34 protein-coding genes and 1 tRNA gene are annotated in these 48,505 nt (G+C 50.3%); 23 read left to right on the top strand and 12 right to left on the bottom strand.

Annotated features, from left to right (window positions below):
- The first annotated feature begins 226 nt into the window (after positions 1-226).
- From ACFQ2O_RS01505 to ACFQ2O_RS01465, 9 genes are all read left to right on the top strand, one after another.
- Positions 227-1,483: an exo-beta-N-acetylmuramidase NamZ family protein gene (locus ACFQ2O_RS01505; protein ID WP_377522350.1), complete on the top strand. Its 1,257-nt coding sequence runs from the start codon at positions 227-229 to the stop codon at positions 1,481-1,483.
- A gap of 177 nt (positions 1,484-1,660) precedes the next feature.
- Positions 1,661-4,924 carry a SusC/RagA family TonB-linked outer membrane protein gene (locus tag ACFQ2O_RS01500; protein ID WP_377522349.1) on the top strand — a complete coding sequence of 1,088 codons (3,264 nt, stop codon included), beginning with the start codon at positions 1,661-1,663 and terminating at the stop codon, positions 4,922-4,924.
- 19 nt (positions 4,925-4,943) lie between these two features.
- Positions 4,944-6,641 carry a RagB/SusD family nutrient uptake outer membrane protein gene (locus ACFQ2O_RS01495; protein WP_377522348.1) on the top strand — a complete coding sequence of 566 codons (1,698 nt, stop codon included), beginning with the start codon at positions 4,944-4,946 and terminating at the stop codon, positions 6,639-6,641.
- Positions 6,642-6,724: 83 nt separating this feature from the next.
- Positions 6,725-8,269, top strand: a complete 1,545-nt coding sequence (locus ACFQ2O_RS01490) for a glycoside hydrolase family 10 protein (RefSeq protein ID WP_377522347.1) — start codon at positions 6,725-6,727, stop codon at positions 8,267-8,269.
- An 82-nt stretch (positions 8,270-8,351) separates the two neighbouring features.
- Positions 8,352-8,963 (top strand): peptidoglycan recognition protein family protein, encoded by a 612-nt coding sequence (locus ACFQ2O_RS01485; RefSeq protein ID WP_377522346.1) that lies wholly within the window; start codon positions 8,352-8,354, stop codon positions 8,961-8,963.
- Positions 8,964-9,291: 328 nt separating this feature from the next.
- The gene (locus ACFQ2O_RS01480) at positions 9,292-11,151 is read left to right on the top strand and encodes an outer membrane protein assembly factor BamB family protein (protein WP_377522345.1); all 1,860 of its coding nucleotides are present in this window, start codon (positions 9,292-9,294) and stop codon (positions 11,149-11,151) included.
- 36 nt (positions 11,152-11,187) lie between these two features.
- Positions 11,188-12,006 carry an N-acetylmuramic acid 6-phosphate etherase gene (gene murQ / locus ACFQ2O_RS01475; RefSeq protein ID WP_377522344.1) on the top strand — a complete coding sequence of 273 codons (819 nt, stop codon included), beginning with the start codon at positions 11,188-11,190 and terminating at the stop codon, positions 12,004-12,006.
- A gap of 125 nt (positions 12,007-12,131) precedes the next feature.
- The gene (locus tag ACFQ2O_RS01470; protein ID WP_377522343.1) at positions 12,132-13,661 is read left to right on the top strand and encodes a sodium:solute symporter; all 1,530 of its coding nucleotides are present in this window, start codon (positions 12,132-12,134) and stop codon (positions 13,659-13,661) included.
- A 12-nt stretch (positions 13,662-13,673) separates the two neighbouring features.
- Positions 13,674-16,562, top strand: coding sequence for an FAD-binding and (Fe-S)-binding domain-containing protein (locus ACFQ2O_RS01465; protein ID WP_377522342.1), 2,889 nt, complete (start codon positions 13,674-13,676; stop codon positions 16,560-16,562).
- A gap of 147 nt (positions 16,563-16,709) precedes the next feature.
- Here the strand turns inward: ACFQ2O_RS01465 and ACFQ2O_RS01460 are convergent, their stop codons facing one another.
- The 3 genes from ACFQ2O_RS01460 to ACFQ2O_RS01450 all read right to left on the bottom strand — a co-directional run bounded on the left by ACFQ2O_RS01460 (position 16,710) and on the right by ACFQ2O_RS01450 (position 22,227).
- A complete protein-coding gene (locus ACFQ2O_RS01460; protein WP_377522341.1) occupies positions 16,710-17,453 on the bottom strand; it encodes a DeoR/GlpR family DNA-binding transcription regulator in 744 nt (247 codons plus the stop codon).
- A 205-nt stretch (positions 17,454-17,658) separates the two neighbouring features.
- Entirely contained in the window at positions 17,659-18,831 is a 1,173-nt protein-coding gene (locus ACFQ2O_RS01455) for an acyltransferase family protein (RefSeq protein WP_377522339.1), read from the bottom strand.
- 366 nt (positions 18,832-19,197) lie between these two features.
- Positions 19,198-22,227 carry a glycoside hydrolase family 3 N-terminal domain-containing protein gene (locus tag ACFQ2O_RS01450; RefSeq protein WP_377522353.1) on the bottom strand — a complete coding sequence of 1,010 codons (3,030 nt, stop codon included), beginning with the start codon at positions 22,225-22,227 and terminating at the stop codon, positions 19,198-19,200.
- A gap of 471 nt (positions 22,228-22,698) precedes the next feature.
- Between ACFQ2O_RS01450 and nagB the strand changes: the two genes are divergently transcribed.
- From nagB to ACFQ2O_RS01425, 5 genes are all read left to right on the top strand, one after another.
- Positions 22,699-24,621 carry a glucosamine-6-phosphate deaminase gene (gene nagB / locus ACFQ2O_RS01445; protein ID WP_377522337.1) on the top strand — a complete coding sequence of 641 codons (1,923 nt, stop codon included), beginning with the start codon at positions 22,699-22,701 and terminating at the stop codon, positions 24,619-24,621.
- A 105-nt stretch (positions 24,622-24,726) separates the two neighbouring features.
- Positions 24,727-27,057 carry a glycoside hydrolase family 20 protein gene (locus tag ACFQ2O_RS01440; protein WP_377522351.1) on the top strand — a complete coding sequence of 777 codons (2,331 nt, stop codon included), beginning with the start codon at positions 24,727-24,729 and terminating at the stop codon, positions 27,055-27,057.
- 122 nt (positions 27,058-27,179) lie between these two features.
- On the top strand, positions 27,180-28,472 hold the full coding sequence (locus tag ACFQ2O_RS01435; RefSeq protein WP_377522336.1) for a sugar MFS transporter: 1,293 nt from the start codon (positions 27,180-27,182) through the stop codon (positions 28,470-28,472).
- A 712-nt stretch (positions 28,473-29,184) separates the two neighbouring features.
- On the top strand, positions 29,185-29,877 hold the full coding sequence (locus ACFQ2O_RS01430; protein WP_377522335.1) for an alpha/beta fold hydrolase: 693 nt from the start codon (positions 29,185-29,187) through the stop codon (positions 29,875-29,877).
- 10 nt (positions 29,878-29,887) lie between these two features.
- Positions 29,888-30,529, top strand: coding sequence for a PAS domain-containing protein (locus ACFQ2O_RS01425; RefSeq protein WP_377522333.1), 642 nt, complete (start codon positions 29,888-29,890; stop codon positions 30,527-30,529).
- Between the two features lie 169 nt (positions 30,530-30,698).
- Here ACFQ2O_RS01425 and ACFQ2O_RS01420 read toward each other — a convergent pair whose 3' ends face one another.
- The 5 genes from ACFQ2O_RS01420 to pheS form a co-directional block, all read right to left on the bottom strand.
- The gene (locus tag ACFQ2O_RS01420; RefSeq protein ID WP_377522332.1) at positions 30,699-30,923 is read right to left on the bottom strand and encodes a JAB domain-containing protein; all 225 of its coding nucleotides are present in this window, start codon (positions 30,921-30,923) and stop codon (positions 30,699-30,701) included.
- A gap of 174 nt (positions 30,924-31,097) precedes the next feature.
- Positions 31,098-31,171: transfer RNA gene (locus tag ACFQ2O_RS01415), tRNA-Asn, on the bottom strand.
- A gap of 132 nt (positions 31,172-31,303) precedes the next feature.
- The gene (locus tag ACFQ2O_RS01410) at positions 31,304-31,726 is read right to left on the bottom strand and encodes a Rieske (2Fe-2S) protein (protein WP_377522329.1); all 423 of its coding nucleotides are present in this window, start codon (positions 31,724-31,726) and stop codon (positions 31,304-31,306) included.
- Entirely contained in the window at positions 31,716-32,576 is an 861-nt protein-coding gene (locus ACFQ2O_RS01405) for a 3-hydroxyacyl-CoA dehydrogenase NAD-binding domain-containing protein (RefSeq protein WP_377522328.1), read from the bottom strand. Before ACFQ2O_RS01405 ends, ACFQ2O_RS01410 begins: the two co-directional genes overlap by 11 nt.
- A gap of 116 nt (positions 32,577-32,692) precedes the next feature.
- Positions 32,693-33,718: a phenylalanine--tRNA ligase subunit alpha gene (gene pheS, locus ACFQ2O_RS01400; protein WP_377522327.1), complete on the bottom strand. Its 1,026-nt coding sequence runs from the start codon at positions 33,716-33,718 to the stop codon at positions 32,693-32,695.
- Between the two features lie 622 nt (positions 33,719-34,340).
- Here pheS and ACFQ2O_RS01395 point away from each other — a divergent pair.
- The 8 genes from ACFQ2O_RS01395 to ACFQ2O_RS01360 all read left to right on the top strand — a co-directional run bounded on the left by ACFQ2O_RS01395 (position 34,341) and on the right by ACFQ2O_RS01360 (position 44,135).
- Complete coding sequence (locus ACFQ2O_RS01395; RefSeq protein ID WP_377522325.1) at positions 34,341-35,168, top strand: LiaF transmembrane domain-containing protein; 828 nt, start codon at positions 34,341-34,343, stop codon at positions 35,166-35,168.
- A 12-nt stretch (positions 35,169-35,180) separates the two neighbouring features.
- The gene (locus tag ACFQ2O_RS01390; protein WP_377522324.1) at positions 35,181-36,209 is read left to right on the top strand and encodes a sensor histidine kinase; all 1,029 of its coding nucleotides are present in this window, start codon (positions 35,181-35,183) and stop codon (positions 36,207-36,209) included.
- Positions 36,202-36,945, top strand: coding sequence for a LytR/AlgR family response regulator transcription factor (locus ACFQ2O_RS01385; RefSeq protein ID WP_377522322.1), 744 nt, complete (start codon positions 36,202-36,204; stop codon positions 36,943-36,945). Before ACFQ2O_RS01390 ends, ACFQ2O_RS01385 begins: the two co-directional genes overlap by 8 nt.
- 227 nt (positions 36,946-37,172) lie before the next feature.
- Positions 37,173-37,859, top strand: coding sequence for a TetR/AcrR family transcriptional regulator (locus ACFQ2O_RS01380; protein ID WP_377522321.1), 687 nt, complete (start codon positions 37,173-37,175; stop codon positions 37,857-37,859).
- A gap of 28 nt (positions 37,860-37,887) precedes the next feature.
- Positions 37,888-39,258 (top strand): TolC family protein, encoded by a 1,371-nt coding sequence (locus ACFQ2O_RS01375; protein ID WP_377522319.1) that lies wholly within the window; start codon positions 37,888-37,890, stop codon positions 39,256-39,258.
- Between the two features lie 36 nt (positions 39,259-39,294).
- The gene (locus ACFQ2O_RS01370; protein WP_377522317.1) at positions 39,295-40,446 is read left to right on the top strand and encodes an efflux RND transporter periplasmic adaptor subunit; all 1,152 of its coding nucleotides are present in this window, start codon (positions 39,295-39,297) and stop codon (positions 40,444-40,446) included.
- Between the two features lie 19 nt (positions 40,447-40,465).
- Positions 40,466-43,876 (top strand): efflux RND transporter permease subunit, encoded by a 3,411-nt coding sequence (locus ACFQ2O_RS01365; protein ID WP_377522316.1) that lies wholly within the window; start codon positions 40,466-40,468, stop codon positions 43,874-43,876.
- A 4-nt stretch (positions 43,877-43,880) separates the two neighbouring features.
- Positions 43,881-44,135, top strand: coding sequence for an acyl carrier protein (locus ACFQ2O_RS01360; protein WP_377522315.1), 255 nt, complete (start codon positions 43,881-43,883; stop codon positions 44,133-44,135).
- A gap of 317 nt (positions 44,136-44,452) precedes the next feature.
- Here the strand turns inward: ACFQ2O_RS01360 and ACFQ2O_RS01355 are convergent, their stop codons facing one another.
- From ACFQ2O_RS01355 to ACFQ2O_RS01340, 4 genes are all read right to left on the bottom strand, one after another.
- The gene (locus tag ACFQ2O_RS01355; RefSeq protein WP_377522314.1) at positions 44,453-45,193 is read right to left on the bottom strand and encodes a M48 family metallopeptidase; all 741 of its coding nucleotides are present in this window, start codon (positions 45,191-45,193) and stop codon (positions 44,453-44,455) included.
- A 252-nt stretch (positions 45,194-45,445) separates the two neighbouring features.
- Positions 45,446-45,649 carry a hypothetical protein gene (locus ACFQ2O_RS01350; protein ID WP_377522313.1) on the bottom strand — a complete coding sequence of 68 codons (204 nt, stop codon included), beginning with the start codon at positions 45,647-45,649 and terminating at the stop codon, positions 45,446-45,448.
- Between the two features lie 14 nt (positions 45,650-45,663).
- Positions 45,664-46,203 (bottom strand): YkvA family protein, encoded by a 540-nt coding sequence (locus ACFQ2O_RS01345; protein ID WP_377522312.1) that lies wholly within the window; start codon positions 46,201-46,203, stop codon positions 45,664-45,666.
- Positions 46,204-46,396: 193 nt separating this feature from the next.
- Positions 46,397-47,023, bottom strand: coding sequence for a C40 family peptidase (locus ACFQ2O_RS01340; protein ID WP_377522310.1), 627 nt, complete (start codon positions 47,021-47,023; stop codon positions 46,397-46,399).
- Between the two features lie 287 nt (positions 47,024-47,310).
- Between ACFQ2O_RS01340 and ACFQ2O_RS01335 the strand changes: the two genes are divergently transcribed.
- A complete protein-coding gene (locus ACFQ2O_RS01335; protein ID WP_377522308.1) occupies positions 47,311-47,688 on the top strand; it encodes a hypothetical protein in 378 nt (125 codons plus the stop codon).
- Positions 47,689-48,505: the final 817 nt, after the last annotated feature.

The raw sequence follows: 48,505 nt of genomic DNA, 5'->3' as shown, positions 1-48,505 counted from the left end.
CTGTTGCAGCTTTATGCTCTTTTAAAAATAAGGTTGCTGCATTTAAGCAGTTCCGGCCATGAAAGCTAAGTTGAAGAGAAAGCTGCTTAGTATATCTCGGAAAGTATGGTAAGAGCAGTTTAATAAAGCTGTGTGGGGAAGCTTGTTACAGGATCAGATTGAAAGCGCAGCAGCCGAGGATGCAAAAGAACATTAACCCATAAAAATTTGATAAAGAGTTTTAAGTATGTATAACTTTTCTCGCGCCCGATTGCTGCTGTTGGCGACACTGGTTCTTTTTGGCTCTTGCAAGGGGCCGTTACGTCAGGCAGATGCTGCTGCTGTTCAAAAGCCGGATGCTACAGCCCGTGCTGTGGAGGAAATCAGAACAGGTGCAGACCAGACCGAGGCTTACCTGCCTTACCTAAGGGGAAAACGCGTGGGCATGGTGGTGAACCCAACCTCTATCATTGGGGAGGTTCCATGCGTCGACAGCCTGCAGGCCTTGGGTGTTAACATCGTAAAAGTTTTCGGGCCGGAACATGGTTTCCGTGGTGATGCGAGTGCCGGTGTGCATGTAGAAGACAGTGTGGACCCTAAGACGGGAATTCAGGTTGTCTCCCTCTATGGAAAAAACAGCAAGCCATCCAAAGAGAGCCTTGCCGATATCGATGTGATGGTTTTTGATATTCAGGATGTAGGGGCGCGATTTTATACTTATATCGCTACGATGCACCGCGTTATGGAGGCCTGCGCAGAAAACGGCAAAGAGCTGCTTATTCTGGACAGACCTAACCCAAACGGTTACCTGGTGGATGGCCCGATACTGGACATGGAACTGAAATCCGGAATAGGAATGCATCCTGTGCCTATTGCCCACGGCATGACGGTCGGTGAATATGCCCAGATGATCAACGGGGAAGGTTGGTTGGCCAACAAGGCAAAATGTAACATTCGCATTGTGAAGGTAAAGAACTACACCCACGATAGCGCTTATACTTTACCCGTAAGCCCTTCTCCTAATTTAAATACTCAGCAGTCTATCCTGCTTTACCCTAGCCTGTGCCTGTTCGAAGGCACCATTATCAGCCAGGGGCGCGGTACATACTTCCCTTTCACTGTATTAGGCAACCCGGAACTGGAGGGCAAGTACGCGTTTTCATTCACGCCCAAGGGCATAAAAGGAATGAGTGAGACGCCGCTGCATCAGGACCAGGCATGCTTTGGGCTTGATTTAAGGAGCTATGACACCGACGCGCTTCGGAAAAGCAAACAGGTAAACCTGAAGTGGCTGATGGAAATGTACCAAGCTTATCCGCACAAAGAGAAGTTCTTCGACTTCAGGCAAAGCAAACAGATGGGCAACTTCGATAAGCTGGCAGGAACTACCCAGCTGAAAGAGCAGATTGTTGCGGGCGTGCCTGAGGAGGAGATCCGTGCAAGTTGGGAGCCAGGGCTAAGTCAGTTCAAAGAAATGCGCCAGAACTACCTGCTTTACCCATGAGGGATGTCAGAACAGGAGCACAGCCCTCCGTGGCTATAAAGATGAATTTACTGCCCTATAGATACGCGTGCTTTATTGCTGCTTAAATCGGCTGTAGTTGGATGATTCCAGCTGATTTTACCATGAGTGGAATTTTTTTATCAACTAAAATTAATCAAACCCATTTTCTAGCTTGTTATGAAAGTATTAATACGGTGTATGATGTTCGCCTTAAGCTTGCTCATAGCTCAGGCAGGTTTTGCCCAAAGCAAGACTATTACCGGAAGAGTTACTTCCTTCGATGACGGTTCGGCGTTGCCTGGGGTTACGGTGGTAGTGAAGGGTACCTCTACCGGCACAACCGCTGATGTTAATGGAAATTACTCTATTCAGGCGGCTCCGGGCGATGTGCTGGTATTCAGCTTTATTGGGATGCTGGCTCAGGAACGTTCAGTAGGCGACGCCACAACCATTGATGTGGCTTTAGGAGCTGATTCCAAAGCACTTAAAGAAATAGTGGTGGTGGGCTACGGGACTCAGCAAAAATCCGATATTACCGGTGCCGTTTCTACGGTTGATGCGGAAGTGCTGGCGTCGCGCCCTATCCCAGATGTGGCGCGTGGCCTGCAGGGTACAACGCCAGGCCTGACCGTTACCTCGTCAACTGGAACCATAGGGCAGGAGCCTACCATCAGGCTCCGTGGTATGACGGGCTCTTTAACCGGTGGCGGGGCAAACCCCCTGATTCTAGTGGATAACGTGGAGATACCAAGTCTGCAGATGGTAAACCCGGAAGATATTGAAAGTATGTCGGTGCTGAAAGATGCTGCTTCTACCTCTATCTATGGCGCCAGAGGTGCATGGGGGGTGGTGTTGATCACCACTAAAAAGGGTAAAAGAGGAGCTGATACCAAAGTAAATTACTCTAACAACTTCTCCTGGTCTACTCCAACTACCACACCGGAGTTTGCCTCTGCCGCAGATGCCTCTGAGTTAGCGCTGATGTCTTACAGAAGAATAAACGGCAGCAAGGAAATGCCTCATATAGTAGGCGTTAACGTTGATGATGAAGCCGTTAGAAGAATGCGTGAGTGGGAACAACTGTACGGTGGTCAGGATCTGGGAAATGAGATGGTACTGGGCCGTGACTTTGAGCTGAGAGACGGAAAGCTATACTTCTACCGCTCCTGGGACCCAGGTGAAATGTACCTGAAAGAGTGGACGCCTCAGCAAAAGCATGATATCTCCGTTTCCGGTGGAAGTGAAAAGACAAACTATTACCTGGGTGTAGGTTACCTGGGGCAGGAAGGGGTGCTGAAAGTCAACCCGGATCAATTTGACAGGTATAACCTGAATCTTGGCGTAAATACAAGCGTTACTGACTGGCTTGATGTCCGTGCCAAGGTGCTGTACTCGAACTCCATCAACTCAACGCCTTTCGTCTTTAACAGTGCCACCTACGACCCATGGTACTACCTGTACAGGTGGCCAGCCATGTTCCCCTACGGTACGTACGAGGGGCTGCCATTCAGAAACGCCATCACCGAGGTTGAGCAGGCCAAAATGAACAGGCAAACGGATAACATGACACGGATAAACCTTGGAGGTACTTTGAAGCCTCTCAAAGGGTTAACGCTTGATGGTGACTATACCTATACAAGGTTCAATGGGACCAACCACCAAACGGGAGGTTCTGTATCGGCATATAACTACTGGGTAGGCGGAGGTCAGATGCCTTACGGACCTTATACTTCTGCTTCATATGATAAGGTGCGGTACGAGTCAAGCTGGAGTGACATGCACACCGGTAAGGCTTTTGCCACTTACGTAAAAGATATAAACGAGCACTCGTTTAAACTTCTGGCGGGTGGAGATGCAGAGGTTTATGAATACTGGTGGCAGGCGTCTGAGAAAAGAGGATTGCTGAACCCTGACCAGGGCGAGCTGCCTTTGGCAACTGGAGACCAGCTTGTGTTTGGTGACAGGAACCATTGGACTACGCTTGGCTTCTTTGGCCGCTTAAACTATTCCTACAAAAGCAAATACCTGTTGGAGCTTAACGGCAGGTACGACGGCTCATCCCGTTTGTCCAAAAGCGAAAAATGGGGCTTTTTCCCATCAATGTCTGCGGGCTACGTGATCAGTGAGGAACCTTTCATGGCGTTTACACAGCCCGTAATGACCTTCCTGAAGCTTAGAGGCTCCTGGGGCTCTATCGGAAACCAGAACGCTAGCATCAGCAGTATTTACTCCACAATGGCCCCATCGAACTCCAACTGGATAATGGGAGGCGTAAATACCCTAATGGTCGGAACACCATCCTATATTTCCGAAGCTTTAACCTGGGAGACAGTTTCTACGCTCGACTTCGGTTTAGACGCCAGGTTCTTCAACGATAAGTTCGGTGTTACCGCCGATTGGTACAGAAGATCTGTTACAGACATGCACAGCTCAGGTGTTACGCCGCCGGCAACGTTAGGCACTACAGCTCCAAAAAGGAACTACGGTGAAATGCAGACTACCGGCTGGGAACTGGCCCTGGATTGGAACCACTCGTTTGACAATGGTATTAACTTTAATGTAACAGGTACCCTGTCTGACTTCCAGGAGAAGATTACAAAGTATGAAAACTCTACCAAGACCATCCCTGATCCGATAGCTGCCCGCAATGCCATACTTGGGCGTTACTACGAAGGAATGAACCTTGGCGAGATATGGGGATTCGAGACAGACGGCTTCTTCTCTGAAGATGACTTTGTATTGGATGCCAGTGGCAATTATGTGCTGAAAGAGGGCGTGGCAGACCAGTCATACTTCGAGGGCGGTGGATTCGTTTACGGCCCTGGCGACGTGAAGTATAAAGACCTGAACGGCGATGGGAAAATTGACCGTGGTGCCAATACTTTGGACGATCATGGCGACATGAAAAAAATTGGAAACTCCACGCCGCGCTACCAGTATGGTTTACGCCTGGGAGCAGACTGGAAAGGCTTTGACCTGAGCATGTTCCTGCAGGGAGTGGGCAAGCGCGATTTCTGGGCATCCGGGCCTATTTTCATCCCAGGTTTCAGAGCACAGGAAGCTACCTTCTACCAGCACCAGCTGGACTACTGGACACCAGAAAACCAGGATGCCTTCTACCCACGCCCTACGGACGCGGGCCAGTCGAACAACGCCAGGAATTTCCTGCCGCAAACCAAGTACCTGCTGGACATGTCTTACCTGAGAATGAAGAACATCACCTTCGGTTACACATTGCCAAGCAGCCTGACGGGCAAGGCCAAAATTGAGCGTCTGCGCGTGTATGTAAGTGGGGAGAACCTGTTTGAGTTTGACAACTTAGACCTGCCAATAGATCCCGAGGTAGATTATACCAGCGCAGGCATAAGTGACCCCGCTTCTTTTGGCCGGGTTTATCCTTACCGAAGAACGCTCTCTTTCGGACTTCAAATTACCCTCTAATACATAAAACAGAATACTAATGAAAACTAAAATAGCTATAGCTATATTCTTCTCCCTAACGTTTTTTAGTTGCGAGAAGGATTTTCTGGAGACACCTCCTCAGGATCTGTTAACTGACGAGACCTATTGGACAAAAGAAGAAAACGTGCGAACCTTCTCTTACGGGTTCTATACCGCCTACTTCACCGGATACGGCTCCGGAAACACCTGGGGCAATTACTTTACAGGGCAGAGCCTGAACGATGACTTTGCGCCTTTTATACCTACGGAATACACCAAAAACGTACCTACCACCGGCGGTGGATGGACATTTACCTGGGTTAGAAAAGCAAACCTGTTTATCGATCGCGTTCAAACGGTTCCGATGCCGGAAGAGGCCATTGCACACTGGACTGGGGTTGGCCGCTTTTTCCGGGGCATGGAGTATTTTGACCTGGTAAAGCGCTTTGGAGATGTGCCTTGGTACAGCCGAGAGCTGATAGAAACGGACCTGGAGGAACTGTACAAAGGGCGTGATTCCCGAGCAATGGTGATGGACAGCGTGCTTGCCGACTTCAGGTATGCAGCCGAGCATGTGCGGTTGGAGGATGGGAAAGAAGGCTTAACAGTAAACAAGGATGTGGTGCTGGCCTTTATGTCGCGTGTGTTCTTGTTTGAGGGCACCTGGCAGAAGTACCACAACAACAATGCCGCCAAAGCAGCAGAGTACCTGGAGGCATCTAAGTGGGCAGCGGGGCAAATCATCAACTCTGGCAGGTACGCCTTGGGTGATTACAGAGATGTGTTCAGTTCACTGAGCCTGGCATCCAACCCGGAGGTTATCATGTACAGGGAGTATGAACCTGGGGTGCTGACGCATGCGCTAATGCACTACAACAACAACGAACCGCAAACTGGCCCTTCTAAAGATGTGATCGAGACGTACCTGGCAGAGGACGGGTTGCCAATTGAGATTTCCCCACTGTACCAGGGAGATCACGGCATCGAGCAGGTAATGGCTAACAGGGACCCTCGCATGTATGAAACCTTTGTTTCTGATGAACTGCGCCTTAACGGTATCGCCGGAAATTACTCTACCACTGGTTACGCCACCCACAAGTTCCTGAACGAATCGATCAAAGATGCACCTGAAGGTAGCCTTAGCTACAACCCTACGGATGCCCCTGTTATACGCTATGGCGAAGTCCTGATCAACTATGCAGAGGCGGCGGCTGAGCTTGCCACAGTAGGAGGGCCTGCACTCACGGATAGAGATTTAAACATGTCAGTGAATGTGCTGCGAGACAGAGTAGGAGTTGGTCTCCCGCACCTGCAGCTTGAAGGGGACCAACCTTCTGTAAACGGCGTTACCTATACCGACCCGGATAAAGATCCTACCGTGCCTTCTGTTATTTGGGAGATTCGTCGTGAGCGAAGAGTGGAACTGATTTTCGAAGGCTTCCGACTGGATGACCTTAGAAGATGGAAGAAACTGGAGTATACTGACACACAGGCGAACCAGGATATCAACAGAGGTGCCTGGGTGAACCTGGCAGACTATCCTGAGAAGAACAAACCGGATGTGAAGCTGACAGAAGGAACACAAGGGTACATCATCCCCTCTCCTTCGGCCCGTGTTTTTGTAGATCCTAAAGTTTACCTGAGCCCAATTCCACTGGATCAGCTAACGCTTTACAGAAACAACGGAGCTGAACTGAACCAGAATCCAGGCTGGTAATGTAATACGTCATAATTCAAGAAAGCCCTCCATGTGGTGAAAAGCGTGGAGGGCTTTTTCTATAAACAGCAACACAGTTAGCGATGGCAAAGAATTCCATACTACTTTCCCTTCTTTTAATTTTCACAACAGTGCTCCACGCGCAGGAGCGAAACACGATAAACCCTAAAAGAGAGTTCAGAGGCGTTTGGATTGCCACGGTCGAGAACATCGACTGGCCCTCCAGGCCGGTGGGCCGGGTAAACTCCGATGAACAGAAGCAGGAGTTTATTCAGATACTGGACGAGCACCAAAGAACCGGTATAAACGCGGTGATGCTGCAGGTAAGGCCATCAACAGATGCTTTCTACGCAAAAAGCAGCGAGCTTTGGAGTAGGTTCCTTACAGGCAAGCAAGGCCTTGCACCCGATCCGTTCTACGACCCACTGGAGTTCGCCATCGAAGAGGCACACAAGAGAGGCATGGAACTACACGCCTGGTTTAACCCATACCGCGCCTCCAACAACCTTATCGATTCGCTTATCAGCCAGGACCATATTACCCGCACCAGGCCTGAGTGGTTTTTTACCTATGGGGGCAAGCAGTACTTTAACCCTGGCCTGCCTGAGGTAAGGGAGTATATAACGGGTGTGATTATGGGCGTAGTAAGAAACTACGACATTGACGGTGTGCACTTTGATGATTACTTCTACCCCTACCCGGGGAAGGAAAGCCTGCCAGATTCCATCACCTATGCCAAGTATGGGAGTGCGTTCGACAGCATAGATGACTGGCGAAGAAACAATGTCGATGTGTTGATTCAGACACTTTCAGACAGCATTCATGCGGAGAAGCGCTATGTGAAGTTCGGTATCAGCCCGTTTGGGATCTGGCGTAATAAAGTGCAGGACCCCGCCGGCTCAGAAAGCAACGGGCTGTCAGGGTACAGTGCCCTGTACGCCGATGCACGGAAGTGGGTGCAGGAAGGGTGGATCGACTATGTGAATCCGCAGGTATACTTCCCGTTCAACTATAAGCCTGCGCCCTACGAGAAACTGGTGGACTGGTGGAGCGCCAACGCTTTTGGCCGGCACGTGTACGTGGGGCAGGGGGTATACAGGGCCATGGAGGACAGAGAGGGTTGGCGGGAGCGGCAACAGCTCCCAAACCAGATGCGCTACCTGCGTGAAAATCCGAAGGTGCAGGGCAGTGTGTTCTTCAGCTCAAAATCCCTTACTAACAATTTGGCAGGATTCAGGGATTCTCTGCAGCATGCCTTCTACCGCTACCCAACGCTGCAGCCGCAGATGCGGTGGCTGGATAATGTGCCGCCTACGTCGCCAGTAGCGCTGCGCAAACAAAAAATCCTGCTGTTCTTTAAGTCGAGGAAAGCAAAAATACAGTGGGAAAACGCGGAGGAAGAAGGAGAGCTCGTTTACGGGTACGTCCTATACCGGTTTGATGAAAACGACAGAATTGATCTGGAGAACCCGGAGAAAATTCTGAAGATAAGCTTTGACAATACCTTTACCTCTTATCATGATGAGCGTGCTGCCAAGGGCAAGTCTTACCAGTACGTGGTAACGGCTATCGACCGGATGAAAAACGAAAGTGCCCCCTCTAAGGTCCTTCGGGTAAGGGTGCGCTAAAAGCTCAGAATCATACTAAGGCCATACTTGTTGTGCCGGAAGCGGGCAGTAAGTATGGTGATACCCTTTAACTGATTAACAGATGAAGTATACTTGCCTTCTGCAGCTGCTTGCCTGCTCGTTTTTGGGTTGCCAGCAAGTGGCCAATAAGCGGCTGGTACCGGAAAATGTCGCTTATCTCCCACGCGAAGAGTGGGGTGCAAAGGCGCCCGTGCTGCCCATGCGCGAGCACCAGCTGACAAGGATCACCATTCACCATACAGGCACCAACCAAAATCCCGGGCGTTCGCTAACTGAGAAGATGCGGACACTGCAGAATTTTTCACAGAAGGACAGCCCTTTGGCGAGCGGTAAAATGAAAAAAGCCTGGGCTGATATTCCCTACCACCTGTACATTGGGGTGAACGGAGAGGTGGCGCAGGGGAGGGAGTTGAAATATGTAGGGGACTCTAATACGCCGTACGATCCCGCCGGGCACCTGCTTGTGGTGGTAGAGGGAAACTTCGAGACAGAAGAAACAACCCCGCAACAGCTGGAGAGCCTGAGAATAGTGGTGCCTGCACTCGCAGAGCGTTTCCAGATTGCGGCAGATAGTATAGGCGGGCACAAGGACTTTGCCCTTACCAGTTGCCCGGGCAGAGGACTGTACGCAGAACTGCCGCACCTGCGGGAGTTGGTGTCGGCGCAGCGGTAGGCCAGCACTGTATGCACGCTGCTAAAAGGCAAAGCGACGTGGCGTATGAGCTGCTGTTGGCGGGTGCGGAATAAAGCCATACTTGTACCGGATGCCTAAGCTCTTATAGCAATACAACCTGCTATGGGAGCTTATTAGTATCCTGGTGTTTGCGTTTTTGTGCAGCTTTTATTTTAAATAATGGCACTAGTAAATAGATATTGCTGATATTTTAATAAATTAGAGCTTAGAATAGGTTTTGTTATGCGTTTTTATGCATGTTGCCTGATGTCCATACTTGCGGAGAAACAATCAAACATTTGATTTTACATTAAACCCCCCATAGCAGATGAATACACTGAAATATGCAGGACTTCTGGTATTACTAATGGTTACTTCCCTGTGCGAGGGGCAATCCTTTAAGTTCGCATTTGTGTCGGATACGCATATAGGAGGAAAGACGGCTGATGAGGACCTGCAGCGAACGGTAAATGACATCAACGCAGACTCTTCGCTAAGCTTTGTGCTCCTGACGGGAGACATCACAGAGTTTGGTTCCGACGAAGAACTGAAGCTGGCAAGGAGCATTATAGACAACCTGAACAAGCCTTGGTACATTGTGGCGGGCAACCATGATTCAAACTGGTCGGAGAGCGGCAGCAACAGCTTTAGGATCGTGTTTGGGGCAGAAACTTTCGCCTTTACCCACGGCGGCTACCTTTTTGCAGGCACCTCTTCGGGGCCTAACATGCGCATGGGGCCGGGGCAGGTGCCCCGGGAAAACATTGTGTGGCTCGATTCTGTGCTCACCAACATGCAGGATCCCACCATGCCTGTTATTTACATCAACCATTACCCGCAAGATTCTTCCCTAAACAACTGGTACGATGCCATAGACCTGCTGAAGAAGCAGAACGTGCAGCTGATTCTGCATGGCCACGGCCACAACAACCGCCGCTTTACTTACGATGGAATACCTAGCGTAATGGGGCGCTCCAACTTACGTGCAAAAGACCCTGCTGGCGGATACAATATCGTTACCATCGAAGGTGGCGTTGCCCGCTTTGAGGAGAGAAAGCCCATGGAGCAAACGCAGCAGCAGTGGCTGGAGGTGCCGCTCCAAAACCATCACTTCGATAAAGAAACCATTCAGTACCACAGGCCGTCTTACGCGGTAAATAAAGTGTACCCGAACGTAAAAGTGGTGTGGGAGTACCAGGATGACAGCGATATAGGGGCGGGAACTGCTACAGGCAAAAACGTGGTGGTAGTTACGAACACCAGCGGGGAGGTATATGCCCTCGATAAGAAAAGCGGTAAGCGTAAGTGGACCTATAAAACCAACGGTAAGATTTACGCGACACCGGCCATCCAAGGCAAGTATGTGGTGGTAGCCTCGTCTGATAACAACATTTACTGCCTGGCCATCTCAAGCGGAAAGCTGCTCTGGAAGGTGGCGGCCGAAAGACCTGTTTTAGGTTCGCCGCTTATCCAGGATAATAAAGTATATATCGGCGCTTCCGACGGGCACTTCAGGGCCATCAGCCTGAAGGATGGTAAATTACTTTGGGATTTTGACCAGGTAAACAACTTTGTAGTTACAAAGCCGCTGCTGTACAAAGGGAAAGTATACTTCGGCAGTTGGGGCAATGAGTTTTATGCCCTGGATGCCAACACAGGGGAGCTCTCCTGGAAGTGGAGCAACGGGTCCGCGAACCGAATGTTCTCGCCTGCCGCCTGCTACCCTGTGGCTACGGATGGCAAAGTATTCATCGTGGCTCCGGACCGTTACATGACTTCCCTGGATGCGGCCACCGGTAACGTAGTATGGCGGAAGCAGATGAAGGATATCAGGGTGCGCGAGTCGATGGGCTTATCGGCCGACAGCGCGCTGGTTTACGTGAAAACGATGGATGGGGAAGTATACGGTGTGTCTACAGCGGCAGACTCCATGCAACTGGCCTGGGAATCTGACTTGAAGCTGCCTTACGAGTTGGCCCCCTCTGCCATCGTGGAGCACAAGGGAATAGTGTACGTGCCCAGCAACTCAGGCATGGCAAGCGCTATCGACAGGCAAAGCGGAAAGGTGCTGTGGAAGCATAAAATTTCAAATGGGCTGATGAACCCGATCATGCCCCTGGGCAAGAAGAGAGTGGTGTTGAGTACTATGGATGGTAAAGTCACGTGCCTGGAATACTCGCCTGAATAAGCTAAACTTAGAAGAAGTTATTTTAATTATACATAAATGGAGATTACAACCGAGAAAGACTCAAACTACAATAATCTTGAGAAGATGTCTGTGAAGGAGATTCTGGAGAATATTAACAATGAAGACAAAACTGTACCCCATGCTGTGGAGAAAGCACTTCCGCAGCTAGAGAAACTAGCCCTGGTGGTGGCGGAGAAAATGAAAGCCGGCGGCAGGCTGCTGTATATCGGGGCAGGCACCAGCGGCAGGCTCGGCGTGCTGGATGCCTCCGAATGCCCCCCTACCTTTGGGGTGCCCTTTGATTGGGTGGTAGGCCTGATAGCCGGCGGCGACGGCGCTATCCGCAAGGCGGTAGAGTTTGCAGAAGACGATATGGAGCAGGCCTGGAAAGACCTGCAGGCATACGACATAAATGAAAACGACGTAGTTGTAGGCCTGGCAGCGTCAGGCACTACGCCATACGTGATCGGCGGCCTCAGAAAAGCAAATGAAAACGGGGTAGCCACAGGTTGCATCGTTTGTAACTCAGGAAGCCCGGTGGCGGCAGAGGCAAAGTACCCTGTGGAAGTGGTGGTAGGCCCCGAGTTCCTCTCCGGCTCTACGCGCATGAAGTCGGGCACAGCGCAGAAACTGGTACTCAACATGCTCAGCACTGCTGTTATGATACAGCTCGGCCGGGTGAAGGGCAACAAAATGGTGGACATGCAGCTGTCGAACCACAAGCTCTATAACCGTGGTGTGCGCATTATTATGGGCGAAACAGGTATAGCGGAGGAAACTGCAGCCTCGCTTCTGGAAAAGCACGGAAGTGTGCGCAAAGCCATAGACAGCACATTGCAGGTCTCTCCTGAGTAACCTGATACTGCGCCACCTTTTACTTTCAAAGGTGGCGCATCTTGCTTACACTTGCAGGTGCCTTTCTATAAATAAAGTGCAGGCGGTTTGCGTTGTATGATTTTAGCACTAGATACTTTTAGCCTATGTCTCCAATAATTCTCTTGTCCTTTCTGATAGGATATTTCGCCGTACTGATTGGCATCTCTTACTTCACCTCGAAAGGCGCTTCGGATAACTCCAGTTTCTTTATCGCCAACAGGAACTCCAAGTGGTACTTTGTGGCCTTTGGGATGGTGGGTACTGCGCTGTCTGGTGTTACCTTTATCTCGGTGCCCGGGGCCGTTGCCAACAGCAGCTTCAGCTATTTCCAGTTCGTGCTGGGCAACACCGTAGGGTTTGTGCTGATAGCCACTGTGTTGCTTCCCCTGTACTACCGCATGAACCTCATCTCGATCTATACTTACCTGGAGAGGCGCCTGGGCTACTGGAGCTATAAGTCCGGGGCATTGATTTTCCTGGTTTCCCGCGTTATCGGGTCAGCGTTCCGGCTGTACCTGGTGGCCATCGTGCTGCAGAAGTTTATCTTTGATGCCTGGAACGTGCCCTTTGGAGCCACCGTGGCCATCTGCCTCGTGCTCATCTGGGTGTACACCCACAAAGGCGGCCTGAAAACCATTGTGATAACAGACACACTCCAAACGGTTTTTCTCTTGTCGTCGGTGCTGCTCTCGATTTGGTTTATTTCCAGAAGCCTGAACCTGGACCTGTTGCAAACCTTTGAGGCTGTAAAGGAAAGCTCTTACTCCAAGATGTTTTTCTGGGAGGATTTCCTGGGCAACAAGGCCCATTTTCTGAAGCACTTTATCGGCGGTATCTTTGTAACCATAGCCATGACAGGCCTTGACCAGGACCTGATGCAGAAGAACCTGAGTTGCAAAAACATTGGGGAGGCGCAGAAGAACATGCTTTCCTTTACGCTGGTGTTCGTGTTCATCAACATCTTCTTCCTGAGCGTGGGTGCGCTGCTGTACCAGTATGCAGGCGCTAACGGCATTGATGTGGCGGCCTTGAAAACACCCGATCACTTGTTCCCCGAAATCGCGCTCAACCACCTGAATATCCTGCCCGCCATTGTGTTTATGCTCGGTTTAACGGCCGCCACCTTCGCCACCACAGATTCTGCGCTTACGGCGCTGACAACCTCCTTCTGCGTCGACTTCCTGGATTTCGACAAGAAGGCAGATCAGAACGACCCGCGCCTGGTGCGTACGCGCCACATGGTGCACATTGCTTTTTCAGTGGTGATGCTGCTGGTTATACTTGTCTTCAGGATGATAAACGACGACTCGGTGGTGAATGCCATCTTTAAGGCGGCCGGTTACACGTATGGTCCACTGCTGGGGCTGTTTGCCTTCGGTATGGCCAACAAACGCGCCGTAGCCGACAAACTGGTGCCGTACATCTGCCTGTTGTCCCCTTTAATCACCTACATACTCGACAGCAACTCCGTAGCCTGGACGGGCTATGCGATGGGTTTCGAGCTGATTGTGGTGAATGCAGCCATCACCATGCTAATGCTGGCCATGACCAGCAGACCGGGCACGGGTGAGGCGACGAGCGAAGGGGCGGCCTCTTCACTGCCTGGCGCCAAACAAAAGCAAACGGCGTATTAAGCCTCGCATTTTATGGAAATAGAAAAGCTTTTGGAAACCGTTCTGCCAAAGGCGCGCATACGCGCACGGCTGATCGATGTAGTATCGTGGGCATCGGATGCCGGTTTTTATTACCTGAGGCCGAAAGCCGTGGTGCAGCCGGTGTCTGAGGAAGAGGTAAAGGGCCTCTTCGCGTTTTCGCACCAGCACAAGGTCCCGCTTACCTTCCGCACGGCAGGCACCAGTCTTTCGGGGCAGTCTATAACAGATGGTATACTGGTGGACCTGAGCCAGTTCTGGAACAAGGTTACGGTGGAGAATGAGGGGGAACTGGTGCGGGTGCAGCCCGGGGTGATCGGAGCCATCGTGAATGCCTTTCTGCGGAAGTATAAGCGCAAAATCGGGCCCGACCCGGCAAGTATAAACTCAGCCATGATGGGTGGTATACTTTCCAACAACGCCAGTGGCATGTGCTGCGGCGTGAGCAAAAACTCCTACCACACCACCAGGTACATCCGGTTTGTGCTGCCGAACGGCAAAAGCTATACCACCGAAGCCGAGGCAGACTACGCCCGTTTCAGGGAGGAATGCCCTGCGATATACCTGAAGCTGGAGGAGATGAGGGCGCAGGTGCAGCAGCAGCCCGCGCTACACGACATTATCCGGCACAAGTATAAAACCAAAAATACGGTTGGCTATTCCGTAAACGCCTTTATTGATTACGAGCACCCACTCGACATTCTGGCACACCTGCTGATCGGTGCCGAGGGAACGCTTGGGTTTATAGCCGAAGCCGTGCTGCAAACGGTGCTCGATTACCCCGCCAAGTCCACGGCGCTGCTGTACTTCCCTGATATGTATGCGGCCTGCCAGGCCATTGTGCCTTTAACAGAGGCAGGCGCGGAAGCGGTAGAGTTGATGGACCGGGCATCGCTGCGTTCGATTGAGCATATGGAGGGCGTGCCTGCTCTCATTAAAACGCTGCCGGGTGCGGCGGCGGCTTTGCTGGTGGAGTTCCAGGGAAACAACCAGGAGGAGCTGCAGGAGAAGGTAAATGGCTTCCTGTCGCTGTCGCCTCAGCTTGCCCTGCTAAGCCCTCCTGCGTTCACGGCAGACCCAGCCGAGCAGGCGTTCCTGTGGAAAGTGCGCAAGGGCATGTTTCCGGCCGTGGGCGCCGTAAGAGCCAGTGGTACCACAGTTATACTTGAGGATGTCGCGTTTCCAGTCGAGCGGTTAGGCGATGCCATACTTGATTTGCAAGCCCTCTTTCAGCGGCACAAGTATGACAACGCCATCATCTTCGGCCACGCCAAGGACGGCAACATCCACTTTGTGGTGACGCAGGCGTTCGACACTCCTTCAGAGATAGAACGGTACAACCGTTTCCTGCAGGAGGTAGTGGCGCTGGTGGTGAAGAAGTATAACGGGGCGCTGAAAGCCGAGCATGGCACAGGCCGTAACATGGCGCCTTTTGTGGAGACGGAGTGGGGGAGCGAGATTTACGCAATCATGAAGTCCCTCAAGGAAACCATCGATCCAGAGAACCTGCTCAATCCGGGCGTCATCATCAACCACGATAAAAACGCGCACATCCAGTACCTGAAAGACCTGCCAAAGGTAGAGGAGGAGGTGGACAAGTGCATGGAGTGCGGCTTCTGCGAACACAAATGCCCCAGCCGGAACATTACGCTTACTCCGCGCAGGCGCATAGTGGTGCGCAGGGAACTGCTGAAGCTGAAAAGGCAGGGAAACAAAAAGCAGCACAAGAAGCTGTTGCAGCAGTACCAGTACGATGGCCTTGACACCTGCGCCGTGGATGGCCTGTGCGCCACCGCTTGCCCCGTAGACATCAACACGGGAGACCTGGTGAAACGACTGCGGCGCGAGAGCCACAGCGACTTGGCTAACGAGGTGGCGCTGTTGGTGGCAAGTAACTTTAAGCTGGCAACCTCTGTCGCGAAGGCGGGTCTGAAAGCTGGTGTTGGCGTAAACAGTTTGCTGGGAGCGAACACGCTGGTGAACCTGACAAAAGGCGCGAAAGCCATCGTGCCTGCTTTGCCTTTGTGGTCGAACCAGCTGGCTGCCGCGCCTGGTTTTGCCGCGCAGGCGGAAAAAGCGAGCAGCACGAAAGAAAAAGCAGCGGTGGTATACTTTCCCACCTGCATTTCCCGCACCATGGGCGACGCAGCAGGAGGCAAGAAAAGCACCATTGAGACCTTTATTAGTTTATCCGGCAAAGCAGGCATCGACTTCCTGATACCGCAGGATGCCCAGGGGAGCTGCTGCGGTCAGATATTCTCGTCTAAGGGGTACAGCAAGGCTTTTGCCCATACCGCAAACGAGACCATCCAGAAAGTATGGCAATGGACCGATGAAGGTCGCCTGCCGCTGGTGCTGGATGTTACATCCTGCACCTATACCCTACAGGGCTGCCGCCCGGTGCTGACACCGGAGAACAAGACGAAATTAGATAAGCTAAAGATCATCGACAGCATTGATTACATTATGGATTTTGTGTTGCCGCATGCCCAGGTGGTTCGCAGGAAAGAGCGGGTGGTGCTGCATCCGGTTTGCTCACTGCAGAAGATGGGGCTGGAGGCCAAGTTTGTAAGTATAGCCAAGCAGCTGGCGCAGGAGGTAACGGTGCCGTTGCACAGCGGCTGCTGCGGCATGGCAGGCGACAGGGGCTTTTTGGTGCCTGAGCTTACCAAATCAGCCACCATGCCAGAGGCAAACGAAGTGAAGCAGCAGGAATATGACGGCTACTACTCCAGCGCCAAAACCTGCGAAATGGCCATGTCCGAAGCAGTAGGCAGAAACTACGAATCGATTATGTACCTGCTCGACGAATGCATCGGGCAGCGCAGTAACACAGCTACGCAGAACGCTGCTGTGGCAGGCGGCGCTCCTGCTGCGCTCTAGCCTGTATAGTATAAAGGCAGGGTCCGTTTTCTGATAGAAATGAACCCTGCCTTTATTGATTATCCTGTAAAATCTGAATACAGAAACAAGATGCTACGGCTGTTTTAACTGTGCCTGACCAGCGGTTCCTATCCCGCGTCTGGTGAATTACAACACCGTTAGTGCCTTCGCGTAATGTTTCAGTTCTGCTGATTTGGGCTTTAGGTCTGTCACCAGGTAGTGAACGGAGTTAAGTTTGCAGACCTGCATGTTCTGGTTAGAGTCCAGTTTTTCGGCTATGCTCATGATCGCGGTCTTGTTGGCGGACTTTATCATTGCTTTCTTCACCTGCACTACCTCCCAGTCAGAGTCCGTTATGCCGTCTTCCAGCGAAACACTGTTGGCTCCTAACACGCACAGATCAACTTTAATCTCGGAAAGCTGGCTTATCACCTGGGCGCCGATGTTGATGTGCGAGTTTCTGGAGAGCTGGCCGCCTACCAGGAAAACCTTGATGTTGCTGCGTTCCGCAAGTTCCAGGGCGATGAGGGGGCTAACGGTGAAGAAGGTGCACTTCAGGCTGTCGGGAATCATGCGGGCCACTTCCGTCATGGTGGTGCCGCCGCCCACCAGTACAATCATCTCATCCTGTATCAGTTGGATTACTTTTCGGGCAATCTCCTTCTTTGACTCCTTAGCGTATATTTCCGTCTGCTGGAAAGGGTAATGAAAGGACTTTGAAAGCGCTCCCCCATGAACCTTCATGATTTTGCCGGCTTCAGCCAGTTCGTTCAGGTCTCTTCTTACGGTGTCTTCTGATACATTCAGTTTGGCACTCAAGTCTGAGGAAAGCACCTTGTTGTGTAAATTTATCTGCTTTATAATAAAAGCCTGCCGTTCTTCCTTTAGCATTCTGTTCTTTCTTGAAAAATAACTTCCAAATATAAGTTATTTTCTATCAATAAGCCTACCCCTAAATTGGAAGAATCCATTTCTGAATAGCTTGTTTCTGCTACATACTCGGCCTATACTTACGGAAGCTTTTGCATTGTGGGGCAGTAGGCGGCGTGGTTTCGACGGTGCCTACTGCCCCGCAACGTATGGCAGGGCAACTGTTTTATACTTTCACGTAAATCTTCTTCCTGTCCATCCAGAAGCCGATTACCCACATCAGCAGCATGTATGAAAGGGCAAACAGCAGGGAGGCCGTTTTCCCTTCGGACCAGGTCAGGAACAGGTGTTCGTAAAGCCATTTCTGCAGGCTGATATCACCAATGCGAATAAAGTTGAGTGCTTTGATCAGCAGCGTGGCCAGTGCAAAGATGAAAAGCGGATTCTTGCCGAAAGCCTCGAAAAAGTGCCCTAGCCTTACAAGCCCCGCAATCTCTAAAATGTAAATCAGCGCTGCCAGGATGAGCAGGCTCAGGCCAACAGAGTGCAACACATAAGAGCTGGTCCACAGGGGCTTGTTGATGGGGAAGTAGAAATCCCACAGCAGGGCGATGGCTACCAACACAGCACCTGCTATACTTAGCTTGAACACAGTAGTGCCGTTGTTGCCGTGCTTCTGAATAAATATACCTGCAATGTAGCCCGCCAGTACGTTTACAGTGGCTGGCAAGGAGCTTAGCAGCCCCTCCGGGTCAAACGGTATCCCGAAGCCCTTGTACATGTTTTCCTCCGGCAGAAGCAAGCGATCGAACTTGAGCGCGGCATTGCCCTCGAGGCTGTACGGATCCGAGCCGCCAAAGAAGTATGATATTGCCCAGTAAGCGAGCAGGGTAATAAAGCCAAATGCCAGCGTGCCTTTATACCTGAGGTAGTGCACCACCAACGAAGCGATGCAGTAGCAGAGGGCAATGCGCTGGAGCACCCCCATAATGCGCACAGCCGTAAAGTCCTTCAGCACGATCTGGCCTTCCGGGTCACGGGTGATAAAAGGGAAGAGGTTCAGGAAAAGGCCTATCAGGAAAATAAGCGCTGTTCTCTTAAACACTTTTTTCAGGAAGGCACTTTCCGGATAGCTCTCAAACTTCCGCATGCTAAAACTCATGGCGTTCCCCACTGCAAAAAGGAAAGACGGGAATACCAGGTCAGTTATGGTGAAACCGTGCCAGGCTGCATGTTTGAACGGTGCATAAATGCTTCCCCAGCTACCGGGGTTGTTCACCACGATCATCAAAGCGACAGTCAGTCCCCGGAGTACATCCAGCGCCAGGTATCGGCCTGAGGAGCTGGCTTGTAGCAGCCCTGTAGCGGCGTTGGTTTTGGCAGTTACAACGTTGTTCATAAAGTTCAGAGGTTGATTGGAAGAGCAGTTTATTAACAGGAGGTTTGAATAAGGTGAAATTGGCTTGTACTTAAAAATATGCGGAAGCTTTATGGAAATGTAGCAATGCCAGGCGCTTTAAACAATAGCGCCTGGTTGGCAATAGTAAATAAGTATACACATGTTGTCATAGAGCTAATTTCTGGGGCAACAACAGCGCCAGGACACCAGAAACGGCTTAATAAATTGCTGGTTGACCACCTTGCAGCTTAAAGTATAAATCCTAAAGTATAGATAAAGTATAAGGCGCTTGTTTGATGTATCCTTCTATAAAGAGGCGCCGTTTGCGGCGCCTCTTCTGTTGTGTGGGTTGAATACTGTTCCGAATTACGGCTGCACTTTCCTGCTTTTCTCCAGGGCCTCGTACACCACCTGCAGCACGTTGGTGCGGGTGTTCAGCCGGCTTAGCTTCGGGTTCTCACGCGTGGGGTGCACCCTGTTCGACAGGAACACATACACCAGGCCGTTCACCGGGTCCACCCAGGTGTAGGTGCCCGTGAAGCCGGAGTGGCCGAAGCTCTCGGCCGGCGCGCCTGGCGCGGCGTTGCCGTCCGGCGCACCCGGCTTGGACGGGCGGTCAAAGCCGAGGGCGCGGTAGTTGCCCTGCCCGCAGAACTGGCACTTGCTGAACTTACTCACGGTGTTGCCGCCGATGTAGGTCTCGCCCGCATACCTGCCGTCGTTCAGGTACAGCTGCATGAGCTTTGCCACGTCGTTGGCGTTGCCGAACAGCCCTGCGTGGCCGCTCACGCCGCCCAGCATGGCCGCCCCCTCGTCGTGCACCGTGCCGTGCAGCAGCTGCCTCCTGAAAAGCGAGTCCACCTCCGTCGGCACAATGCGGTCTACAGGATACTGCTTGTAAGGATTGAAGGTAAGGGTGCTGGCGCCGATGGGCTTGTAGATGTGCTGCTTCAGGTAGGTCTCGAAATCCTGCCCGGTGATGCGCTGCACCACCAGCGGGGCGAGTATGAACGAGAGGTCGCTGTACACGTAGCCCGGCTTCTCGTTGAGCGGCGACTCCTTTATCTGATCGTAGATCTTACTGGCGTACTTCCGGTGGATGTACAGGTTGTCTGCCACCCTGATGGGGAAGCGGCGCGATGAGTCTGCCTTGAAGGTGGCCCACTTAAATTTGCCGTTCTTCTTCACGGTCTCCTTCCAGAACGGAATCCAGGCCTGCAGCCGCGCCTGGTGCGTGAGGATATCGCGGTACTTCAGGTTTGCCTTGTTGGAGCCCTGCATCATCGGCAGGTATTCGCCCAGCGTGCGGTCCACGTCAAAGCGCCCCTCCCCCGCCAGTCTCATGAAGGCGGCCAGCGAGGTGCTGATCTTGGTCACCGAGGCAAGGTCGTACAGGTCGGTGAGCTGCACGGGCTGCTCCTGCGCATACGTGTGGTTGCCGAAGGCCTTGTGGTAAAACACCTTGCCGTCCTTGGCCACCAGCACCTGCGCGCCGGGCGTGGCGCCCTGCGCCATCGCCTGCGCCACCAGCGAGTCGATGCCCGCCAGGTCCGCGGCCTTTATCCCCACCGCCTCGGGCTGGGTGTAGGCAAAGCGCAGGCCCGCCTGTGTCTTCAGGCCGTCCCCCACTTTGAAGGCGCCCGATACGGTGACCGGCAGCCTCCCCTTCGCCCCCACGCCGCCGAAGACCAGCTGCGAGGCCACGTCCTGGGCCAGGTCCGTCTCCTGGTAGGCGGCGATCACGGCGTCGGCCCTCTCCAGCCCCTCCAGGTGAGCCAGGCTGTACACGTTGCCGAACACGCCCACCACCGTCGGCTTGGAGCGGATCAGGTCCTTGAGGAACAGGTTCATCTCGGCGGTGACGCCGAAGCCGCTGCCGCCCGCCTTCAGGTTGAGCTTGTGCATGCCCGCCACTACCAGGTTGTAGGGCTGTAGCTTTTCTTTCAGCGCCTCCAGCTCGGCTATGCTTGCCGTGGGCGAGAGGAAGAAGGTGTCCACCCGCGTGTAGCGGGCGAGGCCGCGCTGAAAGGCTGTTTCCTCTTTGGTGCCGATGGCCAGAGCCGCCACCTTCAAAGTATCTATGCGCTGCAGCGGCAGGATGCTCCGCCTGTTGCGCAGCAGCGTGAGCGAGGCCTCCACCAGTTGCTGGTTGAGGTACTCGGCGTGCGGGTTGTTCAGGTCCGCGATCAGGTTTTTGGTTTCGATCGGCTGCCACTTGTCCAGCCCCAGCCACTGCTTGGCGGCCAGCACTTTCCTTACGCGGGTGTCTATTTCCTCCTGCGTGATCTCCCCGTTGGCGATCGCCTTCTTCACTTCGGAGATGGTGGTGCCCACGTCCATCGTGTTCAGCAGCACGTCGTTTCCGGCCAGCAGCGCCTTCACGTCCACCACGCCCGGCGGGTAGAACTTGGCCACGCCCTGCATATTCAAGGCATCCGTAAATACAAGCCCCTCATACTTCATCTCCTTCTTTAGTAAATCAGTTACGATAGGTTTAGACAAAGTAGAAGCCAGGTTAGGTGTGTTATCCAGCACCGGTATGTTCATGTGCGCCACCATCAGGCTGCCCAGGCCGTTCTTCATCAGCTGGCGGAACGGGTAGAGCTCCACCGAGTCGAGGCGGAGCCTGGAGAAGTGGATCACCGGCAGGCCGTAGTGCGAGTCGACGTTGGTGTCGCCGTGGCCCGGGAAGTGCTTGGCGTTGGCCAGCACCCCGTTGTCCTGCATGCCGCGCATGTAGGCCATGGCCTTGCGGGTCACGTTGTGCTTGTCCTCCCCGAAGGAGCGGAAGCCGATCACCGGGTTGTTGGCGTTGTTGTTGACGTCCACCACCGGGGCGAAGTTCACGTGCACCCCCAGGCGGCGGCTCTGGCGCGCTATCTCCGCCCCCATTTCATAAATCAGTTGCTCGTCCTCAATGCCGCCGAGCGCCATCTGGTAGGGGAACCTGGTGGTGCTGTCCAGGCGCATGGCAAGGCCCCACTCGGCGTCTATGCTCACCATCAGCGGCACCCGGCTTTCCCTCTGGTAGCGGTTTGTCATGTGTGCCTGCCGCACCGGCCCGCCCTGGAAGAAGATCAGGCCGCCCACCTTGTACTTCTGCACCAGTTGGCTGATGGAGTCCACGTGCGCCTGGTTTTTGTTGGAGTACACCGGGATCATGATCAGCTGGGCGATGCGCTCCTCCTCCGAGAGCGTGCTTAGCACCGAGTCCGCCCACGCCTGGCTCGCCCCCAGGAAGGGAGGGTCGGTGGCCGGGTTGAAGACACGGGCTGCCGCTTTCTCGACGGAGCTCCGGCCGGTTTTGCGGTATTCTGCGGTATTATTTTGAGCTTGAAGACTAAACTGTAGACTTAGCGTTATCAGGACAAGGAGCCCAAAAGCGTTAAAAAGTATCTTTTTCAAAATGTTTAGGTTAATGTAGCAGATATACTGCAATTTAATAGAAATCACTTGAGTTGTTTTTTATTTGCGTTATTTTTTTACAATCCCGCAAAAAAAAGCAATATTGGCATCGTGCAGCAGATTCGTGTACAGGAGGCAGGTAGAAACAGGGAGGTGCTGTAGCTATAGTATGGCGTAGGGTGAGAAAGGGTGCGAGCGGAGTATAGCAAGACCCAGGTTGCCGCTAGCATCTAGAGGGGAGCTACAAACATTATTGAACCAGAAATCCAAACGTGAAGCCTTGCTCTTTTAGGAAAAGGCCTCGCTGGAGCAGGTTGAGGTAGTGCGTATTACCCTTAATCTTAGTAGATTTCCTGACAAGGTTGCTGGTTTTCCAGGCTTGCCCAAGTGCTCCTGTCAGAGGCTTGTAATTTATATCGAAGCAATATCATCTAGAATAAAACAACACTGAATTAAAAAACTATGGCCCGATTAAACTTATTGGAAGAGACGCGATTTGAAAAGCTTCCGGTCTCTGTTTACCCTGACCAGCACGTTGCCGCAATAAAAGTGGCAAACCGTATAGCCGACTTAATACGTGACAAGCAGTCGAGGGGAGAGCGCGCGGTGCTAGGGCTTGCCACGGGTGTAACACCTATCGGAGTGTATCGGGAACTAGTGCGTATGCACCAGGAAGAGGGTTTAAGCTTTGCAAATGTAGTAACCTTCAACCTGGATGAGTACTATCCTATGCAGCCGACGGCAGAGCAAAGCTATGTCACTTTCATGAAAGAGAACCTCTTCAACCACGTGGACATTGACATGGCCAACGTGCATATACCGGACGGCACACTGGAGCAGGATCAGATACATGCCTATTGCCTGGCCTACGAGCAAAAGATCACCTCCTTCGGCGGGCTGGATCTGCAGTTGTTGGGTATCGGTCGTACAGGCCACATCGGCTTCAACGAGCCGGGTTCTGCCCCTAACTCGGGCACGCGCCTGGTAACGCTGGATGAGATGACGCGCCGCGATGCGTCCAGGGATTTCGGGGGCAAAGAAAACGTGCCTCGCAAGGCGATCACGATGGGTATAGGCACCATCTTCAAAGCCCGTGAAATCATTCTGATGGCTTGGAGCGGGAAAAAAGCGCCTATCATCAAGAAAGCGGTAGAGGGGGAAACCTCCTCCGATGTGCCGGCTACTTACCTGCAGTTGTCTGATAATGTAGAGTTTGTGCTGGACCAAGATGCGGCGGCCAGTCTCACGCGTTTCGATACGCCGTGGTTGGTGAAGGACTGCGTGTGGGACGAAAAGCTGATAAAGAAGGCCGTTATCTGGCTTTCAAACAGAGTGGGCAAGCCTATACTGAAGCTAACGGAAGAGAATTATAACAACCATGGCATGGCGCAGCTGGCGACAGAGAAAGGCCCTGTATATGATATAAACATTGATATCTTTAATCAAGTGCAGCGTACCATTACCGGTTGGCCAGGCGGCAAGCCGGGGGCCGACGACTCTAACCGGCCGGAACGGGCAGCGCCGGCACGCAAGCACTCCATTATTTTCGCGCCGCACCCTGATGATGATGTCATTTCCATGGGGGGGACGTTCATCCGCCTTGTGGATCAGGGGCATGATGTGCACGTGGCCTACCAAACTTCGGGGAATACGGCAGTGTGGGATGAGGAGACCCTACGGTTTGTGGAATTTACGATTGACTTCAACAAGTCACAGGGCAAGGACACGCAGGAACTGGAGGAACTGTACGATAAAATGAGAAGCTTCCTAAACCAAAAGCAGCCAAATCAGCCCGACATAAAAGAGATACGCGTTGTGAAAGGCCTTATCAGAAAAGGAGAGGCCACTGCGGGTGCCAGGTTTGCGGGGCTTGCTGACGATCACATTCATTTCATGAACCTGCCTTTTTATGAGCGGGCTAAGGAGCAGAAGGTAACAGACTTTGCCGATGACATACAGCAGACGGTGGAATTGCTGCAGCAGGTGAAACCACAGCAGATATTTGCTGCCGGTGACTTTGCAGATCCACACGGAACGCATAAGGTATGTTTCGATATCATCTTGCAGGCCATCACCCGCCTGCGCGAAACAGAAGAGTGGGCGAAAGACTGCTGGCTGTGGCTGTACCGCGGGGCCTGGCACGAATTCGAGACACATGAGGTGGAGATGGCCGTGCCGCTCTCGCCGCAGGAGGTGATGCGCAAACGCCATGCTATTTTCAAGCACCAGTCGCAGAAGGATACGCCTGTTTTTCCTGGGGACGACTCGCGCGAGTTTTGGGTCAGAGCCGAAGAGCGAACGAGCGAAACAGCACGATGCTACCATAAACTTGGTTTGGCCGAATATGAGGCTATGGAGGCATTTGTGCGCTGGAAGTTTGAGTAAAGTTCTTCTTTGGTGAATAACCCCTATGGCGAGGAGAGCCCTTAGGAGCTGCAGCAAGCTTTGCGGCACTTGCTTACTTGTTAGAGCGTATCTAAAACCCTTGTGATGAAGATCAAATGTATAGTTATTGCCCTTTTGGTTGGTGCTGTTAGTTCTATGGCAGCAGTGTTCCCTGCCTGTGCACAAAGCAGCGTTCCTATTTCCGTTGTACCAAAGCCGCAGCACCTTGCCCCAAAGCAGGGGCAGTTTATACTTGATGGGGAGACGAAGATCCATGTGCCGGCAAAGAACGCCGAGCTGCGGGGCATTGCCGACAAGCTGGCCGCAAGTATAGCAGCGGCCACCGGAGTGCAGCCGCAGGTGGTGGAGAAGAAGGCACCCGCCAAAGCAAAGAACATCATCCAGCTTGCCCTCACCCCCACCCCCGACACGCTCGGCAGGGAAGGCTACACGCTGGAGGTGTCGCCGGACAGGGTCATACTTGCCGCCAACAAGCCCAACGGGCTTTTCTGGGGCACGCAGACACTACGGCAGCTGCTGCCGCCCGCGCCCACCAAAGCGCCGGTGGCCCTGCCCGCCGTCAGCATCGCCGACAAGCCCCGCTACGGGTGGCGCGGCATGCACCTGGACGTCACGCGCCACTTCTTCCCCGTGGCCTTCGTCAAGGAGTACATCGACTACCTGGCCATGCACAAGCTCAACACCTTCCACTGGCACCTGACCGACGACCAGGGCTGGCGCATCGAGATAAAGAAGCACCCGAAGCTGACGGAGGTGGGCGCCTGGCGCGACAGCACCCTCATCGGCCACTACTGGGACCTGCCCCAGACCTACGACAACGAGCGCCACGGTGGCTTCTACACCCAGGAGCAGATAAAGGAGGTGGTGCGGTACGCGCAGGAGCGCTACATCACGGTGGTGCCCGAGATTGAAATGCCGGGACACGCGGTGGCGGCACTCGCCGCGTATCCGGAGCTTTCCTGCACCGGCGGCCCCTTTCACGTCGAGTCGAAGTGGGGAATTTTTAAGGATGTGTTCTGCTCCGGAAATGAGCAGACCTTTACTTTTCTGGAGGATGTGCTCACGGAGGTGATGGCGCTGTTTCCGAGCGAGTACATCCACATCGGGGGCGACGAGAGCCCCAAGGACCGCTGGAAGGAGTGCCCCAAATGTCAGCGGCGCATGGCGCAGGAGGGCCTGAAGGACGAGCACGAGCTGCAGAGCTATTTCGTGCAGCGCATGGAGAAGTTCGTGAACGCCAGGGGCCGCCGGATCATCGGCTGGGACGAGATCCTGGAGGGCGGCCTGGCACCGAACGCCACGGTGATGAGCTGGCGGGGCACCAAGGGCGGCATCGCGGCAGCCAAGCAGAAGCACGGCGTGGTGATGACCCCGGGCACCCACCTCTACTTCGATCACTACCAGGGCGCGCGCGCGCTGGAGCCTGTCACCATCCACGGCTACAGCCCGCTGTCGAAAGTGTACGCCTTTGAGCCCACGCCGGCAGAACTCACCGAGGCGGAGCGGAAGTACATCCTGGGTGCCCAGGCAAATCTGTGGACCGAGTACATCGCGACCGAGGAGCATGTGCAGTACATGGTGTTCCCGCGCATCGCAGCGCTATCGGAAGTGCTCTGGACACCGGCGAAGCTCAAGAACTGGGAGAACTTTAAGCAGCGCATGCGGCGGCAGTACCAGCGCTACGATGCACTGGGGGTGAACTACGCAAGGAGCGTCTTCCAGGTGCGCCAGCAACTGACACTGGATGCCAAGCGCAACGCAGCCACCGTGACGTTCGAAACGGACGCGGCCGGCACGGACATTCACTATACTTTGGATGGCTCCACGCCAACAAGCAGGTCGCCCAAGGATAGCAACCCATTTGAGGTAGAAAAAGCCGCTGTGATCAAGGCCGGTTCTTTTGTAGATGGAAAACTAGTAGGCCAGGTGACGACGGAGGTGTTCGACGCGACGAAGGCCCTGAACCAGCAGGTAAGCCTGAAAAACGCCCCGCACTCCAGCTTCGCGGCGCCTGCCATACTTGTGAACGGCCTTCACGGCACCACCGACCAGTACGACGGCCAATGGCTGGGCCTGCTAGGGGAAGACCTGGAGGCGGTGATCGACCTGCAGCAGGTGCAGCCCGTGAGCAGGATCAGCAGCTCCTACTTTCAGCACATCGGCTACCGCGTGTTCCTGCCCGCGCAGGTGGAGTATGCGGTGTCAGAGGACGGCAAAAACTACAGGACGGTGAAGGTGATCGAGAAGCCCAACGAGGAGGAGGGCATCCTGCGCAAGGCCGTGGTGGCGGAGATCCCGGCGACCAAGGCGCGCTACATCAAGGTGACGGCCCGCAACGTGGGCATCAGCCCGGAGAAGTACCCCTCTGCCGGGCAGAAGGCATGGCTCATGGTCGATGAACTGACAGTGGAGTAGTGAAGGGCTTGGTGCTGTTCTCTCCTGACATTCATACTTGTTCCTGCAAAGCCGGAGCAGACGCATCTCAGCTCCTCTTAAAGTGAGGTGTAACTTATTTACGCAACTAAATCCAGACATAAATGACTAAAGTAGCTTTGACTGAGAGTAGCAGTACAACACACGTTAAAGAGCCTGGCCATTACCTTCGGTCAATCATAATTATTGGTGCGCTGTTCTTTATTTTCGGCTTTGTAACCTGGCTGAATTCAGTGCTGATACCTTACCTGAAGATTGCCTGTGAACTCAACAACTTTGAGTCTTACCTGGTGGCTTTTGCCTTTTACATCTCTTATTTAGTAATGGCCATCCCCTCGGCCTGGGTACTGAAACTAACTGGTTTTAAAAATGGAATGTCTTTGGGATTGTTCATTATGGCGATAGGCGCTTCCATCTTCATACCCGCTGCGCTAACACGTACGTACTGGCTCTTCCTGCTTGGGTTGTTTGTGCAGGGAACAGGACTGGCAGTGTTGCAATCAGCCTCTAATCCCTACATCACCATACTTGGCCCTCGTGATAGTGCCGCCAAGCGAATAAGTATAATGGGTATCTGCAACAAAGTAGCGGGCATGCTAGCGCCAATCATACTTGGTGCCGTTGTACTGACCAACGCCGATGTTATTCAGGAGCAGATCGGAAGTATGGATGTCGCACAGAAAGCCGCAGCGCTTAATGCGCTGGCAGAACGCGTGATTGTCCCTTACCTGATCATAACGGGCGTGCTGGTTGCTTTGGCTGTAATGGTGTATTATTCATCTCTGCCAGAAGTTGACTTAGACCAGGAAGATGAGGCAGTAGCTGCTGCCAATACGGGCAAGAAAAACGTTTTCCAGTTTCCGCACCTACTGTTAGGGGCCCTCACCATGTTTCTGTATGTAGGGGTTGAGGTAATGGCCGGAGACACGATTATCAGCTACGGCGCCTCCCAGGGCATTGCCCTGTCTACTGCAAAGTTCTTTACCTCCTTTACATTAGGGGCTATGATTGTGGGCTATCTGTTAGGGATCGTGGCTATTCCCCGTTACATTAAGCAGGAGAAGGCGCTGCAGGTATCAGCCGTTTTAGGATTTGTGTTTGTGATAGCCGCCATACTGTCGCACGGGTATTACTCGGTGCTGTTCATTTCGCTGTTGGGGCTCGCCAACTCCCTTATGTGGCCAGCTATCTGGCCCCTTGCCATCGCGGACTTAGGGCGCTTCACGAAAATAGGTTCTTCGCTGATGATTATGGGAATAGCGGGTGGGGCTGTTTTGCCGCTAATCTACGGTTACCTGGCTGATACATATAATGCACAGGATGCCTACTGGCTGATGGTGCCATGTTACCTGTTTATACTTTACTATGCCGTTGCAGGCCACAAGGTACGAACCTAGTATTTAGCATGTTTGTAACTATAGGAAGCAACTCTGAGCCAATCAAAACAACCTGCTTTAGAACTCCAGTTAAAAGAGCAGTAGCACACCGTTTTTCTCCCCTAGTTCAAGGTAGCTCACCTCAAACTAGGGGAGGTATTCGGCTGCCATACTTTCTCTTACTGCTCTTTCCTTCACTTCGGTCAATTCTGTGTTAACCTATAGCAGGACAAGATCAGGGAGTGCGTGCTTGTCTCCATTAAAGAGAGGAGTTAGCTTCTCCAGGGGCTATGCACTAGAGAGCTTAGATTATTGCAAAGCTCTCTAGTGCATAGCCCCACTTTTCCAAAAAGGCAAACAGAACAACTTGCTCTATTCATGCCCCTCTGAAGGAGCTTTGTGAAAAATCTTTAGCGGAAACCTTTGCTCCTGTTTCTAAAAATTATCCTAAAAAATTGTAATACGTAACGTTTCGTGGTACATTTGTGTCATAACACTAAGTCCTCAATAAAAGAGGCTGCGACTGTTTTATAAAAAAGAATACTTCCGAGCTGCAGCCGCAATACATGTACAAAATCCAAAACATCCTGCGCGCCTGATTGCCATTTTTTAACCTTATTATAGAATGACAGACGTTATCAAACGAAATAATGTTCGCACAATTGGCCAAGGAGATAGAGCAATTATTTTAGCCCATGGATTTGGATGCAGCCAGAATGTATGACGGCATTTAGTGGCCGCATATCAGACGAAATTTAAACTGATTCTTTTTGATTTTGTAGGGTCAGGACAATCCGATTTGAGTGCTTACGACTCCAAAAGGTATAGTTCCTTAGATGGTTATGCAACAGATGTTCTGGAAATTTTAGAAGCATTGAATATTAAAAATGCGCTTTATATCGGACATTCCGTAAGTACTATGATAGGAGTGAAAGCAGCAATAGCACAACCTTCTTATTTTAGTAAGTTGATTTTTATAACTCCTTCGCCATGTTATATAAATGATGAAGAGTATATAGGGGGCTTGGAGAGAGAAGACTTGAACAATCTGTTAGAATTGATGGATAGTAACTACCTGGGCTGGTCTAGCTTTTTAGCGCCGCAGGTTATGGGGAATTGGGACAGACCGGAACTAGGGGAAGAATTGGTTGAAAATTTTTGCGCCACTGATCCGGATATTGCGAAGGAATTTGCTCGTGTAACTTTCCTGTCTGATAATCGAGCTGATTTGGAGAAACTTCAAACTGAGAGCCTTACCTTACAATGTTCTGAGGATATTTTAGCTCCTTTAGCAGTAGGGTATTACTTGGAGAAGAAAGCGAAAGGGAATACGTTGAAAATCTTGAAAGCTACCGGTCACTGCCCCCACTTGAGTGCTCCGGAAGAAGTAATTGCAGCTATTAGTGCCTATATTGATTTCGATTAATAACACTTTCATGGAAAAAGAGCCTGGAGACGATCTCATGGATTACAAGTTTTTATATGACACTGCTCCCTGCGGCTTGTTAACCTTTAAGATGAATGGTCAGATTATTTATGCAAATCAAACTTTGCTAAAATGGCTTGGTGTCAATGATGAAGAAATAGCGGCTAAAAAGATGACTGACTTCTTAGATAAAGCAGGCGTCATGTACTATGAGCTTTTCGTGCAGCCGATCCTGAAAATGCACAAGGAAGTAAAGGAGATTAATTTAAATATTCAAACTTCGAAAGGCGCTTTCTCCTGTTTGTTTAACGGAGTAGCAGTTGATAGTAAAGCGGGTGAAGGGGAAATCATCCATGCTATTATTTTTAAAGTAGAAGATCGACAGAAGTATGAAAAAGAGCTTCTCTTAAGAAGAAACAAGGCAGAAGAAGATAATAAACTCAAGTCTAAAGCTTTGCGAGAAGTATCCTTCGATCAGTCTCATCTGGTCCGGGCTCCCTTAGCCAACATTCTGGGCCTTGTTTCTATGTTAGAAAAAGCGATTCATAAAGACCATGAAGCTCATCGATTCATTACCATGCTGCAACAGAGCGCTTCCAAACTAGACAATCAAATTAAGTCCATTGTAAATAAAGCAAACCTAAAGCCCTAGCCGCTTTTCGGTAAAAGGCTTCCATCTGCTCTTTCATCACTATTCCCCTCATCCCTTCTCAATTGAACTCCTTCCAAAAAGTGCTCCTGATGAACATAAATAGGCTTATCGGCTAAGGGCACGGAGAGGTGTTCTGTCTGTTTATCTACTGCAAGGAAAACAGAAAGGGCTACAAGAGCCGTTTATCTGCCATAGAGTAGTGTGTTTCATCTGTAAGGATGATGTGGTTCAGTACAACTATGCCAAGCAGTTCCCCACCTTGTTTAACTTTCTTTATGAGCTGCAGGTCTGCCGCGCTTGGTTTGGTGTTGCCGTAGGGGTGGTTGTGGCAGAGAATGAGGGAGGAGACGCAAGCTTTGATTGCGGCGGCGAAGATAAGTTTGAGACTACCCAAGCATACAGCTGGTGCGAAATGACTTGGAAACTTCAAGCCCAAATGAAATGATCGAGGGAATGAACGAGTAAAGGAAGAGCAGCAAAGCCTAAAAACCGAGGAATCTGTGAGCAAATTGTGTGCACATAAAAAAAGCCACTTAACAGTTTTACCTGTAAGTGGCTGATTCTAAAGCTCCCCCTCCTGGGCTCGAACCAGGGACCCCATGATTAACAGTCATGTGCTCTAACCAACTGAGCTAAGGAGGAATTTTCTGTTATCTTAGACAATTCCTTGTCGTTTGATGATGCAATATTACGGCGGCTATGCTTAATACGCAAGTACTGGCGCAAAAAAAACTTGAATAAATATTTAATCTACTGAAAATCAATAATAAAAATTTAGTTGGTAATGTATAGGGTAGAGGCGACAAGTGATGTTCTGTACTGCCGCAAGGCTGAGATAGCAGGACCTCCAATTACCTGCCCTTGTAAGTTAAACTGAGAACCGCAGCAGGGATCTGTAATATACAGCCGCGACTGGTCTACTTCCAGCTCACAATCGTTGGTAGGATCGTAGGGGCAGGCACGCTCAAATGCAGTATAGTTGTTGGCATTCTGGCGTATTACCATAATTCCTTTATAGCCCTCTGGGAGGTAAGCAAATCCACCATCCTGGCGTAGCTCCGGGTATAGCTGGCTGTTTACCTGTATCTGCGCATTTACAGGTACATTAGGAATGATAGGGCTATTGCTGCTGTCTTTGCAGGAGGTGCTAAGTATGGCCAGCAGGACCAGAAGCAGCGGCCAGCGCCTACTTCTCATAAGTATAAAAGCCTTTGCCTGATTTGCGGCCGTGGTGTCCTGCATCCACCTTTTGCTGCTGTATGCGGCTTGGTCTGAATTTAGCGTCGTAATGGAAAGCCTCGAACATGGAGGTGGTTACTGAATAATTAGTATCAACACCAATCAGATCCATGAGTTCAAAAGGGCCCATCTTAAAACCGCTGGCCTGCATCAGCTTATCAATGGTTTCTACATCGGCTACGCCTTCCTCCAGCAGTTTCAGCCCTTCTACATAGAAATGACGTGCCACACGGTTCACGATAAAGCCAGGAGAGTCTTTAGCCATTACGGCTGTCTTCTCCAGCTTCTCGGCTAGTTCCTTTATGGTTTCGGCAACGGCAGGAGAAGTGGTTGCGCCTGAGATTACCTCTACCAGCTTCATAATATGAGCGGGGTTAAAGAAATGCATGCCTACTACGCGCTCAGGATTAGGAATGGCCGCTGCAATCTGTGTAATCGGGATAGAAGAAGTATTGGAGGCAAGTATGGTATCTGGTGTATTGATGCTGGCCAATTCACTAAAAATACTTTGCTTTACCTCCAGGCGCTCTACTACGGCCTCTATGATCACATCACAGCTTAGCTGCAGCGTGTCGCCGGTATAAGTTAGGTTAGCCAAAGCTGCCGCTTTTTCGGCTTCGGTTACTTTGCCACGCTCAATACCTTTGTCCAGATTCTTGATGGTGGTTTGCTGCGCTTTCTCCAGCACCTGCCCGTTGATGTCGAACAGAATGGTTTTGTAGCCTGCCTGTGCACAAATTTGCGCAATGCCTTGCCCCATGGTGCCGGCACCAACTATACCTATGGTTTTGATATCCTCTAATTTCATAGCTTAAGTTTCTTTAAAAAGGATGAGTGAATGCTCTGCTATACTAGTACGGCAAAACATTCACTCATCCAGTTAACTGTTTATCTAAAATTCAGTTATGCAGTCATTCAGTATTCCTAAATCACACCCTCAAACTGGCGCAGGAAGCGCACATCGTTTTCAGTGAAGAGGCGCAGATCCTTTATCTGGTACTTCAGCATGGTGATACGCTCAATACCCATTCCAAAGGCAAACCCAGAGTATACTTCCGGATCAATGCCAGAGCTTTGAAGTACAGCAGGGTCTACCATACCAGAGCCGCCTATTTCTACCCAGCCACTGCCTTTGCAGATGTTACAGCCTTCGCCTTTGCAAATAAAGCAGGTAATATCAATTTCGGCGCTTGGCTCTGTGAAAGGGAAAAACGACGGACGGAAACGAATCTGCGTGTCCTGCCCGAACATTTCTTTTGCAAAGTAATACAGTGTCTCTTTCAGGTCTTTAAAGCTGACGCCTTTGTTTACGTATAGGCCTTCTACCTGGTGGAATACCATATGTGCACGCGCCGAAATGGCTTCGTTACGATACACGCGGCCCGGCATAATGCTGCGCAGCGGCGGTTGGTTGTTCTCCATCAAGCGCACTTGTACGGTAGAAGTATGGGTGCGAAGCAATCTCTCTTTGTCCTCACTCAGGAAGAACGTGTCCTGCATCTCGCGGGCCGGGTGATTTTCCGGAAAGTTAAGAGCAGAGAAATTGTGCCAGTCATCTTCCATCTCCGGGCCTTCAGCTACATTAAAGCCGATTCGCTCAAAAATGCGCACAATCTCCTGGCGCACCAGCGAAAGTGGGTGACGTGTGCCTAGTGTGTTAGGTATAGTTGGTAGTGTAAAGTCGAAGCTGTTGTCGCCAGCTGTGTCTGCGCTATTGTTTAGCTGTTCCTGTGCCTGGTCAAAGCGCTCCTGGGCACGGTTTTTAAGCATATTTAGCTGCTGGCCTACCTCGCGGCGCTGCTCCGGTGCTACTTGCTTCAGGTTATCAAACAGATCGGCAATGCGGCCTTTGCGGCCAATGTAGGCAATGCGGAATTGTTCCAGTTCGGCAGCATTGGTCAATTGTGCTGCTTCTATCTCTTGGGCTACTTGTTGTATGTTCTCCACCATAATACGCAAAGATAATAAATTGGCGCATTCTGCCTTCTAGTTAGGTAATTCTGTGTTGGTACGCAAGTGACTGAAGCTCCGTTAGCCTTAGCTGCCTGAATGTTTCCAGTCCTTGGATGGAGCGCCTCGAGAGTTTCCGGTGACGAACGGAGTGAGGCAGCCCGAGGCACGAGTAAGAGGGCCCCTCCCCCCAGGACGAGCCCTCGCGGGCTTGAGCGCTACAAGGCAGAAGGTGAAACAGTAGGTATATGGGAGCTGGAGGATGAACGGAAACTAGAAAGAATAGCCTGGGTGAAGATGCATCAGTAGAGATCGTGGAATTATTAAGTATAGCCAAGGCTGTATTAGGTATGGCTTTTCAGGCCAGTTAAGATGTAAACTCAACACCATAGTAAGATTCAAGTCTGAAGACTTGCACCAGCTTGGATACCAAATAAGGAACAGGTATAGCTTTCTAACTTTTAATCATGCTCTATCGGTAAATTGCACAATCACTATATACTTCGTAGTTTACCGACGCAAACCTACAGTTCACCGACTTCTTTCCCGAACCTGCCTATCTGCTATAGACCTGCGGGCTTGATTGCTGTACTTTTGAGCATAAACTTAATCAAAACACACTATGGAAAATCAAAAGCAAACCCCAAACAGCAACTACGATAGCCACTGGGAGAGCCCGAGAGGGAATGGTAGCGGCAAAGTAATGGCAGGCATGCTCTTAGTTGCAGTGGGTATTATTATACTGCTGGCAAAGCTTAATCTGCTGTTTTTGCCTTATTGGGTCTTCTCCTGGGAAGTGCTGCTGATTGTGATTGGCTTGTTCCTTGGCTTCAAGCACAGTTTCCAAAAGCCTGGCTGGATCATTCTGGTGCTGATTGGCTCCATCTTTCTGGCAGACGACCTAATTGATAACTTCGATATGCACATTTACTTCTGGCCGATAATATTGATAGGTATAGGACTTTGGGTGATGTTGAAGCCTCGACGAGATTATCCCAGGCGTTTCAGAAGTAAGAAAACAGTAGCAACAGCGTCTGTGGCATCAGAACCATCACCGTTGCAAAACCAGAATTTTAGCACGGGGTATGCAGCAAGTAACAGTGCATCCTCTGAAGAAGTGGTAGATGTAACAGCCATACTTGGTGGCATTAAAAAAAACATCGTATCAAAAAATTTTAAAGGAGGCGAGGTGGTGAGCGTATTCGGGGGCACCGAACTCAACCTGAGCCAGGCAGATATGCAGCACCCCGTTGTGCTAGAAGCAACGCAGATATTCGGGGGCACTACGCTTATTATACCACCACATTGGGAAGTAAAGTCAGAAATGGTTGCCATACTTGGCGGTATCGATGATAAACGCCCTGTGCTGCCTGGCGGCTATGATCCAAACAAAGCAATCATCTTAAGAGGTACTTCACTCTTTGGAGGCCTGCAGATTAAGAGTTACTAAGTTGCCGAGCCTATGTACCCGCTACGCATTATACTTATATACCTTGGCTGGGCACTACTATGGGCTGCTGTCCAAACGTGGTTGCTATGGTCTGTAGGGTTGCCTATAGGTACAGCTGTCGCGGATGCGTTACTCACCAACGTGCTATTGGTTGGAGGTGGCTATGCCATGGGTACAGGCCTGCGCTACTATCAACCCAACATGAAACAGGCAGCATACCTGTTTGGGTGGAGCCTAGGCCTTGCAGGCATTAGTGTACTCTTATTCAACTTTATAACAAGCCGGTTATTTAAAGCTGATGAAGTATACTTAGCCTTTGTGGCTACCACACTGCAGGTGCGCATTCTTTTTGGGTGGCTGATGATATTGCTTGTGTTGCTCCTTAACTGGATGTGGTTCTATACAAAAGAGCGCCAGAAGGACGAGGCCCGCAAAGCCGATACTGAGAAAATGGCCCGCGAAGCCGAACTTCATACGTTACGGCAGCAGCTGCAGCCACACTTCCTGTTCAACAGCCTCAATTCCATCAGTGCATTGGTAGGGGCAAGGCCGGAGCAGGCACGCAACATGATCATGCAGCTCTCTGACTTCCTGCGGGGCACCCTGCGCAAAGAAGACCAGCAGCAGGTAAGCCTGTCCGATGAGTTGCAGCACCTGGAGTTATACTTAGAAATTGAGAAGGTTCGCTTCGGACACCGCCTGCAAACTGCCATTGAAGTACAAAACGAAACGATGAACATGCGCCTGCCGGCGCTACTGCTACAGCCAGTGGTAGAGAATGCCATCAAGTTTGGCCTCTACGATACTATCGGTGACACTATCATAAGTATAAAAGCCACTGCACAAGACCACCACCTGCACCTGCAGATACAAAACCCTTACGACCCCGCCACCGCGCAGCCACAGCTTGGCACGGGCTTCGGCCTAAGCTCTGTGCAGCGCCGCCTGTACTTGCTCTATGCCCGCCACGACTTGCTGCAGACACAGCAACAGGAAGATCAATTTATCACCAGCATCAAAATCCCACAAAACTATGATTAAATGTTTAGTAATAGATGATGAGCCACTAGCCCGTAGCATTGTGGTAGAGTACCTGCAGCGGTATACTGATATAGAGGTGGTGCAGGAGTGTGGTGACGGTTTTGCAGGCGTCAAAGCCATCATGCAGCACCAGCCCGACCTGATTTTCCTAGATATCCAGATGCCCAAGATAAACGGCTTCGAGATGCTGGAGCTGGTTGAGCAAGCTCCGGGCGTTATTTTCACCACAGCCTTTGATGAATATGCCCTGAAAGCTTTTGAAACCAACGCGGTAGATTATTTGCTGAAGCCCTTTAGCCAGGAGCGCTTTGATGCTGCCGTAAAGAAGTGGCTGGAGAAGCAAAGTATAAGTTCTTCTGAAAACAAGGCTACAGGCCTAAGCGAAGTGCCTGCCAAGCAACCCGAGGAGCAACTGCGCATTGTGGTAAAAGCCGCCAACGATATCCGCATCATACCTGTAAAGGATGTACTTTACTTAGAGGCTTATGATGATTATATAAAGGTGCACACACCCGATGGCCTCTTCCTGAAGAAGAAGACCATGAACTACTATGAGCGTGTGCTGGACCCTAAGCAGTTTGTGCGCGTGCATCGCTCTTACCTTATCCCTCTCGCACAGCTTACCCGCATAGAGCCGTTAGAAAAAGATGCCCATGTCGCTCTATTAAAAAATGGAATACGCGTTCCCTTAAGCCGCAGCGGTTATACTAAGTTAAGAGCTGTGCTGGGCATCTGAAGCAAAAAAAATAAGTATAATTCTGCTGCTATATTCTCTCCTGTATACCTGCTCTTCTTGTTAGGTCGGCTTTTCTATACATAAGCAAATGCCCTATGTTTATCGGTGTTTACCCTCCGTTAGGCTTCTTTTAGCTGTTGAGACAGCCTGTGCCAAGCTCTTGTTTTAAATTGTATTTATTAAATAAATAGCTATAAATAAGCTTGCTGCAGTATTATTTTAAAACTATGGAAACTTTTGAAATGAAAAATGTTTCCATAGTTTTGCTTCGATTTATGGATATGGAGACAGTAGAAAAAACAGAACCTAAGTGCAGAATAATGCGGGCCGCCTTCGGGATGTTCTGCCAGTGCGGCATCAAGAGCGTGTCGATGGATGATATTGCGCAGTACCTTTCTATGTCGAAGAAAACGCTGTACAAGTGGTTTAAAAACAAGGATCAGGTCGTGTATGAGTCTACTTCAGATTATCTGAGCCGGGTGCAGCAAGACAGTATGTGTTGCATCAGCAAAGCAGATAACGCCATAGACGAGCTCTTCCAGGTCCTGACACTAACGAAGGAGGTTTTCTCTAATATGCACCCTTCCATCTTCCACGACCTGCAGAAGTACCATGGCGATGCCTGGCAGCTCTGGATGGAGCACAAAAATAACTTTATGCTGGAGAAGGTGAGGGAAAACATACGACGTGGGATGGCCGAAGGTCTGTACCGCAAAGACCTGGATGTGGAGGTGATGGCCCGCATGCGTCTGGCTTTAATTGAGTTGATCTTTCGGAAGGATATTTACCCGCCGCACCAGTTTGAGATAAGCCGCACCCAACTGGCAGTGCTGGAGCACTACATGCTGGGTATGGCTACCCTAAAAGGGCATAAGCTAATAAATGAGTACAAGCAGATAACCGAAGAAGAATAATCACTACCTACTACCAATCTATAAAATTATGAAAAAACACATTAGCCTGACAGCGCTTATACTGGTGCTGTGGGGTACTGGCTATGCGCAGGGAGCACAGGAGCCCTTGCGCTTAAGCCTGCAGGAAAGTATAAACTTCGCGTTGCAGAACCGCGCCAGTTTAAAGGCTACCCGCAACGAGGAGAAAATAGCCAAAGCTCGGGTAGGCGAAATCAGAGCAGCAGGTTTGCCACAGATCAATGCCGCCGTGGATGCTGGCGACAACTTTATTCAACAGCAGAGCTTTTTGCCGGCAGAGTTTTTTCAGGACCCAGACAACCCTAACGCACCGGCGCCGGGTACGTTTGTGCCGGTTACCTTTACTCCTGCCTACACCAGCAATGCCACCGTTACGGGTAGCCAACTCCTCTTTGATGGCACCTATCTGATTGGTTTGAAAGCAGCCAGCACCTACACGGAATTATCGCGCAAAAATACGCAGCGAAGCGAGATTGAGGTAGCGGAGCAGGTAAGTAAGGCATACTACGGCGTGCTGGTGAACAGCGAACGTATGGAACTGCTCACGCAGAACCTGGTGCGCCTCGACACGCTGCTAAGCCAGACAAGCACCATGTTTGAAACCGGGGTGGCCGAGAAGCTGGATGTGGATCGTCTAAGCGTGCAGCGCAACAACCTACTGGTGGAACAGCAGAAAACAAAGCGTCTGATGACGATCAGCGAAAACCTGCTGAAATTCCAGATGGGCCTGAATCAGGCGCAGCCAGTTCTACTGGTGGATGAGCTGGCTGCGGTGGAGATAGATATGAGCCAGCTGTACCCGAAGGACTTTGACTACGCCAACCGCATTGAGTTTTCTATCCTGGAGACACAACGCGATCTGGCAGGTTTCCAGGTACAGGCTGATAAGGCAGGCTACCTGCCAAAGCTTTTCCTGAATGCCCGCTACGGCTATAATGCCGCCAGCAACGAGTTTCGCGACATCACCAGAACAAGCAATTACCTGGAGTATGGCTTTGTGGGGGTGCAACTGCAACTGCCTATTTTCGATGGGTTGCGCAAGCACTACCTGATTCAGCAGTCAAAACTGGCGCTGGAAAATACCAAGCTGGGGTTTGAGACACTCCGCCAAAGTATAGACCTTGAGCTGGCACAGGCATCAACCGAGCTTACCAATGCATTGGATGTATTGAATGCCCGCAAGGAAAACATGGTGTTGGCAGAGGAGATTGCCCGTGTGGCTAAAATAAAGTTTCAGGAGGGCGTAGGCACAAACCTGGAAGTAGTCTCCGCCGAAACCGATCTACGCGAGGCACAAACCAACTACTACTCAGCCATGTACGATGCGCTGATTGCCAAAGTAAACCTGGCAAGAGCCACCGGAACACTACTCACAAAATAAAACTATCGGAAAAACATCATTCCATTGAATCTGAACATGAAACGAATTATAGCAATCTCTTCCATGGCTGTACTGTTGGGCTTTGCAGCTTGCAACGGCGCCCAAGACAAGGAAGCACAGTTAAAAGAGCTTAAGGCGCAGCAAACCGAGTTACAGGAAAAAATAGCTGCCCTGGAGGGTGAGCTGAAATCTGAAGGCAACACGGTAGCCACTCAAAAAAAGACGGTGCCTGTATCGGTGGCGACACTGGAGCAGGACACGTTTCGGCATTACCTGGAAGTACAAGGCAGAGTTGATTTCGACCAAAACGTGTTTGTGAGTGCCAAAGTGCCGGGTGTGCTGACAGGTGTGCGGGTGCAGCGTGGCGATCAGGTATCTAAAGGCCAAACCATGGCGACCATTGATGCACAGGTGCTGGAGCAGAACATTGCGGAGCTTAGAACACGTCTGGAACTGGCACGCATTTCTTATGAAAAGCAGCAGAACCTCTGGAACCAGAAAATCGGGACAGAGATGCAGTACCTTACCGCCAAAAATAACAAAGAGGCGCTGGAGCGGAGCCTTGCTTCTCTGCAGCAGCAGCGCGACCAATACAATGTGAAAGCACCGGTAAGCGGCGTAGTGGATGAGGTAGTGCCGAACGCTGGAGAGGCTGTGGCACCAGGCATGGGCATTATCCGGGTGGTAAACCTGCAAGGCGGTAAAATTGTGGCCGAGGTGTCGGAGGCGTACCAAGCACGCATAAATAAAGGAGACAAGGCTGTGGTATATTTTCCAGATCTTGACAAGGAAATAGAGACGACGGTAAACGTGGTGAGTAGCTATATCAACCCAACCAGCCGCACTTTTACCGCAGAACTGCGCCCTACAAACACCAAAGACATTACGCTACGCCCTAACATGGTAGCTGTGGTGCGCATTCAGGATTACCAGAACGAAGATGTGATTGTACTGCCGGTAAACCTGGTGCAGAAAGACGAGAAGACGGAATACGTGTATATCGCCCAGAAAGCAGGCAACCAGTTTGTGGCCAAACGCAAGGAAATCAAGACTGGCATGAGTTACGGCGGTAATGTGGAAGTGCTAAGTGGCCTGTCGGCAAACGACAACGTGATTACCGCCGGTTACCAAACCGTGAACGAGGGACAGCCAGTGGTGTTTGGAGAAACAAGCCTTACCCAGAAATAGGGCCTAAAAGGAAAAGACTATGAAACAGTTCAAGCCAACCAGTTGGTCGATTGATAACAAGACCAGTATCTATATCATTACCATTATTATTACGCTGGCGGGTATCTTCTCTTATATCAACTTGCAGAAAGAGAACTTCCCCGATATTGTAATTCCTACGGTAATGGTGGCAACGGTTTATCCAGGCACTTCTCCGTCTGATATGGAGAACCTGGTCACGCGCCCCATTGAGAAAGAGCTAAAGGCTATAAACGGTGTTAAAAAAGTAACCTCTAACTCTGTGCAGGACTTCTCCCTAATCACGGTTGAGTTTAATACCGGTATAGAGGTGCCAGAGGCAAAGCAGCAGGTAAAAGACGCAGTGGACAAGGCACGGGCAGACTTGCCTACTGACTTGGACCAGGAGCCCAATGTGCAGGAGGTCAACTTCTCTGAAATGCCGATCATGTATGTGAACGTAGCCGGTAACTATAGCCTCGACCAGCTGAAGCAGTATTCAGAAGAGCTGCAGGACCGAATAGAAGGTTTTCCAGAAATTACACGTGTGGACATGGTAGGTGCTCTGAATAAAGAAGTGCAGGTAAACGTGGACCTCTATAAGATGCAGGCAGCACAGGTTACCTTTGCTGACATAGCCAATGCCATTGCTCGCGAAAACGTAACAGTATCGGGTGGAAACGTAACCGTAGGAGAGGCTAAGCGCTCTGTACGCGTGGTTGGGCAGTATACAGATCCTAACAAGATAGGTGATATTGTGCTTAGCTCAGTGGCCGGTGCCAATATAAAACTGCGCGATATTGCCGAGGTGAAAGAGGGGTTTGAGGAACAGGAAAGCTATGCGCGCCTGGGCAACCAACCGGTAATTACGCTTAATGTGATCAAGCGTAGCGGTGAAAACCTGATCGAAGCTTCCGATAAAATCCATGCCTCCATAGAAGAGATGCAGGGAACCACACTGCCCGGCGATCTGAACATTACGGTGACCGGAGATCAGTCGAAGATGACGCGCCATACGTTGAACGACCTGATCAACACCATCATCATCGGCTTTGCCTTAGTTACCCTGGTACTCATGTTCTTTATGGGTACTACCAATGCCATCTTTGTAGGTCTATCAGTGCCTATCTCTATGTTTGTGGCCTTTGTGCTGTTCCAGATGACAGGCTACTCACTCAACATGATTGTGCTTTTCGCATTCCTGCTGGCTTTGGGTATTGTGGTGGATGACGCCATTGTGGTTATTGAAAACACACACCGTATTTACCACAACTCCAGCATGGACGTTACAAAATCAGCCAAGGCAGCGGCCGGCGAGGTGTTTGTGCCCGTACTGGCAGGTACACTCACCACCATTGCTCCGTTCTTTCCGTTGCTTTTCTGGCCGGGTGTAGTTGGAGAGTTTATGTACTTCCTGCCCATCACGCTAATTGTGACGCTGGTATCTTCTCTGTTGGTGGCTTTTGTGATCAACCCTGTGTTTGCTGTTTCTTTCATGAAAAAAGACGGGGCACAGCAGCCGACATCTAAAGGGCGCAGCATCTTTTGGGTATTCATAGGCATTGCCTTAGCCATAGCTGTAGTAGGGTATATTGTGGGCTGGTATGGCACAGCAAACCTGCTGATGCTGGTGGTACTGCTGGTGCTGTTAAACAAGTTTGTGTTTACGAGCCTGATTCATAAGTTTCAGCATAAGGTGCTGCCGCGTTTTATGTCCGGCTATGAGCGCCTGCTGCGCTGGATGCTGGTGGGTAAGCGTCCGATCGCTGTCTTCTTCGGCGTGATCGTTCTCCTTATCTTCTCATTTGTGCTAACAGCGATAAACCCGCCTAAGGTGGAGTTTTTCCCAAGCGGAGATCCTAACTTCGTTTATACTTATATCAACATGCCAGTCGGTACAGACCAGGCCGTGACAGACTCTGTTACCAAGGTAGTGGAGCGGCGGGTGGAGCGTGTGATTGGGCAAAACAACCCGGATGTGGAATCGGTTATTTCGAACGTAGCCATAGGTGCCGGAGATCAAAATGACCGCAGTACCACAGCACAATCGCACAAAGGAAAGGTTACCGTTGCCTTTGTTGAGTATAAAGACCGTGTGGGAGAGAAATCCACCAGCGAATATCTGGCGCAAATACGTGAAAATGTGAAAGGTACACCTGGTGTAGATATCACAGTAGACCAGGAACAGAGTGGCCCGCCGGTGGGAAAACCAATTTCTATCGAGATTGCCGGTGAAGATTTTACAGATTTAATCAGCTTGTCGAAACAAGTAGAGCAGTACATCGACCAACAAGGTATTGAAGGTATCGAGGAGCTGCGGTCGGACCTGGAAGATAGCAAGCCGGAGATTGTGATTAATATCAACCGGGAGCGTGCTAACCGCGAAGGTATCTCTACCGGGCAGATTGGGCAGGAAGTACGCACGGCAATTTTCGGCAGGGAGGCTTCTAAGTTCAAGTTAGATGAGGATGAGTACCCGATTCAGGTGCGTTATGCAGCGCCATACCGTGATAACATTGATGCCTTGCTGGACATGCGCATCACTTACCGCGATATGAACTCTGGGCAGGTACGCCAGATCCCGCTGTCGTCGGTGGCAAGTATAGATTACTCCACCACATACGGTGGTATCAAGCGCAAAGACCTAAAGCGGGTGGTAACGCTGGAGTCTAACGTGCTGGATGGCTACAATGCCAATGAGGTAGTGCAGCAGATAGAAGAGTCACTGCAGCGTTTTGAAACGCCGGAAGGATTTGAAATAGGTATGGGAGGGCAGCAGGAAGAGCAGCAGGAGACAGGTCAGTTTCTGGTTTTAGCGCTGGTAGCGGCTTTCCTTATCATCTTCCTGATCCTGGTAACGCAGTTTAACTCGGTGTCGAAGCCATTCATTATTCTGTCGGAGGTGCTGTTCTCCATAATCGGGGTGCTGCTGGGCTTCTCGATCTTCGGGATGGATGTGTCCATCGTGATGACAGGTGTGGGTATTGTGGCGCTGGCGGGTATTGTGGTAAAGAACGGTATTCTTATTGTGGAGTTCACCGATATCCTGTTGGCTGAAGGCAGAAGTTTAAAAGAAGCTATTGTGGAAGCAGGCAAAACACGCCTGAACCCTGTGCTGCTTACGGCAACGGCCACCATACTTGGCCTGATTCCGTTGGCAATAGGCTTAAACCTTAACTTCTATACTTTGTTTACAGAGTTTGAAGCGGGTTTCTTCCTGGGCGGCGACAGCGTAACGTTCTGGGGGCCTTTGGCCTGGACAATTATCTTCGGCCTTAGTTTCGCCACCTTGGTAACGCTGCTGGTAGTGCCGGTTATGTACCTGCTGAACGAGAAAGTAAAAGATAGATTAATAGCAAAGAGAAAGCGTGGTAATGTACTGCTTCAAGACGAGCACCACGTGAATGGTAAAGTTAGAGAATACACAATTTAATCCTATGCTTACAACAGAGAGCGCTATCGAAACGGAAGTTATCCGTATCATTAGCAAAACCAAAGAGATTACAACTGACCGTCTGCAAGCCGGAAAGCGCCTTTCTCAAGATTTTGGTTTCGACACAGTAGACCTGGTGGACATCATCCTGGAGCTGGAGAAGAATTTTCAGATCACTATTCCGGATGAAGTGCCGATTGACACTGTAGGAGATTTTATTGACTTTGTGGCTACCCATACAATAAAGAAGGCTAGCTAATTTTAAATTTCATACTTAAATGAAAAGCGTTGAGAAGAAATTCTCAACGCTTTTTTTGCGCTTGGCAAGTATGGGAGATGTATTGCTAAAGCACACACTCCTAATCCTCGACTTTGGCTATGAACAAATAACGCTGTTGCAACAAAAGCCCTGTTAGTAGCACCATAAACCTAACTGTAAAAGTATAGCCTGCCGAAACGCAGCATCTATGCGGTTAAGGCAGGCTATAAAATTTCTTTAACACTAGCTGCTGCTATTGTCTGTCTGTAATCGTAAATATAGTAGGTGTAGTAAAGTTAGTAGTATAGGCAGGCTATTTAAAAAATGGTGATTCTATAATCTTTCAACTTTTTGTCTAACGCTTTTGAGTTGCCGCATACGCTATCCAGCAGCGACCAGAAGCCGGGGCCGTGGTTCTTCTCTACTGTGTGTGCCAGCTCATGCAGTATTACATAGTCGCAGAGGGCATCTGGCAGGCGCATGAGGTGCAGGTTCAGGTTGATGTTGTTGGTGTGTGAGCAGCTGCCCCAACGGCTTTTCGCGTTTTTGATGAACACGTTCTGATACTCAAATCCAAACTTATCAGCGAAATACTTCACGCGCTCTGGCAGGTATTGCTTAGCTTCCTTGCGATAGGCATCTTCGATAGACTTTCGCACGAACTTCTGTACATCCGGTGCATTTACCTCTTTAAAGGCTGGATAAAACACATTGATGTAACCATCCTGAATAACACAACGCATGTCGTATTTGGCGTGTGTAAGCAGGCGCAGCGTGTGATGCCTGGTTTTGAAGTCAGCGTTCTGGTCGTAAACGGTTACCTGCTGCTCATGCTGCTGCATGCGCTCCTGGTGCTCTTTGATCCAGTCTGACTTGGTGTAAATAAGTTGTTCTGCTTTTTCGAAGCTGATATGCGGCGGCACAGCTACGCGTACTCCCTTGATCGGGCGGACACTTATGCTGAGGCGTTTGGCTTTATCGCTCCGCTCGAACAACACTTTTCCGATCCCGTCTATGTGAAGGTTTACGGAACTAAGACGTAAGAATGATGAAGACACTTGGCTAAAGGTTAAAGTACAAAATTCTTTGTCCAAAGATAGATATTAATTTCATTAAAAAAAGCCTGATGGTTAGGCTTTTGTGTGAAATTGCTTAAATTAATGTATTTGTATTGTGCTATATCTGAATAGTTATGAACTCTTTGTATACGCTGTAACGCGGCAGGAAAGGTCTGTGAATTGTACCAATTTAACAAAAAAGCGGCAGGCCTGAGAACAGCCTGCCGCTTTTTTGTACGGGTAAATTATTTTTTATCGTACGTTGCCACCTGTAGGGCCATCATCTGCGCCATTCTTTGGAGCACGGGTACTGTCGGTGGTGGCAGCGCGTAGCGTTTCCTCGCGGGTGTTTGTTACAGTGCCTTTCGCATCTGTTTTATGGCCTTGCGACGAGTGCTGTGCCTTTGGCTCATCCTGCTCTTTTCCTTTCCTGTTTTCGTCTTTGCTGTTTTCCATAGCTGTACTTTATTTTAGATCGTGTTTTTTGTTTGTATGTCTACGTCTTCTGCTGTACGATCGCTGAACTTGGGCGTGCCAAAAGAGGGGTCGGTTGTTTGCGCTTCGTGTGCTTGCTGTGGCTCTACCTTGATAGGGCGAGTAGCCTCCCATTCTTTAAATTTATCTAGTTCAACTTTTATACTTGTCATAAACCAGGCAAGGAGGGTGGCATCATCCAGCAGGCCTATTACGGGGATCACGTCCGGAATCACATCTATAGGCATAATAAAGTAAAGCAGAACGGCTATACCACCAACTAAAGTAGCAGCAGGTATCTCTTTGTAATCTCCGGAAGAGGCAGCCTTGATCATCCGTGTCAGTAGCTGTAGGCTTTCCCATACTTCGCCGGCCATCGCTCCTACGCCTTTTTTTGCGGTAGCCTTTTTCAGTGTTTCGCTCACCAGTTTCGCTACCTCAGTAGGGCGCTTCAGGTAGCTTTCAGCCTTTTCCAGAATCTTTTTAAAGATGGCGCTTTGAGCTATTTTCTTGCCATCAGGTTTTTTGTTATCCATACTTTGTACTTGCTTTTACTTAATGTCGTGTTGGGGGCGCAACCGGCGGTTATGCCAAATCGGGTGCAATTTGCTTAAACAAACAGTACCTTTCCTATACTTACTCCCTATAAAATTGTTATGCCCGAGGTAAATAAAAAGCCCTGCAGCGGTATGCTACAGGGCTAACAGTTATTTATAGAGTATGAGCAGTCTAGTTTACACGGCCAGCAGCATAATAGTGATTGCGGTAGTACGGTTCTGAAAGAGAGCTCACCCGCACGCCTCCGTTTGTGGCAGAGTGAATAAACTTATTGTTTTTGAGGTATATGCCTACGTGGTAAATAGGCCCTTTGGCGCTGCGGCGGAAGAAAACTAGGTCGCCGGTGCGTACACTGTCTTTCTTTACACGCTCCACATCCTGAAACATGGAGTGGGAGCTACGGCTAAGACGTATACCATACACATCACGGTAAATGCTGGTAACGAAGCCTGAGCAGTCAGTACCTCTTTTAGAGTTGCTGCCAAAGCGGTAAGGTGTGCCCACCCACTTTGAGGCAGTTTCCACTAAATCACGATAGGCAGGATTTTTAAACTTTAGCCCAAGCTTCTTTACGTAATACTCTTCAAACTGCTCATGCTCTTCCTCGTCAACGGCAGGTTCGTTAAATTCTAGCACCCGCACAATGTCCTCGGCAGAATTTATCGCGTAAGGTGTAATAACAGTGGGCAATGCGTTGTCTTTAGCTGGGGTGGCTGATTTCGCGGGTGTTACTTCGTAGAAGTAAGACAAGGCTACCGACAGCAGGGCAAATGCACTTAAAATAAATGACTTCTTCATAGGGTTTAGCTTGTTTCAGGCCGCCGAAGCGGGTAAACAGTTTCACCTTTGTGGCGAACAAGTATAGCCATAGAAGTTTAAAGAGGCTATTACCTGCTGTGTTGCAAATGGTACGCAGCTGCAACACAAGACAAAAATAAGTTATATAAACTTAAGCACCAAACTAAAAGGTTGTGCTATTTACTTGATAATGTGATTCTTCTGCTCATAAATAGCATTCGTTTGCCCTTAATAGATGTTTTAGTAGCTGCACATGGCTTATGCAGCAGTACAATTTCAGCTGATTTATGGACTTCAAAGTTGTAGAACGATCTCCTTTTGCCAGAATTGCACGCATGGTGCTAAAAAGTAATAACGTAGCTATGGTGCTGGGCAAAAGCATACATTTGAGTGGCGTAAGCCGAGAGGATTTTATCAAAGATGAGGGTTGGCTGGCGCATGAGCTATGCCATATCGAACAGTTCCGGGAGCATGGCTTTTTCAGGTTTCTGTGGCTTTACCTGTGCGAATCGATGCGGGTGGGATACTATAACAACAAGTATGAGGTAGAGGCTCGCATCGCCGGTATGAAGCACCGCAAGTTTCAGAACCCAGCCAAACGTGCTGCCGCAGTCGTAGATCCTACTGGTATACCGTTGCCGGGGGATAGTAAGCGGAAGGCGTAGTGGTAGGAAGTAGGGATATCCGATAGCACGCGACTGCGGTCTTAGTTGGCAAGGGTTTTGCCGCTAATATCATTATGTTTATCAGTTGCGATTGATGTTGTGTTCCTCACTCCACAATTTGCTCCTTGGGTGGCTTAACTTTAGCACTAGATATTTAGTACTGTCAGCCTCACAATTCAGAACTGGCTCTTCTGTCTCTATTTATCTGAGAGCTAATTCTAGCTATAACAGCTACGGCAGTAACTGTAATAATGATTTTACCATTGTTCTCCTCGAATAAGAGCATACTTCCTATAAGCCATAAACAGATAGAAACAAGACCCATAGTTATAGTTTTTCTCGATATTTTATCCATGACAGCGACTTGGTAGGTTGTTGCTATTAACGTTTACTCTTTAATATAATGAATTTTGCTATAACTTACTGGGCTAAACGACTGGCGTTCAGGTGTTATTAGCTGTGGTTTTATTTATTGATATAAGTTAAGTAGGTAAATAGCAAAATAACAATGGCGTTAATTATTATCCTATTGTTTTTACAACAGTCCATGTAGAATCTATATTTTTTTGTTGCTGTCCATCGGTAAGGTCTATTTTCCCATTTTGCAGGACAATTTTCTAATGCGAGAAGTCCATCAAACGAAATAAAGAATCGCTGAGAGGCTGTTTTGATTTAGTTGAGTAAAAAAGCAGGTGTCGGTTGTTGGGTAATAAAAGTTTGCAGACTTATGACTTACCCAAGCGATTTAACCGACACCCAATGGCAATGTATAGAGAAGCTACTGGAAGATGAAATGCTTGCAAGAAAGCGCGCGTGG

The organism is Pontibacter rugosus, from assembly GCF_042678745.1.
GTDB classification, from domain to species: Bacteria; Bacteroidota; Bacteroidia; order Cytophagales; family Hymenobacteraceae; genus Pontibacter; species Pontibacter rugosus.
Note: the sequence above shows the minus strand (reverse complement) of the source record. Positions and strands in the feature narration are given on the sequence as shown.

Bases quoted from the DNA above. Each gene is read 5' to 3' on its own strand.
- ACFQ2O_RS01470 (WP_377522343.1), top strand. From the start codon at position 12,132: ATGTCTCCAATAATTCTCTTGTCCTTTCTGATAGGATATTTCGCCGTA.
- nagB (WP_377522337.1), top strand. From the start codon at position 22,699: ATGGCCCGATTAAACTTATTGGAAGAGACGCGATTTGAAAAGCTTCCG.
- ACFQ2O_RS01410 (WP_377522329.1), bottom strand. From the start codon at position 31,726: ATGAGAAGTAGGCGCTGGCCGCTGCTTCTGGTCCTGCTGGCCATACTT.
- murQ (WP_377522344.1), top strand. From the start codon at position 11,188: ATGGAGATTACAACCGAGAAAGACTCAAACTACAATAATCTTGAGAAG.
- ACFQ2O_RS01405 (WP_377522328.1), bottom strand. From the start codon at position 32,576: ATGAAATTAGAGGATATCAAAACCATAGGTATAGTTGGTGCCGGCACC.
- ACFQ2O_RS01365 (WP_377522316.1), top strand. From the start codon at position 40,466: ATGAAACAGTTCAAGCCAACCAGTTGGTCGATTGATAACAAGACCAGT.
- ACFQ2O_RS01440 (WP_377522351.1), top strand. From the start codon at position 24,727: ATGAAGATCAAATGTATAGTTATTGCCCTTTTGGTTGGTGCTGTTAGT.
- ACFQ2O_RS01490 (WP_377522347.1), top strand. From the start codon at position 6,725: ATGGCAAAGAATTCCATACTACTTTCCCTTCTTTTAATTTTCACAACA.
- ACFQ2O_RS01350 (WP_377522313.1), bottom strand. From the start codon at position 45,649: ATGGAAAACAGCAAAGACGAAAACAGGAAAGGAAAAGAGCAGGATGAG.
- ACFQ2O_RS01495 (WP_377522348.1), top strand. From the start codon at position 4,944: ATGAAAACTAAAATAGCTATAGCTATATTCTTCTCCCTAACGTTTTTT.
- ACFQ2O_RS01425 (WP_377522333.1), top strand. From the start codon at position 29,888: ATGGAAAAAGAGCCTGGAGACGATCTCATGGATTACAAGTTTTTATAT.
- pheS (WP_377522327.1), bottom strand. From the start codon at position 33,718: ATGGTGGAGAACATACAACAAGTAGCCCAAGAGATAGAAGCAGCACAA.
- ACFQ2O_RS01390 (WP_377522324.1), top strand. From the start codon at position 35,181: ATGTACCCGCTACGCATTATACTTATATACCTTGGCTGGGCACTACTA.
- ACFQ2O_RS01375 (WP_377522319.1), top strand. From the start codon at position 37,888: ATGAAAAAACACATTAGCCTGACAGCGCTTATACTGGTGCTGTGGGGT.
- ACFQ2O_RS01380 (WP_377522321.1), top strand. From the start codon at position 37,173: ATGGAAACTTTTGAAATGAAAAATGTTTCCATAGTTTTGCTTCGATTT.
- ACFQ2O_RS01335 (WP_377522308.1), top strand. From the start codon at position 47,311: ATGGACTTCAAAGTTGTAGAACGATCTCCTTTTGCCAGAATTGCACGC.
- ACFQ2O_RS01455 (WP_377522339.1), bottom strand. From the start codon at position 18,831: ATGAACAACGTTGTAACTGCCAAAACCAACGCCGCTACAGGGCTGCTA.
- ACFQ2O_RS01340 (WP_377522310.1), bottom strand. From the start codon at position 47,023: ATGAAGAAGTCATTTATTTTAAGTGCATTTGCCCTGCTGTCGGTAGCC.
- ACFQ2O_RS01460 (WP_377522341.1), bottom strand. From the start codon at position 17,453: ATGCTAAAGGAAGAACGGCAGGCTTTTATTATAAAGCAGATAAATTTA.
- ACFQ2O_RS01480 (WP_377522345.1), top strand. From the start codon at position 9,292: ATGAATACACTGAAATATGCAGGACTTCTGGTATTACTAATGGTTACT.
- ACFQ2O_RS01360 (WP_377522315.1), top strand. From the start codon at position 43,881: ATGCTTACAACAGAGAGCGCTATCGAAACGGAAGTTATCCGTATCATT.
- ACFQ2O_RS01395 (WP_377522325.1), top strand. From the start codon at position 34,341: ATGGAAAATCAAAAGCAAACCCCAAACAGCAACTACGATAGCCACTGG.
- ACFQ2O_RS01485 (WP_377522346.1), top strand. From the start codon at position 8,352: ATGAAGTATACTTGCCTTCTGCAGCTGCTTGCCTGCTCGTTTTTGGGT.
- ACFQ2O_RS01500 (WP_377522349.1), top strand. From the start codon at position 1,661: ATGAAAGTATTAATACGGTGTATGATGTTCGCCTTAAGCTTGCTCATA.
- ACFQ2O_RS01465 (WP_377522342.1), top strand. From the start codon at position 13,674: ATGGAAATAGAAAAGCTTTTGGAAACCGTTCTGCCAAAGGCGCGCATA.
- ACFQ2O_RS01435 (WP_377522336.1), top strand. From the start codon at position 27,180: ATGACTAAAGTAGCTTTGACTGAGAGTAGCAGTACAACACACGTTAAA.
- ACFQ2O_RS01345 (WP_377522312.1), bottom strand. From the start codon at position 46,203: ATGGATAACAAAAAACCTGATGGCAAGAAAATAGCTCAAAGCGCCATC.
- ACFQ2O_RS01370 (WP_377522317.1), top strand. From the start codon at position 39,295: ATGAAACGAATTATAGCAATCTCTTCCATGGCTGTACTGTTGGGCTTT.
- ACFQ2O_RS01385 (WP_377522322.1), top strand. From the start codon at position 36,202: ATGATTAAATGTTTAGTAATAGATGATGAGCCACTAGCCCGTAGCATT.
- ACFQ2O_RS01505 (WP_377522350.1), top strand. From the start codon at position 227: ATGTATAACTTTTCTCGCGCCCGATTGCTGCTGTTGGCGACACTGGTT.